Source organism: Flavobacterium sp. F52 (genome assembly GCF_000278705.1).
GTDB classification, from domain to species: Bacteria; Bacteroidota; Bacteroidia; order Flavobacteriales; family Flavobacteriaceae; genus Flavobacterium; species Flavobacterium anhuiense.
Window position 1 is genome coordinate 115,343 of the sequence record NZ_AKZQ01000025.1, and the last position, 57,286, is coordinate 172,628.

The 57,286-nt window shown below is 32.4% G+C and carries 62 protein-coding genes and 2 tRNA genes (2 of these 64 cut by a window edge); 24 read left to right on the forward strand and 40 right to left on the reverse strand.

Annotated elements, in window-relative coordinates; translation table 11 throughout:
* From FF52_RS10075 to FF52_RS10085, 3 genes are all read right to left on the reverse strand, one after another.
* Positions 1–664 carry the 5' end (the start) of a cation:proton antiporter gene (locus FF52_RS10075; RefSeq protein WP_008465145.1) on the reverse strand. It extends 1,607 nt beyond the left edge of the window, so 664 of the gene's 2,271 nt are visible here — the first part of the coding sequence; its start codon is at positions 662–664; the stop codon falls past the left edge of the window.
* 113 nt (positions 665–777) lie between these two features.
* Positions 778–1,497, reverse strand: coding sequence for a LytR/AlgR family response regulator transcription factor (locus FF52_RS10080; protein ID WP_008465146.1), 720 nt, complete (start codon positions 1,495–1,497; stop codon positions 778–780).
* Positions 1,460–2,221 (reverse strand): sensor histidine kinase, encoded by a 762-nt coding sequence (locus FF52_RS10085; RefSeq protein WP_008465147.1) that lies wholly within the window; start codon positions 2,219–2,221, stop codon positions 1,460–1,462. The genes FF52_RS10080 and FF52_RS10085 overlap by 38 nt, the downstream gene beginning before the upstream one ends.
* Before the next feature lie 287 nt (positions 2,222–2,508).
* Here FF52_RS10085 and FF52_RS10090 point away from each other — a divergent pair, with 287 nt between their 5' ends.
* The 3 genes from FF52_RS10090 (at position 2,509) to rpoN (ending at position 8,357) form a co-directional block, all read left to right on the forward strand.
* Positions 2,509–4,875 (forward strand): efflux RND transporter permease subunit, encoded by a 2,367-nt coding sequence (locus FF52_RS10090; protein ID WP_008465148.1) that lies wholly within the window; start codon positions 2,509–2,511, stop codon positions 4,873–4,875.
* Positions 4,876–5,257: 382 nt separating this feature from the next.
* Complete coding sequence (gene asnS, locus FF52_RS10095; protein ID WP_008465149.1) at positions 5,258–6,703, forward strand: asparagine--tRNA ligase; 1,446 nt, start codon at positions 5,258–5,260, stop codon at positions 6,701–6,703.
* A 193-nt stretch (positions 6,704–6,896) separates the two neighbouring features.
* Positions 6,897–8,357, forward strand: a complete 1,461-nt coding sequence (rpoN, locus tag FF52_RS10100; protein WP_008465152.1) for an RNA polymerase factor sigma-54 — start codon at positions 6,897–6,899, stop codon at positions 8,355–8,357.
* A gap of 248 nt (positions 8,358–8,605) precedes the next feature.
* Here rpoN and FF52_RS10105 read toward each other — a convergent pair whose 3' ends face one another.
* Positions 8,606–9,025: a hypothetical protein gene (locus FF52_RS10105; RefSeq protein ID WP_008465155.1), complete on the reverse strand. Its 420-nt coding sequence runs from the start codon at positions 9,023–9,025 to the stop codon at positions 8,606–8,608.
* Between the two features lie 43 nt (positions 9,026–9,068).
* Positions 9,069–9,659 carry a thymidine kinase gene (locus tag FF52_RS10110; protein WP_035691333.1) on the reverse strand — a complete coding sequence of 197 codons (591 nt, stop codon included), beginning with the start codon at positions 9,657–9,659 and terminating at the stop codon, positions 9,069–9,071.
* A gap of 236 nt (positions 9,660–9,895) precedes the next feature.
* Between FF52_RS10110 and FF52_RS10115 the strand changes: the two genes are divergently transcribed.
* From FF52_RS10115 to FF52_RS10160, 10 genes are all read left to right on the forward strand, one after another.
* The gene (locus tag FF52_RS10115; protein ID WP_008465159.1) at positions 9,896–10,918 is read left to right on the forward strand and encodes a hypothetical protein; all 1,023 of its coding nucleotides are present in this window, start codon (positions 9,896–9,898) and stop codon (positions 10,916–10,918) included.
* Positions 10,919–10,950: 32 nt separating this feature from the next.
* A complete protein-coding gene (locus FF52_RS10120) occupies positions 10,951–12,096 on the forward strand; it encodes a leucine-rich repeat domain-containing protein (protein WP_008465161.1) in 1,146 nt (381 codons plus the stop codon).
* A 10-nt stretch (positions 12,097–12,106) separates the two neighbouring features.
* On the forward strand, positions 12,107–12,826 hold the full coding sequence (rsmI, locus tag FF52_RS10125; RefSeq protein WP_008465163.1) for a 16S rRNA (cytidine(1402)-2'-O)-methyltransferase: 720 nt from the start codon (positions 12,107–12,109) through the stop codon (positions 12,824–12,826).
* Positions 12,827–12,925: 99 nt separating this feature from the next.
* The gene (locus tag FF52_RS10130; RefSeq protein ID WP_008465164.1) at positions 12,926–13,270 is read left to right on the forward strand and encodes a HopJ type III effector protein; all 345 of its coding nucleotides are present in this window, start codon (positions 12,926–12,928) and stop codon (positions 13,268–13,270) included.
* Positions 13,271–13,579: 309 nt separating this feature from the next.
* Positions 13,580–15,283 carry a single-stranded-DNA-specific exonuclease RecJ gene (gene recJ, locus FF52_RS10135; protein ID WP_008465165.1) on the forward strand — a complete coding sequence of 568 codons (1,704 nt, stop codon included), beginning with the start codon at positions 13,580–13,582 and terminating at the stop codon, positions 15,281–15,283.
* A complete protein-coding gene (locus tag FF52_RS10140; RefSeq protein ID WP_008465166.1) occupies positions 15,270–16,553 on the forward strand; it encodes an MFS transporter in 1,284 nt (427 codons plus the stop codon). The genes recJ and FF52_RS10140 overlap by 14 nt, the downstream gene beginning before the upstream one ends.
* Positions 16,554–17,468, forward strand: coding sequence for an alpha/beta fold hydrolase (locus FF52_RS10145; RefSeq protein ID WP_008465167.1), 915 nt, complete (start codon positions 16,554–16,556; stop codon positions 17,466–17,468).
* 160 nt (positions 17,469–17,628) lie between these two features.
* Positions 17,629–17,985, forward strand: coding sequence for a hypothetical protein (locus FF52_RS10150; protein WP_008465168.1), 357 nt, complete (start codon positions 17,629–17,631; stop codon positions 17,983–17,985).
* A gap of 91 nt (positions 17,986–18,076) precedes the next feature.
* Entirely contained in the window at positions 18,077–18,433 is a 357-nt protein-coding gene (locus FF52_RS10155; protein WP_008465169.1) for a hypothetical protein, read from the forward strand.
* A gap of 83 nt (positions 18,434–18,516) precedes the next feature.
* Positions 18,517–19,725, forward strand: coding sequence for a cytochrome c3 family protein (locus tag FF52_RS10160; protein WP_008465172.1), 1,209 nt, complete (start codon positions 18,517–18,519; stop codon positions 19,723–19,725).
* Here the strand turns inward: FF52_RS10160 and FF52_RS10165 are convergent, their stop codons facing one another.
* The 4 genes from FF52_RS10165 to FF52_RS10175 all read right to left on the reverse strand — a co-directional run bounded on the left by FF52_RS10165 (position 19,726) and on the right by FF52_RS10175 (position 22,083).
* Positions 19,726–20,469: a UDP-2,3-diacylglucosamine diphosphatase gene (locus FF52_RS10165; RefSeq protein WP_008465174.1), complete on the reverse strand. Its 744-nt coding sequence runs from the start codon at positions 20,467–20,469 to the stop codon at positions 19,726–19,728. It lies immediately after the preceding gene.
* A 97-nt stretch (positions 20,470–20,566) separates the two neighbouring features.
* On the reverse strand, positions 20,567–21,019 hold the full coding sequence (locus FF52_RS10170; protein ID WP_008465176.1) for a 6-pyruvoyl trahydropterin synthase family protein: 453 nt from the start codon (positions 21,017–21,019) through the stop codon (positions 20,567–20,569).
* 33 nt (positions 21,020–21,052) lie between these two features.
* Complete coding sequence (locus FF52_RS23750; protein ID WP_008465178.1) at positions 21,053–21,229, reverse strand: hypothetical protein; 177 nt, start codon at positions 21,227–21,229, stop codon at positions 21,053–21,055.
* A gap of 89 nt (positions 21,230–21,318) precedes the next feature.
* Positions 21,319–22,083 (reverse strand): enoyl-CoA hydratase/isomerase family protein, encoded by a 765-nt coding sequence (locus tag FF52_RS10175; RefSeq protein ID WP_008465180.1) that lies wholly within the window; start codon positions 22,081–22,083, stop codon positions 21,319–21,321.
* Positions 22,084–22,349: 266 nt separating this feature from the next.
* Between FF52_RS10175 and FF52_RS10190 the strand changes: the two genes are divergently transcribed.
* Positions 22,350–22,423, forward strand: a tRNA-Ala gene (locus FF52_RS10190).
* A 107-nt stretch (positions 22,424–22,530) separates the two neighbouring features.
* Here the strand turns inward: FF52_RS10190 and FF52_RS23755 are convergent.
* A complete protein-coding gene (locus FF52_RS23755; RefSeq protein WP_008465182.1) occupies positions 22,531–22,707 on the reverse strand; it encodes a hypothetical protein in 177 nt (58 codons plus the stop codon).
* 199 nt (positions 22,708–22,906) lie between these two features.
* On the opposite strand from FF52_RS23755, the gene FF52_RS10195 reads away from it, so the two are divergent.
* The 4 genes from FF52_RS10195 (at position 22,907) to FF52_RS10210 (ending at position 24,891) form a co-directional block, all read left to right on the forward strand.
* Entirely contained in the window at positions 22,907–23,350 is a 444-nt protein-coding gene (locus tag FF52_RS10195) for a hypothetical protein (RefSeq protein ID WP_008465184.1), read from the forward strand.
* Positions 23,347–23,937 (forward strand): hypothetical protein, encoded by a 591-nt coding sequence (locus tag FF52_RS10200; RefSeq protein WP_035691337.1) that lies wholly within the window; start codon positions 23,347–23,349, stop codon positions 23,935–23,937. Before FF52_RS10195 ends, FF52_RS10200 begins: the two co-directional genes overlap by 4 nt.
* Positions 23,938–23,964: 27 nt before the next feature.
* Positions 23,965–24,396, forward strand: a complete 432-nt coding sequence (locus FF52_RS10205) for a YybH family protein (RefSeq protein WP_008465190.1) — start codon at positions 23,965–23,967, stop codon at positions 24,394–24,396.
* A gap of 111 nt (positions 24,397–24,507) precedes the next feature.
* Positions 24,508–24,891, forward strand: coding sequence for a helix-turn-helix domain-containing protein (locus FF52_RS10210; protein WP_008465192.1), 384 nt, complete (start codon positions 24,508–24,510; stop codon positions 24,889–24,891).
* 56 nt (positions 24,892–24,947) lie between these two features.
* On the opposite strand, the gene FF52_RS10215 is transcribed toward FF52_RS10210, so the two are convergent.
* From FF52_RS10215 to FF52_RS10235, 5 genes are all read right to left on the reverse strand, one after another.
* Positions 24,948–25,592: a TRADD-N-associated membrane domain-containing protein gene (locus FF52_RS10215; protein WP_008465194.1), complete on the reverse strand. Its 645-nt coding sequence runs from the start codon at positions 25,590–25,592 to the stop codon at positions 24,948–24,950.
* Positions 25,582–25,785, reverse strand: coding sequence for a hypothetical protein (locus FF52_RS10220; protein WP_008465197.1), 204 nt, complete (start codon positions 25,783–25,785; stop codon positions 25,582–25,584). The genes FF52_RS10215 and FF52_RS10220 overlap by 11 nt, the downstream gene beginning before the upstream one ends.
* Positions 25,786–25,931: 146 nt before the next feature.
* On the reverse strand, positions 25,932–26,903 hold the full coding sequence (locus tag FF52_RS10225; RefSeq protein WP_035691394.1) for a lipid A deacylase LpxR family protein: 972 nt from the start codon (positions 26,901–26,903) through the stop codon (positions 25,932–25,934).
* The gene (gene mtgA / locus FF52_RS10230) at positions 26,878–27,669 is read right to left on the reverse strand and encodes a monofunctional biosynthetic peptidoglycan transglycosylase (RefSeq protein WP_008465200.1); all 792 of its coding nucleotides are present in this window, start codon (positions 27,667–27,669) and stop codon (positions 26,878–26,880) included. Before mtgA ends, FF52_RS10225 begins: the two co-directional genes overlap by 26 nt.
* Positions 27,669–28,781 (reverse strand): NAD(P)/FAD-dependent oxidoreductase, encoded by a 1,113-nt coding sequence (locus FF52_RS10235; protein ID WP_008465201.1) that lies wholly within the window; start codon positions 28,779–28,781, stop codon positions 27,669–27,671. Before FF52_RS10235 ends, mtgA begins: the two co-directional genes overlap by 1 nt.
* A gap of 203 nt (positions 28,782–28,984) precedes the next feature.
* Between FF52_RS10235 and FF52_RS10240 the strand changes: the two genes are divergently transcribed.
* Together FF52_RS10240 and FF52_RS10245 are read left to right on the forward strand one after the other, a co-directional pair.
* Positions 28,985–30,886: a S9 family peptidase gene (locus FF52_RS10240; RefSeq protein ID WP_008465202.1), complete on the forward strand. Its 1,902-nt coding sequence runs from the start codon at positions 28,985–28,987 to the stop codon at positions 30,884–30,886.
* A 183-nt stretch (positions 30,887–31,069) separates the two neighbouring features.
* Positions 31,070–33,508 carry a hybrid sensor histidine kinase/response regulator gene (locus tag FF52_RS10245; protein ID WP_008465203.1) on the forward strand — a complete coding sequence of 813 codons (2,439 nt, stop codon included), beginning with the start codon at positions 31,070–31,072 and terminating at the stop codon, positions 33,506–33,508.
* A gap of 23 nt (positions 33,509–33,531) precedes the next feature.
* On the opposite strand, the gene FF52_RS10250 is transcribed toward FF52_RS10245, so the two are convergent.
* The 12 genes from FF52_RS10250 to pdxA all read right to left on the reverse strand — a co-directional run bounded on the left by FF52_RS10250 (position 33,532) and on the right by pdxA (position 42,035).
* The gene (locus FF52_RS10250) at positions 33,532–34,887 is read right to left on the reverse strand and encodes a sigma-54-dependent transcriptional regulator (RefSeq protein WP_008465205.1); all 1,356 of its coding nucleotides are present in this window, start codon (positions 34,885–34,887) and stop codon (positions 33,532–33,534) included.
* Positions 34,888–35,024: 137 nt separating this feature from the next.
* A complete protein-coding gene (locus FF52_RS10255) occupies positions 35,025–35,321 on the reverse strand; it encodes a hypothetical protein (RefSeq protein ID WP_008465206.1) in 297 nt (98 codons plus the stop codon).
* Positions 35,322–35,336: 15 nt separating this feature from the next.
* Positions 35,337–35,630 (reverse strand): PepSY-like domain-containing protein, encoded by a 294-nt coding sequence (locus FF52_RS10260; protein ID WP_008465208.1) that lies wholly within the window; start codon positions 35,628–35,630, stop codon positions 35,337–35,339.
* Between the two features lie 17 nt (positions 35,631–35,647).
* Entirely contained in the window at positions 35,648–35,938 is a 291-nt protein-coding gene (locus tag FF52_RS10265; RefSeq protein ID WP_008465209.1) for a hypothetical protein, read from the reverse strand.
* Between the two features lie 26 nt (positions 35,939–35,964).
* Entirely contained in the window at positions 35,965–36,261 is a 297-nt protein-coding gene (locus FF52_RS10270; RefSeq protein ID WP_008465211.1) for a hypothetical protein, read from the reverse strand.
* A gap of 75 nt (positions 36,262–36,336) precedes the next feature.
* Positions 36,337–36,633 carry a hypothetical protein gene (locus tag FF52_RS10275; RefSeq protein ID WP_008465212.1) on the reverse strand — a complete coding sequence of 99 codons (297 nt, stop codon included), beginning with the start codon at positions 36,631–36,633 and terminating at the stop codon, positions 36,337–36,339.
* A gap of 363 nt (positions 36,634–36,996) precedes the next feature.
* On the reverse strand, positions 36,997–38,343 hold the full coding sequence (gene accC, locus FF52_RS10280) for an acetyl-CoA carboxylase biotin carboxylase subunit (RefSeq protein ID WP_008465214.1): 1,347 nt from the start codon (positions 38,341–38,343) through the stop codon (positions 36,997–36,999).
* A gap of 107 nt (positions 38,344–38,450) precedes the next feature.
* Positions 38,451–38,936, reverse strand: coding sequence for an acetyl-CoA carboxylase biotin carboxyl carrier protein (accB, locus tag FF52_RS10285; RefSeq protein WP_008465215.1), 486 nt, complete (start codon positions 38,934–38,936; stop codon positions 38,451–38,453).
* Between the two features lie 23 nt (positions 38,937–38,959).
* Positions 38,960–39,958 (reverse strand): beta-ketoacyl-ACP synthase III, encoded by a 999-nt coding sequence (locus FF52_RS10290; RefSeq protein ID WP_008465216.1) that lies wholly within the window; start codon positions 39,956–39,958, stop codon positions 38,960–38,962.
* A gap of 175 nt (positions 39,959–40,133) precedes the next feature.
* Positions 40,134–40,328 (reverse strand): 50S ribosomal protein L32, encoded by a 195-nt coding sequence (rpmF, locus tag FF52_RS10295; protein ID WP_008465217.1) that lies wholly within the window; start codon positions 40,326–40,328, stop codon positions 40,134–40,136.
* A 9-nt stretch (positions 40,329–40,337) separates the two neighbouring features.
* Complete coding sequence (locus FF52_RS10300; RefSeq protein WP_008465218.1) at positions 40,338–40,880, reverse strand: YceD family protein; 543 nt, start codon at positions 40,878–40,880, stop codon at positions 40,338–40,340.
* Between the two features lie 105 nt (positions 40,881–40,985).
* Positions 40,986–42,035, reverse strand: coding sequence for a 4-hydroxythreonine-4-phosphate dehydrogenase PdxA (pdxA, locus tag FF52_RS10305; RefSeq protein WP_008465219.1), 1,050 nt, complete (start codon positions 42,033–42,035; stop codon positions 40,986–40,988).
* 57 nt (positions 42,036–42,092) lie between these two features.
* On the opposite strand from pdxA, the gene FF52_RS10310 reads away from it, so the two are divergent.
* Complete coding sequence (locus FF52_RS10310; RefSeq protein WP_008465221.1) at positions 42,093–42,683, forward strand: riboflavin synthase; 591 nt, start codon at positions 42,093–42,095, stop codon at positions 42,681–42,683.
* A 31-nt stretch (positions 42,684–42,714) separates the two neighbouring features.
* Here FF52_RS10310 and FF52_RS10315 read toward each other — a convergent pair whose 3' ends face one another.
* Positions 42,715–42,981, reverse strand: a complete 267-nt coding sequence (locus tag FF52_RS10315) for a hypothetical protein (protein WP_008465222.1) — start codon at positions 42,979–42,981, stop codon at positions 42,715–42,717.
* Positions 42,982–43,399: 418 nt separating this feature from the next.
* Here FF52_RS10315 and FF52_RS10320 point away from each other — a divergent pair, with 418 nt between their 5' ends.
* Positions 43,400–44,386, forward strand: coding sequence for a DNA cytosine methyltransferase (locus FF52_RS10320; protein ID WP_008465224.1), 987 nt, complete (start codon positions 43,400–43,402; stop codon positions 44,384–44,386).
* On the opposite strand, the gene FF52_RS10325 is transcribed toward FF52_RS10320, so the two are convergent.
* Together FF52_RS10325 and FF52_RS23630 are read right to left on the reverse strand one after the other, a co-directional pair.
* Positions 44,383–44,802, reverse strand: a complete 420-nt coding sequence (locus FF52_RS10325; RefSeq protein ID WP_008465225.1) for a very short patch repair endonuclease — start codon at positions 44,800–44,802, stop codon at positions 44,383–44,385. The two genes, FF52_RS10320 and FF52_RS10325, sit on opposite strands and share 4 nt — an antisense overlap.
* A 161-nt stretch (positions 44,803–44,963) precedes the next feature.
* Positions 44,964–45,075: transfer RNA gene (locus FF52_RS23630), tRNA-Met, on the reverse strand.
* Between the two features lie 36 nt (positions 45,076–45,111).
* On the opposite strand from FF52_RS23630, the gene FF52_RS10330 reads away from it, so the two are divergent.
* Positions 45,112–46,374 carry a tyrosine-type recombinase/integrase gene (locus FF52_RS10330; RefSeq protein ID WP_157498569.1) on the forward strand — a complete coding sequence of 421 codons (1,263 nt, stop codon included), beginning with the start codon at positions 45,112–45,114 and terminating at the stop codon, positions 46,372–46,374.
* A 238-nt stretch (positions 46,375–46,612) separates the two neighbouring features.
* Here the strand turns inward: FF52_RS10330 and FF52_RS10335 are convergent, their stop codons facing one another.
* The 10 genes from FF52_RS10335 to FF52_RS10380 all read right to left on the reverse strand — a co-directional run bounded on the left by FF52_RS10335 (position 46,613) and on the right by FF52_RS10380 (position 56,361).
* Entirely contained in the window at positions 46,613–46,873 is a 261-nt protein-coding gene (locus FF52_RS10335; protein ID WP_157498571.1) for a hypothetical protein, read from the reverse strand.
* A gap of 31 nt (positions 46,874–46,904) precedes the next feature.
* A complete protein-coding gene (locus tag FF52_RS10340) occupies positions 46,905–47,906 on the reverse strand; it encodes a hypothetical protein (protein WP_008465230.1) in 1,002 nt (333 codons plus the stop codon).
* Positions 47,907–47,913: 7 nt separating this feature from the next.
* Entirely contained in the window at positions 47,914–48,597 is a 684-nt protein-coding gene (locus FF52_RS10345) for a methyltransferase domain-containing protein (protein ID WP_008465231.1), read from the reverse strand.
* 94 nt (positions 48,598–48,691) lie between these two features.
* On the reverse strand, positions 48,692–48,871 hold the full coding sequence (locus FF52_RS10350; RefSeq protein WP_035691350.1) for a hypothetical protein: 180 nt from the start codon (positions 48,869–48,871) through the stop codon (positions 48,692–48,694).
* Positions 48,872–48,925: 54 nt separating this feature from the next.
* Positions 48,926–49,525: a hypothetical protein gene (locus FF52_RS10355; protein WP_008465233.1), complete on the reverse strand. Its 600-nt coding sequence runs from the start codon at positions 49,523–49,525 to the stop codon at positions 48,926–48,928.
* A complete protein-coding gene (locus FF52_RS10360; protein ID WP_008465235.1) occupies positions 49,512–50,426 on the reverse strand; it encodes a DUF6734 family protein in 915 nt (304 codons plus the stop codon). The genes FF52_RS10355 and FF52_RS10360 overlap by 14 nt, the downstream gene beginning before the upstream one ends.
* The gene (locus FF52_RS10365) at positions 50,423–51,220 is read right to left on the reverse strand and encodes a tetratricopeptide repeat protein (protein WP_008465237.1); all 798 of its coding nucleotides are present in this window, start codon (positions 51,218–51,220) and stop codon (positions 50,423–50,425) included. The genes FF52_RS10360 and FF52_RS10365 overlap by 4 nt, the downstream gene beginning before the upstream one ends.
* A complete protein-coding gene (locus tag FF52_RS23155) occupies positions 51,217–52,866 on the reverse strand; it encodes a hypothetical protein (RefSeq protein WP_008465238.1) in 1,650 nt (549 codons plus the stop codon). Before FF52_RS23155 ends, FF52_RS10365 begins: the two co-directional genes overlap by 4 nt.
* A gap of 2 nt (positions 52,867–52,868) precedes the next feature.
* Positions 52,869–54,140: an HlyD family secretion protein gene (locus FF52_RS10375; RefSeq protein ID WP_008465239.1), complete on the reverse strand. Its 1,272-nt coding sequence runs from the start codon at positions 54,138–54,140 to the stop codon at positions 52,869–52,871.
* Positions 54,141–54,144: 4 nt separating this feature from the next.
* Entirely contained in the window at positions 54,145–56,361 is a 2,217-nt protein-coding gene (locus FF52_RS10380; protein WP_008465240.1) for a peptidase domain-containing ABC transporter, read from the reverse strand.
* Between the two features lie 10 nt (positions 56,362–56,371).
* Between FF52_RS10380 and FF52_RS10385 the strand changes: the two genes are divergently transcribed.
* Positions 56,372–57,286, forward strand: partial view of an aldo/keto reductase gene (locus tag FF52_RS10385; RefSeq protein WP_157498573.1) — the 5' portion only. The gene runs 345 nt beyond the window's last position; the window shows 915 of its 1,260 coding nt (coding positions 1–915); the start codon lies at positions 56,372–56,374; the stop codon falls past the right edge of the window.

The window sequence follows — 57,286 nt, forward strand, 5'->3', positions numbered from 1 at the left end:
TAGTTTTCTGCATGCCACGTTCTTGAACTATTCTAGCTAAAACAGGAAAAGCCGTGATACTCATGGCAATACCCATAAACAATCCAAAAGAAGAAAATTCAACTCCCATTGGAGCATAGATTTCGTAAATAAAATATGCCAATGATAATCCTAAAGCAAACGGAATTACAATACTGGCGTGACTAATGACAACTGCATCATGCGCCTTATTTTTCAGCACTTTTAAATCCAATTCCATTCCGATAACAAACATAAAAAGGATTAAACCAATTTGGCTTAAAAACTGTAGATTGCCTAAAGATTCTTTTGGAAATAAAGCCGCTGAAAACTCCGGAAAATACATTCCGACCAAAGATGGCCCCAACACAATTCCCGCAATCATTTCGCCAATTACAGACGGTTGTCCTATTTTTCTAAAAAACCATCCAAATAAACGTGCAACTAAAATAATGGTAACAATCTGCGCCAATAAAATGGCCAAAGGATGCTGCAGGTTATCGACCATAGAATGAAGAAAGTCTTTCCAATGGTTGCTTTCAACACTTTTCTTTACAATATTTCGCCCCACTTCTAATGCGGCGCCTTTTGAAATTACCCAATATATCAGCGCTGTAAAACCACCAATAATTGTTACGTAGAATAGAGAGTTCTTAATGTTATTCATAACTCGTTCTTTAGATTTATTGCAGCAAATATCAGAACTGAGTTTTAAGTGAAAAAGCAAATTTCCAGCAAATTTTCAATGTATGTAACAAGTCGGAAAAACTTTGTAATAAGTTATAATTTTACCTTTTTCAAAAAATCAGAACGATACGTTTCACTTAAAATTAAAGCTGTATTTTTATTAGTTTCTTCCAAATGATGAAGCACAATTTCATTATGATTAAAAAACTTTATTGCCTTCACCGCTACAATTTCTTTTTTATTGATTCGGCAGAAATCAGCATCGGGCAATTCGTTTAATAGCGTGTCGAATTTTACATTTTTTAAATTCAAAAAACTGCCATCAGTAAGCAGAACCGTTTTATCGCGACTATCGCTCGCAGCCGTTTTTATGTATTGAATTGTATTAAAATACAATAACGTTTTTCCTTTATCAGTGTTGAGCTGTATAAACTTTTTATCAGAATTTGATTTCTCAAAACGCTCAAAAGCCTTTGTGATGGCTTTTTGCAAACGTTCTAATTTTACAGGTTTTGTAATATAATCTACAGCATCTATATTAAACGCTTCAGCCGCATACTCTTTATAGGCCGTACAAAAAATCACCAATTTGTCCTGCAGTTTTTCTGCCAGATGCAACCCGTCAATTCCGGGCATTTCAATATCCGAAATCAGCAGATCAAAATCTAACTCACGAATATCAGACAAAAGTTTTTCAGGATTATTAAATGTTTTCACGATTTCCAATTCTGGAATTTGTTCGCAAAGCATTTTAAGATACGTTAATCCTGGAATCTCATCGTCCAGAAGCAAGCATTTCAGTTTTGTATTCAAGTAAATCAATTTTTAGATGAGCAATATAAACGTCGTTTTCTATAAACTTATCGAGTTTAAAATTATTTTTATAAATGATGCGAAGACGGTGCTCAAGCGTTGCGTGTCCAAAACCGCTTCGTTCCTTTTTCAATACTTTTTTATCGGAAATTTTATTGGAAACCGTCATAAAAAAAGCATTATTTTTAAACTCAAAAACTACCGAAATAAAAGCATCTGCACTCTGAAGATCAGCATGTTTAAAAGCATTTTCAATTAAATCAATCGAAATTAAAGGCGCCAGCAAAGGCTGATCGTACAATTTATCTTCTTGATTGATATTGGTTTTGACTTTAAGTTCAAAAAGCGGACTAATTTTAATTTTATTGATTTCAATTAAATTCATTGCAAAATCAATTTCTTCTTTGGCCGTTACAAACTTCTTTTTGCTTTCGTAAAGAATATAATCCAGAACATTTGCAAGTTTATCTAAAGCAAAATAAGTCTGATACGCATGCGACTGAATCGAATTTAGAATATTCTTAAACAAATGTGGATTCAGTTTTGATTCCAAATTCTCCAATTGCAAATCGTTGACTTTTGATTCTAAGGCATAAAAACTTTTTTCTGCATCTTCCTTAGCTTTTTTGGTTTGCATCAATTGATAAATCATAAAACAAATGATAATAATTAAAAGCAACAGAATTGCAAGAAAAATAAAAGTAGTTGTATTGTTTTGCTGCATTTGCGTGGTTTTATATTTAAGTCAAATTCACGAATAAAATTACTGAATCCGATTCAATCTGTTGAATCTGCATGAGGCTTTTTCGTTAAGAAAACTATCTAATCTAAATTTTCTTAAAATCGAAATTATTTGCAAATATGGGAAAACGTTATGGTTTACAACTAAAACGAGACAAATTATGACCAAAACAGCACTATCAATTTTGTGTTAACGTTAAGTAAAATAGATTCGAATATTTATGATTTCGAGCACTTTTCACTACATTTGCATCCATTTTTAAAGATTTTATGAAAAACACTGTCCAAGTTGGATTTTGGGAAAAATTAGCCCGAATCATACTTAAAAACAGAATTACGATTCTGGTTATACTTTCTGCTTTAACTATTTTCTTTGGTTATCAGTGGAAGAATCTTTCTATGACTTATACTGAAGCTAACTTGCTTCCGAAAAATCATATTGCAAATAAAGATTATCAAAAATTCCTAGACAAATTTGGCGAGGAAGGAAACCTAATAGTTATTGGTTTCAAAGATCCTAAATTCTTTACACCAAAAAATTATGCGGCTTGGACCGAATTAATGAACGGTTTGAAAAAAGCAAAAGAAGTTGATTTGGTAATTTCTTTGAATGATTTAAAGAAACTTGAAAAAGATACTGTAAATCAAAAGTTTGTTTTAGCGCCATTTATTGACGAAAGCAAAGCGCTTGACGCGAATTATTTAAAAAGTGTTCAGTATGATTTGTTTCACAATCTGCCTTTTTACGAAGGTTTGCTGTTTAACAAAGAAAGCGGAAGTGTTCGTTCTGCAATCTATATGAACAAAGCGCTGGTAAACACGGCTGAGAGAAAGACTTTTATCTTAAAAGATTTAGTTCCGAAAATCGATAAATTCGAAAAAACAACTGGAATCGATCTTAAAGTTTCAGGAATGCCATACATCCGTACAATCAATGCGGATAATATGAAAGGCGAAATCGGGCTTTTTATCGGAGCGTCCTTATTGACGGTTTCTTTGATTTTCTTTTTCTTCTTCCGTTCGTTCAGAGCCACTTTTATTTCGATTTGTATTTTAATTGTCGGCGTAACTTGGTCGTTTGGAACTCTTGGATTGTTTGGTTATAAAATCACGATTTTAACAGCAATTATTCCGCCACTAATTATCGTAATCGGAATTACTAACTGTATTTTCCTGATTAATAAATATCAGCAGGAAATTAAACTGCACAACAATCAGGCAAAAGCATTACAGCGTGTGATTTCAAAAATTGGATCTTCGACTTTGATGACCAATTTAACGGCTGCAATTGGTTTTGCAACTTTGATGATTACAGGAAACGAATTGCTTTTTGAGTTTGGATTGGTAACTTCTATCAACGTGCTTTCTGTTTATACATTGACACTTTTTATCGTGCCAATTATCTACAGTTTTATGCCGTTGCCAAAAGCAAAACACTTATATCATTTGGACAAAACTTACATTTCGACACTTTTAAATACAGTTACAACTATAGTTAAAGGCAAAAAAACAATTGTTTATTGCATCTACGCTGTTCTGTTTCTTGTGAGTTTGAATGGAGTTAGACAAATGAAAGTGTCAGGAAGTTTGATTGGCGAAATGCCGAAAAGTGCTTCTTTCTTTAAAGATATTTTATTTTACGAAAAAGAATTCAACGGTGTAATGCCATTGGAAATCATGATTGACACCAAAAAGAAAAAAGGTGTTATGAAACCATCTACAATTCGTAAAATGGACGAATTACAGAATACTATTTCTGAAATTCCAGAATTGGCAAAACCAGTTTCTGTTGTAAACTTGGTTAAATATGCAAAACAGGCTTTCTATAACGGAAACCCTGAATATTACCAATTGCCAACTTCACAGGAACAGACTTTTATTCTGGGTTATGCTAAAAACGCGACCAAAAACAGTAAAGAAAATTTAATGAAAGCATATGTGGATTCGACTGGACAATATGCCCGAATCACCACTTTCATGAAAGATATTGGGACAGATGAAATGGCAAAAGTAGAAGGAAAACTACGCAAGAAAATTGACGAAATTTTCCCGAAAGACCGTTATGAAGTTACGATTACAGGAAAAGCTTTGGTATTCCAAAAAGGGACAACTTATTTGGCACACAACTTAATCGAGTCGTTATTGTTTGCAATTTTGACTATTGCAATTTTGATGCTGTATTTGTTTAGATCGTTCAAAATGGTAGCTGCTTCTTTGATAACGAATATTTTACCGCTTTGTATTACTTCTGGATTAATGGGTTATTTCGGAATTCCGTTGAAACCTTCAACGATTCTGGTATTTAGTATTGCTTTCGGAATCTCGGTTGATAATGCAATTCAGTTTATGGCGAAATACAAACATGATCTAATGCAAAACAAAGGAAAAGTGAAGAAATCTGTTTTCAGCGCCTTGAGAGAAACTGGAGTAAGTACGTTCTATACTTCTGTAGTTTTGATTTTAGGTTTTGCGACTTTCACACTATCAAGCTTCAGCGGAACAATTGCTTTAGGAGGATTAATTTCTTGTACTTTGGTTTTTGCAATGTTTGCTAACTTGGTTGTATTACCTTCATTGGTTTTAACTTTTGAAAAGAAGAAAACGAGAAAAGAGGAATTGGAGAGTTTAGAGAAGTAATTTTTTGCAACGAATTTCACGAATTGACACGAATTTAAAAAACATAAATCTTTGTCAAAGTTTAAAACTTTGACAAAGATTATTAACGCACAGTTTGTCATTCCGAGGAACGAGGAATCGCACTCGGAAATCGACAAAGATTGGCGACTTTCTTTACGGAATTACTAGTGTGATTCCTCGTTCCTCGGAATGACAAAAACAAGAGAAATTGCTTCTTTTGAAACCGATTGCCCTAGCCCTGATAGAAGCGACATCCTTTTTCTTGCTCCTTTAGCAAGAAAAAGATATAGCGGATAGCAGGAAACAGCTTCAAAAATTAATTATTATCGATTATATTTGCAGTTGTTCAAAACGAATATTATTTAATATCAATTATATAAAAATGAAACACACAAAAGTTAGAGACTTATTAAACAGTACGACAACGTTACAGGAAGTGAATGCAAAAGGTTGGGTGAGAACTTTTAGAAATAATCAGTTCATCGCTTTAAATGACGGTTCTACAATTAATAATATTCAATGTGTTGTTGATTTTGAAAATACACCAGAAGAGACTTTAAAAAGAATCACTACTGGAGCAGCAGTTTCTGTAATTGGAACTTTGGTTGAAAGTAAAGGTGCGGGTCAGAAATATGAAATTCAGGTTTCTAAATTGGAAATTCTTGGAGATTCTGATGCTGAGAAATTCCCAATGCAGCCTAAAAAGCACTCTCTAGAATTTTTACGTGAAAACGCTCACTTGCGTGTACGTACAAATGCTTTTGGTGCGATTATGCGTGTGCGTTCAGTATTGTCTTATGCAGTTCACAAATATTTCCAAGATAAAGGTTTCGTTTATGTAAACACGCCAATTATCACTGGAGCTGATGCTGAAGGTGCTGGAGAAATGTTCCAAGTGACTTCATTGCCTTTGGACAATCTTCCTAAAAATGAAGAAGGAAACATTGATTTCAAAAAAGATTTCTTTGGAAAACATACCAACTTGACAGTTTCTGGACAGTTAGAAGGAGAAACTTTTGCAATGGCTTTGGGTCAGATTTATACTTTTGGACCAACGTTTAGAGCAGAAAACTCAAACACTTCTCGCCACTTGGCAGAATTCTGGATGATCGAGCCTGAGGTTGCTTTCAACGACTTGGACGACAACATGGATTTGGCTGAAGATTTTATTCAGTACGTAATTAAATATGCTTTAGATAATTGTGGAGACGATTTGAAATTCTTAGAAGGAAGACTTCTTGAAGAAGAAAAATCAAAACCACAGGCGGAAAGAAACGAAATGAGTTTGTTAGAGAAATTGAACTTCGTTTTAGAAAACAACTTCAAACGCGTTTCTTATACTGAGGCAATTGACATTTTAAGAGATTCAACTCCAAATAAAAAGAAGAGATTCCAATACCTAATTAACGAATGGGGAGCTGATTTACAGTCGGAACACGAGCGTTATTTAGTAGAGAAACACTTTAAATGTCCAGTAATTTTATACGATTACCCAGCAAACATTAAAGCGTTTTACATGCGTTTGAACGACAACACAGAACCTGGAAGAGAAACAGTTCGCGCCATGGACATCCTTTTCCCTGGGATCGGAGAAATCGTTGGTGGTTCTGAAAGAGAAGAGCGTTACGATGTTTTGGTTGAAAAAATGGAAAAACTTGGAATTGACAAAGAAGAATTATACTGGTATTTAGACACTAGAAGATTTGGTTCTGCAACTCACGCAGGTTTCGGTTTAGGATTTGAGCGTTTAGTATTGTTTGTAACAGGAATGACAAACATCAGAGACGTAATTCCTTTCCCAAGAACTCCTGGTAGCGCGGAATTCTAAGACACGGTTTATTGCCACAAAGGCACAAAGACACTAAGTTTTATTTTTTAAAACTGATTAAGACTCAAAAAAATTAAAATAATACCACGAAGACACAACTCAAAGTATTATTTTACTATTTAGGAATATTAAAAGCTTTCAAAAAAACTTTGCGCCTTAGTGCCTTAGTGGCTAAAAAAAATAGCGCCTTATTATGCTAAAGCAATTTTTAAATTTAAAATTATCCCAAAAATTATCTCCGCAGCAAATTCAGCTGATGAAGTTAATTCAATTGCCTACGCAAGCTTTTGAACAGCGTTTATTAGAAGAAATGAACGAAAATCCGGCTCTTGAAGCGGGTAAAGAAGACGATTACGAAGCTGATGAATATGCTAATGACGACTACGATGATTATGATGATAACGAATCTGACAGAATCGAAGCAGACGACATTAACATTGACGAATATCTAAGCGACGATGACACGCCTGATTACAAAACTCAGGTAAATAATTACAGTGATGACGAGGAACGCGAAACTCCTTTTGCGGCTCCGATCAGTTTTCATCAGGATTTGATCAATCAGCTGAATACTTTTATTTTGAATGATGAAGAACGCGAAATCGCTGAATTCCTTGTGGGAAGTATTGATGATATGGGTTACATCCGCAGAAGTATTCCTGACATTGTAGACGATATGGCTTTTACTCAGGGAATTTATACTGATGAAGCAATGGTCGAAAAAATGTTGACCGTAATTCATGAGCTTGAACCTTCAGGAGTTGGCGCGCGTGATTTACAGGAATGTTTATTGCTTCAGTTAAAGCATAAAACTCCAACTGAATATGTTGATTTAGCGATTGATATTATCGAAAATCAGTTTGATGCTTTTACAAAGAAACATTACGATAAATTGCTACAGAAATACAGCGTTTCGAACGAACAGCTTAAAAAAGCAATTCACGAAATTGAAAGATTAAACCCAAAACCGGGCGGTTCTTTTGCTGGAAACAATAAAGTAACAGAAAACATTGTTCCCGACTTTGCCATTAGAATTGTAGACGGCGAATTGGAATTGACTTTAAACGGAAGAAATGCTCCTTCCCTGCACGTTTCTAAAGATTATCAGGAAATGATGCAGACTTATAAAGAATCTAAAGACAAATCGACTGCACAGAAAGATGCGGTTCAGTTTATCAAGCAAAAATTAGATTCTGCTAAATGGTTTATTGATGCCATTAGACAGCGTCAGGAAACTCTTTTTGTAACAATGAATGCAATCATGCATTATCAAGAAGAATATTTCTTAGATGGCGACGAAACCAAACTTAAACCAATGATCTTAAAAGATATTGCAGATATGGTTGGTTTGGACATTTCGACCATTTCGCGTGTGGCAAACAGCAAATATGTAGAAACGCCATACGGAACCAAACTGATTAAAGAATTCTTCTCTGAAGCGATGAAAAATGATCAGGGAGAAGATGTTTCCACTCTTGAAATCAAAAAAATTCTTCAAAATACGATTGAAGAAGAAGATAAGAGAAAACCGCTTCCAGACGATCAATTGGCTGAAATCTTAAAAGAAAAAGGATACCCAATTGCGAGAAGAACTATTGCTAAATATCGTGAACAATTGGACATTCCGGTGGCGAGAATGAGAAAGAAGATTTAAGGTTTTTTAAACCATATAAGAGCTGTAAGTTCATTTAAAATAAACAAACCCGATAGTTTTTAAAGCTATCGGGTTTTGTTTTTAAACCATTTCAATAATGTTAAATGTTTACGTCTTTTCAGGCTGAGCGGAGTCAAAGCTTCGGCTAAATGAGGCTTCAATTCCGCTCAACCTGACAATTGCTTTAAAACAATAAACCCGTCAGGTATCAGAAACCTGTCGGATTTAATTTATAATACCTCTAAACCTTATTTATACTGATCAGGAAATATTTTTATATCAAACAAAAAATCTTTCTTTTTATCACTGTAGCTATAAATCAGAGTATAATCATTTTCTCTAAAAACCTGAAGTCCTGTATTTGCTTTTGCAGTGCTTAAAAGACTTTTTCTTATTTCTTCTTGAATTACATTTACCTCAGCAGTTTCTTTAGTCACATTCAATAATGTTAAATTGTATTGAACTGTTTTTTCTCCATGCAAACTTACGCTGTCTAAACGAATCCCTTCCTGAATATTTAAAGGACAGCTTTTATTATATTTTGCAATTAACTCTACTACTTCAGTATTTACTTCATCTTCTTTTTCGCCTAGGTAAAATTGAAAATAAGCTACAAAAGCGGCAGCAATTCCAATTAATATTAACAATAAAACAGTCGATTTTCTCATATTTTAAAATGTTTTTGTCAAGGCTTATATTAAGTAAAATAATCTATTTTTCGTGATTCTTTTTCATCGCTTTAAAATACGCTGCACGGCTAAGTGGCTCGTATTCTTCTGTTTCTCCAAGCATAACCAATTTATCATTATCGGTTTTTCTAAAACTATAATTGGCTAAGTTTCCTGTTCTGGTACAAACGGCATGAACTTTAGTTACATATTCAGCGGTTGCCATAAGTCCAGGCATTGGCCCAAACGGATTTCCTTTAAAATCCATATCCAATCCTGCAACAATTACGCGAATTCCCTGATTTGCCAAATCGTTGCAAACCGTAATAATTTCATCATCAAAAAACTGCGCTTCATCAATACCGATTACATCGCAGCCTTGAGCTAAAATCATAATATTGGCAGCGGCAGGAACGGGAGTTGAACGAATTTCGTTGGCATCATGAGACACCACCATTTCGTCATGATAACGGGTATCAATAGCTGGTTTAAAGATTTCGACTCTTTGTTTGGCAAATTGGGCGCGCTTTAATCTTCGGATCAGCTCTTCGGTTTTACCCGAAAACATTGATCCACAAATAACTTCAATCCAACCAAATTGTTCTTTGTGATTTACTGTATTTTCGAGAAACATTTTGTATTTTTCTACCTTTAAAAATGAATAGTTTTTATTACTTTGTACTGGCAATAAATTGATGTAAAAATGTACTGTTTTACATTTTTTCAAAAGTAGAAAATTTTTACCAAACCTTAGATTCGCGAAAGCGTATTAACAGAAATAAAAAATTATCTTTTGAATTTCCTTGAGAATAGAGACATTCAGACATTAAATACACTAAAATACCTTATTCACTATAATTTTCAACAGTTATGAAAAAAAAATTGGAAGCTGATTTAATTAGCATTGCACATCGAATTTTAAAACTTAAAAATAAATCCGATATCAATCAATTGTACCTTGAAACTCAGAAATTATACGAGAAATTAGCGGTATTAAAATTTGTAGAAGAGAATTTCGACGCTGCAAAACCAACAATCGGGCAAAACGATATTGTAGCCGAATTGGAAACCATTTTTGAAAAAGAAGAAGAGACAATTCCTGCTATAATTGAACTTGAAGCGTCAGCCGAAGAAAAAGTTATCACGCTTAAAGAATCTTACGAACCTGAAATTTCAGAAGAAAAACCAGCAGAAATTGTTGAAGCTGCTGAACCAATCGTTGAAGTCGTAGAACCTGCAATCGAAGAAGCTGTTGAACCAATCGCTGCGGAAATTCAAGAGCCAGTTATAGAAGAAATTGCTGAGCCAATTGCTGAAAAGGCAGAAGAAACCAAAAAACCTATTGATGATCTTTCGTTCACAACTATAAATGAATTGAAACCAATTCCAGATTTCAAACCAGCTTTCGAATTGGAGACTGAACCAATTATCGAGGAGGTTAAAGAAGAACCTAAGAAAGAAACTCCTGCACAGCCAACTATTCAGTTTGAAGATTTCGGAATTAATTATGCCGATGCGCAGTTTGTAAAAGTAGATAGTTTTGAAGCTGTTCCATCAACTCCAACTCCTTCAATAAATGATTTCAAAGAACCTAAAAAAGTAGAAACTGCTATTCTTGAAACTCCTGCACAACCAAAAGCTGTAAGCTTAAATGAGAAACTGGCAAGAGGTTTTCATATTGATCTAAATGATCGAATCGCATTTACTAAAAATCTTTTTGGAAATAGCACAGAAGATTACAGCCGCGTTTTAAACCAATTAATGACTTTTGATTCTTATAGCGAAGCGAAAGATTTTATAGAAAACATGGTAAAACCAGACTACAATAATTGGGAAGGAAAAGACGATTACGCAGAACGTTTTATGGGGATTATCGAGAAAAAATTCTCTTAATTAACTTTAAACCTTACTTATTTTTACAAAATATGAACCAAAAACATCTATTTTATTATTTTATTATTTGTCTAATTACTTTTAGCTGTAGTTCTGATGACGATTCTAAAAATATACATACAGATAGAAATTGCACTCAGATATTAAACATTCCTGATGAGAACTTTAAAAGAAAATTATTATCAGCAACAAATGATATAAATTCTATTGCTACAAACCTAGAAGGTTATAAATTTAAAATAGATGCGAATAATGATGGGATTATTCAAGTTTGCGAAGCTGAAAACGTTAGTGGTTTAGAGCTAGATCATGCAAATATTTCAAACTTAGAAGGATTGCAAGCATTTAAAAACCTTAAAAACTTGTATTGTAATGACAATAAACTTACAACATTTGACATTTCTGCTTTCAAGAAACTCGAAGAAGTATTTTGTCAATCCAATAACATTACTGAAGTAAATGTTCAAGGTTTAAGTAAATTAAAAAGATTTTTATGTTCTAATAATCAGCTAACATCTTTAAATCTAAAATCCTTGCCAAGTTTAGAAAACATCGAACTTAGATTAAACAAAATCAGCAATTTAAATCTTGAAAATTCCAATAAAATTAAATATATCGTAGCTGATAATAATTTACTTTCTACAATATCAGTAAAACATTTGGTAGATTTGGAATATTTAGACATTACTTATAATTCAGTGACTTCAATTGACATAAGTAATTTAACGAAGGTAAACACGCTTCAATGTTCTTCAAATAAAATAACAACTCTTAACGCTTCTAATTGCACTAATTTAGGATGGCTTCATGCAGATCAGAATGTTATGACGGAATTAAAAGTAGACAATTGTACAAACCTGAATTATCTTAATTGCTCTGGAAATAAATTAACTGCATTAAATTTAAAAGGACTAGCAAAGCTTCAAAATATTCATTGTTCTTTTAACCAATTAACAACTTTAGACGCTCGTGATTCGCCTGTAGTTGCCTATCTGGATTGTTATTCAAACAAACTAAAATCATTAGTTGTTAGAAGTACAGATCCTTATGTTAGATATACTCTAAATTTAAATCCAGATCTAAGTTCAATTTGCTGCAGTGTTGCGGAAGTTTCGAAAATTCAAAATGAAATTAACACATTAGGTTATAATAGCACGATTACCACAAATTGTTTTTAAATAAAAAAATATGTCAAAATTATATATCGTTCCAACGCCAATTGGCAATCTTGAAGACATGACTTTTAGAGCCATTCGGGTTTTGAAAGAAGTCGATTTGATTTTGGCGGAAGATACTCGCACAAGCGGAAAACTATTAAAGCATTTTGAAATTGGCACGCACATGCACAGCCATCATATGCACAACGAACACAAAACAACCGAAAACCTAATTGCTCGTTTGAAAGCCGGCGAAACCATCGCTTTGATTTCAGACGCTGGAACTCCAGCCATTTCAGATCCGGGTTTTTTATTGACTCGCGCTTGTGTTGAAAATAAAATTGAAGTCGAATGTCTTCCAGGAGCAACTGCTTTTGTCCCGGCACTTGTAAACAGCGGGCTACCAAATGATAAATTTGTTTTTGAAGGTTTTCTGCCCGATAAAAAAGGGCGTCAGACTCGTTTTTTGGCTTTAGCCGAAGAAACCCGAACAATGATTTTATACGTTTCTCCACATAAACTCGTTAAAACTCTTAGCGAATTTGTTCAGTATTTTGGAGAAGAAAGACAAGTCTGCGTTTCAAGAGAATTATCAAAATTACATGAAGAAAATGTACGTGGAACCGCAAAAGAAGTTTTAGCGCATTTCGAAAAAATAGCACCACGCGGCGAAATCGTAGTTGTGGTTGCTGGAAAGACAATAACAAAAGAACCTAAGAAAAGTAAGTTTTCTAGGGATGATGAAGAATAAAAAAATAATGTTAGCCACAGGTTAAAATGATTCTCACAGATTATTCTAAAAAATCCTTTTAATCCTTTTAATCTGTGGCTAAAAAACTAAATCATAATCATGAGCATTCAAGCCTTTTTAGAAAAAGTAAAACAAACTCCAACACAAATCACATTTCCTGAGACTATTGCAGTAATTGAAGAAAATTACAACTTTACTCCAACTGCTTTTCAAAATGGAACACAGCATAATGCAGCGGGCGAAAATTCAGGTTCTTGCAAATTGTTTTCTTTCGCAAAACTGCAAAACTTAAGCAAAGAAGAAACTTTAGCTTGCTTCGGAGCTTTTTATTTTGAAGAAGTTTTAGGCGATCCAAATGGAACAAATCACCAAAACATTAGAAATTTCATCAACTTAGGCTGGGACGGCATTCAGTTTGAAGGAAATGCTTTAGAAGCGAAGTAACATATTTTAGAGTTCAGATTGTAGATTTTAGATTTTTCAAAAACCACCAATCTAACATTCTCAAAACTTTGTCTAAGTTGCCGAAATAACCCGCCGCAGATGAAGCGATAAAAAAGTAAACCATAAATTAGACAAATTCCCACAAATTGAATTAGCGGAAATTTGTGTAATTTGTGGTTAAAAATCCTTTCAAATCTTTTATCCCGATGTTATCGGGAGTGGCAAAAAAAATTACCAATCAGATTAAACGATTTCAGAAATCTACCATCTAAAATCAATAATCTAAAATTTAAAATTTAAAATCAACCCATGCGTTGGACTTTAAAACCAAAACCATCTGAAGAAAAAATTAAACATTTAGCGCAAGCTTTAAATGTAGAAGATTTTGTAGCATCACTGCTAATTCAGCGTGGAATTGCGACTTTTGAAGATGCGAAAAACTTCTTTCGTCCTTCTTTAGAACATCTTCACGATCCGTATTTAATGAAAGATATGGACAAAGCCGTTGCACGAATCGAACAAGCCATTCAAAATGAAGAAAACATTTTAGTTTTCGGCGATTATGATGTTGACGGAACAACAGCGGTTTCTTTGGTTTCTTCCTATTTGAAATCACATTATCCAAATATTGCTACTTATATTCCAGATCGGTATGACGAAGGTTATGGAATTTCATATAAAGGAATTGATTACGCAGACGATAACGGAATTTCCCTAATTATCGCTCTTGACTGCGGCATCAAATCGATTGATCATATCGCTTACGCGAAAACCAAAAACATTGACTTTATTGTTTGTGATCACCACCGCCCTGGAGAAATTCTTCCTGATGCAGTTGCAGTTTTAGATCCAAAAAGAGAAGATTGCTCCTACCCTTACGATGAATTGTGCGGTTGCGGAGTTGGTTTTAAACTAATTCAAGCTTTAGGTCAGAATCGAAATCAAACGATTGAAGATTTAGTTCCTTATTTAGATTTAGTGGCTACAGCAATTGCAGCCGATATTGTTCCGATAACTGGAGAAAATCGTGTATTGGCTTACTTTGGTTTGAAAGTCATTAATAGCGAGCCAAGACCTGGAATTAAAGCTTTAACCCATCAAGTAAAAAAGAAAGTTTTAGATATTACCGATGTTGTTTTTATAATTTCACCAAGAATTAATGCGGCAGGAAGAATCAAACACGGAAATCATGCAGTTGAATTGTTAACTGAATTTAATTTTGAGCAAGCTCAGCAATTCGCTTCGGAAATTGAACAATACAACGCGGACCGAAAAGATTTAGATAAAAAAATTACCAAAGAGGCTTTTCAACAGATTTTAGAAAACAAGGAAGAAGAACGCTTTTCTACGGTTGTTTTTCAGGAAGATTGGCACAAAGGCGTAATCGGAATTGTGGCTTCAAGATTGATTGAAACTTATTATCGTCCGACTTTGGTTTTTACAAAAAGTGGTGATAAATATGCCGCTTCTGCCCGATCTGTAAAAGGTTTTGATGTTTATAATGCACTAGATGCCTGTTCAGAACATTTGGAGCAATTTGGAGGACACATGTACGCCGCTGGAATGACCTTGAAAGCCGAAAATTATCAGCTTTTTAAAGAAGCTTTTGAGAAATGCGTGCGAGAAACTATCCATCCTGAAATGAGAACTCCAGAAATTGAAATCGATGCTGAAATTGATTTTTCAGATATCACCCCAAAACTCATTCGAATTTTAAAACAATTTGAACCATTTGGTCCGCAAAACATGACGCCGGTTTTTATGACCAGAAATATAAAAGATACTGGTTACGCGAAAACTTTAGGCGCAGAAGAAGAACATCTAAGACTTTTCGTTAAACAAAATAATTCTGATGGAATCGCCGCAATTGGCTTTGGACTCGGAAAAAAATTAAATATAGCACAAAATCAAAATCCGTTTCAGCTGGCGTATACTATTGCTGAAAATGAATGGAACGGTACAATTTCAACTCAGCTTATGCTGAAAGACATTAGAACAGATGGAAGAGATTAAATCCAACAAGCCAGATCCGTATCAGGCGCTTCGTTATAAAGAATTCAACGTATTTTTATTATTGCGTTTTGCAATGGTTTTTGCCTGGTCAATGCAGTTTATTGTAATCGAATGGGAAGTTTACAGTTTAACTAAAAACCCACTTTCGTTAGGAATTATTGGCTTAATGGAAGTTATACCTGCCGTTGGGATGGCATTATTCGCAGGACATATTGTTGACCAAAAAGAAAAGAAAGGATTATTGGTAAAATGTATTTTAGGATTCTCGATAATCAGTTTCGGGCTATTTCTACTGACTTGGCCAAAAGTAGTTGTGGGTTGGTCTTCAAATGTAATTTTGTATTCTATTTACGCTTTAGTATTTTTTGGCGGATTGGTTCGTGCTTTTATGGGGCCAACTATTTTCTCGCTTTTATCCTTAATTATTCCTAAAAAAGTATATCCAAATGCTGCAACTTGGAGCAGTTCGGTTTGGCAGATTGGAGCTGTAATGGGGCCTGCATTGGCGGGATTTTCGATCAACTGGATTGGTGTTCACTGGTCAATGTGTATTGTTTTCGGATTCTCGATTCTTTCCTTAATCGCCTTATCGCAAATCAGTGCAAAACCAATCATCAATCCAAAAATTGGAGAATCAATTAAAGATAGCCTTACAGAAGGTTTAACTTTTGTATTCAAGAACCAAGTTGTTTTAGGTGCTTTATCGCTTGATATGATCGCTGTACTTTTCGGAGGAGCCGTTGCATTATTGCCCGTTTTCGCCCAAGACATCTTGAAAGTAGGTTCTGAAGGTTTCGGAATTTTGAGAGCTGCTCCTGCTGTGGGCGCTTTTATTACCATGATTGTTTCGGCTTATGTGCCATTATATAAAAATGCAGGAAAAAAACTTTTGATAGCCATATTCGTTTTCGGATTATCCATTATTTTATTTGGTCTTTCGACTTATTTCTGGCTTTCTGTTTTCGCGTTATTTTTAAGCGGGTTGGCAGATGGAATTTCTGTAGTAATCCGTCAGACTATTTTACAGCTAAAAACTCCAGATCATATGCGCGGACGCGTTGGTGCTGTAAACTCGATTTTTGTGGGATCTTCAAACGAATTAGGTGCTTTTGAAAGTGGTGCAACTGCCAAATTAATGGGAGCAGTTACTTCTGTAGTATTTGGAGGAAGCATTACGCTTTTAACAGTAATTGTAACCGCATTGAAATCGCCAACTTTTAGAAACTTAGATTTGAAAAGAGATATGGATGAACATCATAAAATGGATTAGATGAAGTCATTTCTTCTTTCTTTGTTTCTTGCATCTTCCTTTTTCGCAAAAGGACAAAATCTGTATATTAAAACTTACGGTAACAAAAAGGATAAAATCATAATTTTTATTCATGGCGGACCAAGTGGCAACGCAACTTTGTTTGAGGGAACAACAGCTCAAAAACTAGCCGATCAAGGTTTTTATGTTATTGCTTATGACCGAAGAGGCGAAGGAAGATCTCAATATCCTAATGCAAAATTCACTTTTGAAGAAGCTTTTCAAGATTTAAATTTTATTTATGCAACCTACCATTTAAAGAAAGCCATTATTCTAGGCCATAGTTTTGGCGGTTTGGTGGCTACACTTTATACTAATAAATACCCGAAGAATGTGAGCGCTTTGGTTTTGGCTGGAGCATTATTCTCTCAACAGGAAACGTACGATCATATTTTAAATACATTGAAAAGAAAATACAATAATGATTCTGAACAACTAAGGAAAATCAGTATTGTAGAAAATTTAAATAAAAATTCAGCCGAATATAGAAAAGGATGCTACGAACTTGCTGGTGAAAATGGCTTTTTTAAAATGCCAAATCCAACAGCAGAATCTAAAAAATTATACGCCAATTACGAAGCTGGAGAATTTTATAAAACCAATATTCGAAACAAAAATGCTCCACTTCTTTTTTATCAAAACGAAAAGCAAAATAATATTGATACACGCCCTGTTTTAAAGAAAATCAAATCTGCTGGAGTTCCTATTTATGGAATTTACGGAAAAGATGACGGTATTTTTTCATCGGCACAAATTAATTCTCTTAAAGCAATAACTGGAGAAAATCACTTCGCTTTTCTTGACAATTGCTCTCATTATTTATTTGTTGACCAACAGTCGGCATTTATTTCTAAGCTAAAAAATTGGCTGAAATAATCTTATAATGAGATAGAATTTCATAAAAGATCAAAATCACAAACACTTTATAAATAGCTAAAAATCAAATAGTAATATTGGTTTTTAGCTTTTTTTTATGCTTTTATTAATCAAGTATTAGTACAAAGAGTTCGTATCTTTGTGGCCTAAAAAAATTGCCATGAATGACATCGAGCAGATATACCGAAACGATTTTGGAATTTCATTTTACTGGAAAGAAGGCAACGAAATTATATCAGATAAAATCCAGTTGCTTTTTAAACAAATGGGATTTTATTTTTCAGTTCAAGAGTTAAATGAATTTCACAATTTAATTGAAGACTGCGTAACAGACCATAATGATTACGATACAAATGGCGTAAAACGCGCCTTCGATAAATTTTTATTGAAAACTCCCTATGTTGCTATAGATTTAGAAATATCACCGAAGGAATTAGATTCTATAAAAGACTTAGTTGATGGTTCTTTATTTCGACTTCATCTCAACGAATATATTTACGGCTCTGGTATGAACTAAAGTAAACTGAGCAAAGTTTAAACTTTTATGATTTTTTTATTTAGAATTAATATAAATAATATTTATATTTGTTGGAATAAAAGGATTTACGATGAGAGAAATTGAACAAATATATCATAATAACTTTGGAATAGCTTTTTACTGGAAAGATCATAACACTACAATTTCAGACAAAGTGCAATTGGTTTTTAAGGAAACTGGTTTTTATTTTACAGTTCAAGAATTAAATCATTTTTGTGATTTGATTGAAGATAGCATGATTGAAAATGCTTGTTGCGAAGCATGCGAAATGAAATATTCTTGCCATAAGTTTTTATTGAAAACACCTTGCAACTCTATAGATTTGGCTGTAAACATGACCGAATTAAAATCGATAAAAGATTTGGTCGAAGGTTCTTTATTCAGAATTGAACTAGATGAATATGTTTATGGAGTTGGCATGAATTAAAAAGCATTCTAAATATTTTAACAGCATTCTTTCATTACTGAAATTTATTTTGATTCAATTCAAAAAAAAGTATATTTACAGCAATGAAAAAAGCTGCATTTCTACTTACTTTATTTATTCTGGCAATTCTCTTTGTCGGCTGCAATAGCAAATCAGAAGAATATATTGATCCGCGCGGAACTGATTATGCAGGATCTGAGAGTTGTATACAATGCCATAAAGTAGAATCTGAAATGGCATTCAAAAGTTCGCATTTTAAAGCAACCGCTCCAGCAATTTTAGAAAATGTTTCTGGCGATTTCGATTCTAAAAATCATTCTTTCATTTATGATAAAGAAACCAAATTGGTGATGGAAAAACGTGGAGACAGCTTGTATCAAGTTGTTTATAAAAACGGTAAAGAAACAGCTAAATATAAATTTGAAATTGTTTTTGGAACCAAACATGCTCAGACTTCTGTTTATTGGAAAAACAACAATACTTACGAACTTCCCGTTTCTTTTTATCACTCCATAAATAATTGGGCAACAAGTCCAGGCTTTCCTGCCGACAAGCCTTATTTTGACCGTATGGTGGTAAAAGATTGCTATTCGTGCCATAGTTCGAATATAAGTTCGAGAACAGTTGATCAGAGTTCAGCAAATAAAAATTTCTTGTCTATGGATGTTGAGGATATCATTAGAAAGGAAACAATTGTTTACGGAATTGATTGTGAACGTTGCCACGGTCCCGCAAAAAAACACGTTGAGTTTCATTTAAAAAATCCAAACGTAAAAGTTGGCAATAGCATTACGAGTTTCAAAACTCTAAACAGACAGCAAAAATTAGATGCGTGCGCTTTATGTCACGCAGGAAATGATGGAATGAAATTAAAATCGCGTTTTGAGTTTAAGCCTGGAGATAATTTATCGGAGTTCTTTCGCGAAACCAAAAGCATTAATGACACAATAAATTTTGATGTTCATGGCAATCAGTATCGATTGATGGCGCAGAGCAAATGCTTTATAAAAAGCGACAAAATGGATTGTATTACCTGCCATAATCCTCATGAAAATGCTTCAAAAAATATGGCTTCATACTCTAAAATCTGTATGAGCTGCCATCAAGGTTTAAAACATAATGAAACCACTTTGAAAATAATGCCTGAGAAGTTATTGGCCAGCAATTGTGTAGAATGCCATATGCCTAAAAAAGCGTCTGGAGCAATTAAATTTCAGCTTTCAAACAGCAAACAGCTTTCTGAATATATTCTGCGAACGCATAAAATTGGCATTTATCCGAATGCGAAGTAATTATTTTTCGAATTTTTTAAGCTCGAATTTTTCGCCGTCAAAAACACCGTAAGTAAAATATCCAATCCAATCTCCAAGATTTACATATTCGGAGTTTTCTCCAACTGGAATAATCATAGGCAAATGGCGGTGTCCGAAGATAAAATAATTGTAATGTTTGGTTTCTAGTTTTCGTTTGGCATACAAAACCAGCCATTCGTTTTCTTCTCCTAGAAACTTCACATCTTCGTCACCAGAAATCAATTTGTTTTTGACCGATAAATATTGAGCCAAACTCACGCCAACATCTGGATGCAACCATCGGAAAAGCCATTTTGAAAACGGATTGGTAAATACCTTTTTCATTCGTTTGTAACCTTTATCGCCCGGACCTTTTCCGTCTCCGTGACCAATTAAAAAGGTTTTTCCGTTAAAAGTAAATTCTTTATTATCGTGATAAACCGGAATATTTAATTCGGTTTCAAAATAATCATTCATCCACAAATCATGATTTCCAACAAAAAAATAAATCGGAATTCCGCTGTCGCGAATTTCTGCCAGTTTTCCTAAAATTCGAACAAAACCTTTCGGGACAACCGTTTTATACTCAAACCAAAAATCAAATAAATCTCCCAATAAAAAAATTGCTTCTGCGTCTTCCTTAATCTCATCAAGCCAAGCCACGAATTTTTTTTCGCGGGGCAAACTCATTTCTGGAGTTGGCGCACCAAAATGCTGATCTGAAGCAAAATATATTTTTTTCATTTAGATTTTTAGATTGTTAGACTTCTTAGAATTTTAGACTTTTGCCACTTTGAGCGAAGTCGAAAAGTTGGAATTTAGAATTTCTTTTTTAGGAATTTTAAAGATTATCAGAAGCGTACCATTCTGCGAAAGACGATTCTGTTTCTTGAAGTTTTAATGAGAAAAGAGAAATTCCAGCAGGCAGACGATTTTTAATTCTTTCAGCAAAATCAACCACCATATTTTCGCTTGTTGGCTGATAATCTACCAAAATAACATGATGCCCACGGTTTTTCAATTCATTTGCCAATTCGACATGCGGAGTTGTTTGGTTGAAAACAGTAGCATGATCAAATTGATCGACGATTTCTTCTTTTACAATTTTCTTTAGATCAGAAAAGTCAATCACCATTCCGAACTTTACATTCGATCGGTCTGTAATTGGCGATCCAATAACCGTTACCGATAATTTATAACTGTGTCCGTGAACGTTCTTGCATTTTCCGTCGTAACCGTACAAAGCGTGACCGGTTTCGAAACTAAATTGTTTTGTAATTCTGATATTACTCATCGATTTTTAATTTTAAGCTTGCAAATTTACAAATTAATTGCCGTTTTTAGCTCTTTTTTTAGCACGAGTATACATCCACAAAGCAATTCCGCCCAAAACCAGAAACGGAATAAAAGATCCAATGACAACCCCAATTTGATAACCACTGTCTGGAGCGTCTTTAATTTTCTCTGCAATGTCAACTTTTTGCATTAGCGAAATAATAGTCATGTTCAATAATTTATGTAGTGAAAATTTGATTTTAAAACTTTTTCAAAGCTATGCTCCTATTTTTCTAAAATCAATGACTTATATCATACCTATTTTTTAAACTGAAGCAAAGCATTTTTAGTGAAATCTGACAAAACCAATTTACCCGTAATGGCAGCACGTTCAAACAAAAGAGATTCCCATTGTTCTGTTCCATCCCAAATAATCTTTTTCATTTCGTAAAGCGCTTCGGGATTGTAGGAGCTTAATCTTTGGGCAAAATTTTCGACATCTTTATCTAAATTTTCGGAGTCACTTATATCCGAATAAAGACCTTTCTGGAAAGCCCAATCTGCCGATTTCCATTCGTGAGCTGCTAAGGTCATTTGTGTCATTGCCGTTTTTCCTATTTTCCTAGAAACGGCTGGTTCAATAACGAATGGCCCTATTCCAATTGCTAATTCAGACAGTTTTATATCGCTTTGCGGAGTTGCAAAAACATAATCGCAAGCCGAAATAATTCCGACACCACCGCCAACAGCTTTTCCTTGTACACGGCCGATTATAATTTTATTGCAATTTCGCATGGCATTCAGCAAATGTGCAAAACCCGAAAAGAATTCTACGCCTTGTTCTTCATTTTCGACTTTCAAAAGTTCATCAAAAGAAGCTCCTGAACAAAAAGCTTTGTTTCCTTCGCTTTTTAAAATAATAACCGAAACATCTTCATTTCGACTTAAACTATTTATCTCGGCAGTCAAAGCATCTAATAAAGTTCGCGGAAAAGAATTACTGGCTGGATGACCAAATTGAACTGTTGCAATCGTATTTTGAAAAGAAGTTTCTAAACTTCCGTTTGTATTTTCTAGACTCATAAAAATTACATTTAAAGGTAAAGTTACGCTTTTGAAAATAATTACTCTGAAACTTGCAGAAATTTGTTTTTTGAGAATTAATTGACTTTATTTGTTAAGACTTTGGGGGATTAGCTCATTTGGCTAGAGCGTCACGATGAAAAATCGGGAAGGCGACAGTTCGAATCTATACTCCGAAATAATCAGGGGGATTAGCTCATTTGGCTAGAGCGTCCCGATGAAAAATCGGGAAGGCGACAGTTCGAATCTATGCTCCGAAATAATCAGGGGGATTAGCTCATTTGGCTAGAGCGCTACGCTGGCAGCGTAGAGGCGACCGGTTCGAATCCGGTATTCTCCACAAATTTAAACCCGACAGGTTTTAAAACCTGTGGGGTTTAGTATAAATATTTTTTCGAAGAAGGCTCGAAATGACAAACTGTTTATTTAGATTTTTTAAATTTCTATCTATTTCTCATTTGCAGCATCATCTGCATCCACTCTCTTTTTCTCAGCTTTTTTAAAATCGTTGTTTAGCAACTTTTCCAATTTCTTTTTCTCTCTCTGATTTTTTCTGATTGTTAGCACAACAAGAATAATTACCAATATTGCTACAATCGCTATTATATTCCAATTGATATCCATAATTTGAAATTTTAATTAAAGGTAAATAATCAAAATTATCTTTCATGTTATCAAACAGTTAAGTATTTTATTTTTTAACAAAACTTGTTTTGATGCAATTATACTATTTGAAAGATATTTCTTTAAAAACCGTTTTCTATTTTTGTGTGAAACAAAATTCCGAACAGGATATTTTTTATAGCTTATCAAACATTTCAAAATGAATCAGAACTTAAAAAACAAAATATTTTCACTCTTAAAGAAACTTATTCTTATTGCAGTTTTTCTTTTCGTTTTTACTTTCGCAGAAATCTACTGGGCAATGGGAAGCTTTTCTGAAAGAATGTCAAGTGGTTGTTTAGATTGTTCTTTTTTTGATGATGCTTATTTAATGTCCGTATTCACAACCGTTTTTCTAACCATTGTTTTTTTGCTGTTTACACTCATAAAAAACAAATATTTACAAATCGGACTTGAATTAGTTTTCTTAATTTCGATTTGGTTTCTCTGGAATTATGGCATTTTCGTTGATCGTGAATCTTCGTGGAGCACATATCTACTGAATGAAGAAATTATGTACACACTTTCATTTTCCTTCTTCCCTATTCTAGTTTTATCAACTGTTATGCTTTTTGCTTTACATTATATTTTAGGAAAATTATGAGTAAGAGTAAAAAAATAATATTGCGGGTTTATTTCATTATCTGTGCGTTTTTTGTGCTGGATTGTCTTTTATATTATTTTAAAGAAATCAGTCTGCGCGGTTATTATAGTGATGTAGTATTATCATGGGTTTGGCTAATAAGCAGTTTTGTAATTATCATTGTTTTTCGGAAAAAACTCATTTCAAAACTCTTTTTAGCAGCAATACTAGTAACATTTGCGCTTAGTATTATGGCCATGATGCTTCCGTTTTATGCTTTACTGCTATCGAGCACATCTTTAGGTTTGTATCAAAATAAAGATCTCAACAAAAATTACAGAGCGCAAATTGTTGGCTACGGCGTGATGGTCCAACCGTGGTTGGAAGTAATTGAGAAAAAGGGATTATTTGAAAAAAGAATTATCAAATGCACCTATTCTGAGATTATGAATGATAATTTGGATATCAAAATCAGAACAGCAAAAGATATTCTATTTAAAAATGAAACCGATAGCACGCTGACTTTGACCCTCTTTTATGGCGGACCAAACAAAACCATTACTTTCGATAAAAAGACAGGAAATATTGCCGCAATAAAAAGCAATTAAATTTAGAATTAACTTAAAACTATCGATATGCGTCACTTAAAACTACTATTTTTTGCTTCTTTACTAATGCTTTCTTTTAAAGGCATTTGTCAAGATAAAATTTCACAACAAGTACTCGACCGTCTAAAAGCTCAGCAAGCTTGTTGGAACAATGGTGATCTTGAAGGTTACCTTGATTTTTATGCTCCTGTAGATTCGGTTCGTATGATTTACAGCGCTGGTGTGGTTTACGGAAAAAACAATATTGCCGATTTTTTCAAAAAATATTGGCCAAAAGAAAGAATGGGAAAATTGACTATGACGGATTTTGTTGTTGAACCACTTTCTAAAAAAGATGCTTTTGTAAGCGCAAAGTTTAGTGTTGAAGCTCCAAATGGGAAAAACAGTTCGGGGCAGTTTTCGGGAATAATGCGAAAGATAAATGGTGTTTGGTATTTGTATGTTGATCATTCGGGATAATTACTAAACAAAAAAAATATTTTTTTTAAACTTAAAACGTATTTTACAGAAACGAATCTGTTTTTTACTCAAAAAAAATTTTGTAAATGATTTTTAAATACCTTTGATGTTATGAGCACAGCAACAAAACCAAATCATATAGGGCGAAAAATAAGCCGTATTCGTGAACTTCGTGATATGAAACAGGAAGCTTTGGCACAAGCTTTAGGAATAAGTCAGCAAACAATATCTAATATTGAAAACAGCGAAACTATAGACGAAGATAAACTTGCCGAAATAGCAAAAGCACTTGGTGTAACTCCAGAAGCTATAAAAAGTTTTTCGGAAGAAAATGTGTTTAATTATTTTAATACTTTTAATGATAGTCAAGGAAACTTCAATAGTAATCATTGCAGTTTCAATCCTCTTGATAAAGTCGTTGAACTTTATGAACGTTTGGTTCAAGCCGAAAAAGATAAAGTTGAATATTTGGAGAAATTAATGAAGGATAAATAGGTCTTTCGATTTAATTATAGTAAAAAGCCATTCTTAAAAAGAGTGGCTTTTTTTACTTATACAAATTCGCCGTCTTTTCTTTCTTGTAATTCTTTAAATACCATAGAAATAATTGCATCGCTCGGCGTTATCTCTGCAAAATGAAGCGATAAAATCAACTTTAATTTACTTCTCAAATATTCATCTGGAATTTCATCGCATAATTTTAAAGATTCTTCTATTTTTCTATCCGTTCTTAATTTATCAAAGAAATTTGCCATCAATTCCCTACTTTTATTAGATTGTACAAAGAATAAAGCGGAAACACTATCAATTATAGTACCTGAAATCAATGAAATTATAGAATTACTTTGAGACCAAAATGTTTTACTATTATCTGTTGAAAGAATTGCAAAGGCTATTATAGCAAAACCTAACGTCGCAAAAATTAAACTAAACCAAAAACTAATTCTTGATTGAAATAAACCTTGAGAGTGATATCTTTTAAGTAATTCAAATTGTCTTTCATTTGTCGACAATCCAATATCGGGAGTTGTATAATAATTTGATTCCGTTTCTTGAGTCATATCATTCTCATTTTTTATTCTTTCAAATTTTGTTTTTAATAGAAAATTTGAAAGAAATGAAACAGATGCAAATGCAAGAATTATTGGAAGCAATAATCTAAAATATTCACTAAAACTTTCAATATTAGTTGTCATCCTTTTCAAGAATAAATGTTATTGTCACAACATATAATTGAGGGCTTGGAGCAATTTGGTAAACTTGAACTACTTTATATCCTTCATCTAAATATTTATTTATAACACTAAATTCAAGCTCTTTAAAACCCGTATTTTCACCTCCAGTTGTTCTTGATAAAACATTTACTGCTACTACTTTTTGTTTTTTCATCTTTTTAATATTTAAAATTTATTTCTAATAGTTCCTTCTCCTTATATCTTTTTTTTTCGAAAACATAAATTAAAAAAAAATCTCTTAATATAATTAATCTTTAAAGATTACAAATTTAATCTTCAATAAAATCAAATCAATAATTATCATCTCAACAAAAACCCCATCCTTATTGACCCATAAAAATATCCAGAATTAGTATCAATTCCAGGATCATTCAATTCTCTTCCGCGATAGAGGAAAGAATAAGATATGTTGAAGTTGTTGTGTCGGTATTTCAAACCAGCTTCGGCATTGAAACGAAGCGGTTCCAAATCGAAAGTGATTGGACTTGTATCGTTAAACATGCTTCCTTCAATTGTAGCATCATAAAACTGGTAATTGACGCTTGGCGCTGCGTAGAAATAAAACTCTCTAATATTTAGCTGTTCATTTGCACTTACCGAAGCATTATACATATTAGAATCATAAATTGGAAGGAGTTTTTTAAATCCAAATCTCGCCATAAATCCTGTAGAAACTCCTGAGAAAATAGTTCCCAGATTGCCTTCTGACTGCCAATGAAGATCTACAAAATCATTATGTTTTGAAGGAAACATTTTTTTTGAATAAATAATATGCGCTTGCAATCCTAAAGCATTATGAATCTGGTTTTCCCAACCATATACTTTTTTGTAGCCGATCAATTTATGAAAACCCTCTTGCAATTCCTCTCCAAATGCATTTGGCCCAAGAAAGCCAATTTGAAAATCGGTCTTTAAAACTGATTCGCTCTGATAAAAAAAGCTTTTTCCAACTTCTGCAAAAAGATAACCCGCAAAAGGACGATCGTTTATCGTAACGGCCTCTTTGTTTAGAAAACGTGGATTATAAAGATATTGCCCAATTCTAAATTCGGTAATTTCTTTATTGATTTTCTCTCTGTTGTTTTTAGATAAAAATCGATAAAAGAGTTCCAAGCCATTGGTATAATACATATCGTATTTAGACGATGTGTACAAATCGTTATCCGATATAAAGCCTATTTCTGTTGTTTTTCCTTGCCCAAAAGTTAACGTTACAGTCAAAATCAGAAAAGCAAAAAGCGCTTTTTTACTTTTTCTTTTCTTCTTTTCCATTGTAATTGATTTTTCCAACATAACGCATCTCTCGCACAATTCTTTCCTTTCTTCTATTAATGTAGCTTGAAGAACCTGTAGCTTTAAATTTTCTTGGGTTTGGCAATATCGCCGCAATTCCAGCTGCTTGCATTGGAGTCAAACTCGAAGCGTCTCTTCGGTACCAATGTTCTGTAGCTGCATAGGCGCCGTAAACACCATCACCCATTTCAATACTGTTCAAATACACTTCCATAATGCGTTCTTTGCCCCAGATCAATTCTATTAGAATCGTAAAATAAGCTTCGAGACCTTTACGGAAATAACTTTTTCCTTGCCATAAAAAGACATTTTTGGCCGTCTGTTGCGAAATGGTGCTTCCGCCTCTAATTCGGCGTCCGCGTTCGTTACTTTTATACGCTTTTTGAAGTGCTTTAAAATCGAAACCATTGTGGGTTAAAAAAGTTCCGTCTTCACTTGCAATTACAGCTTTTTGCAAATTCATTGATATTTTATCAATCGGTTCCCAATCGTGGTCAAAATAAACTTCTTTACCAGCCATTTTATTTTCGATGGCACGAATGAGCATTAATGGCGTAAATGGCACTGGAACGTATTTAAAAAATATAACCGACCCAATTGATAATCCAAAAAACCATAAAGCCGCTTTAATAAAAAACCATTTTACTTTTTCGCCAAAAGAACGATTCGATTTTTTGGAAGACGTTTTAGGTTTTGGTTTGCTTGCTGTTGTTTTTTTTGGTGCTGGTTTTTTGGTTGCTGCCATTATATTAAATCTGCTAATTCTGTTCCTATTAAACTTCCTATTGCCACTCCCATTCCGCCTAGACGCACTCCGCAGAACACATTTTCAGAAAGCTGGGTCACGACAGGATTCTTACTATTTCCGACTCCCATAATACCGCTCCAACGATGCGAAATCTGAAAATCCTGATTTGGTAAAATTACATTTTTCAGCAAATCTTCCAATTTATTTTGAATAATTTTCGTCTGTCCAAATTCGGTAGTTGTTTCTCCCTCAAAATCAAGGTTTCTTCCTCCGCCTAATAAAATTCGATCGCCAATATTTCTGAAATAATAATAACCGCGGTCTAAATGAAACGTACCTTTGATGTCTAAATTGTGAATTGGTTCTGTAATAAGCACTTGCGCTCTGGCTGGCTTTACTGCTCCGTTTGTCAAAGAGCTTGCAAAACCATTGGTTGCAAAAAGCAGTTTTTGTGTTTTAAAGCTAAAATCATTTAAAACCACTTCGACATGATTCCCTGCATCAAGATAGGAAGTAACTGTCTGCTGATTTAGAATTAAAATAGTTGAAGAAACAGCTTGCCTTAGCAATTCCTGCATCATATTTCCAGTATCAATCTGAGCTTCAAACGGATTAAAAATTAAATAATCCTGAATATTTTGAAATCCGAATCGGTCTACTTCTTTCGAAAAAACATCGGTCTTGAAAAGTGGTTTTAAAACTTCATTGATAAACGGAATTTTAGAAATGCATTCATTAAATCCAAATTCATCTTCTTTCAAAAACAATTCATATCCGCCATGAGGTTTAAAATCAATGGCCTTATCACCTAACCTTTTTCGAAGCAACTGAAGTCCTTTCCAGCGTTTCTCAATAAGTGCCACAACATCTTCTTCTGAATGCGTTTTTAAGTCATCCATAATTTCAGAAAGACTTCCGAAACAGGCAAAACCGGCATTTTTTGTACTGGCGCCTTGTGGCAACATTCCGCGTTCGAGAACCAGAATTTTAGCAGCAGGAAATCTTTCGCGCAAGCGTAATGCAGTATGAAGACCTACAATTCCGCTACCCACAATTGTGTAATCTACATTCGTGAACCAATTTTTAAGTTCCCAATAGCTTAGTTCCATTTTCAGAGTTTTTTATAAAAATACTGATTTTTTGATAGCTACAAATTCACGAATTATTTTTTGATAATCTTTGAGAATAAAAATTCGTGAATTCGTGGCGAAAAAATTTATCTCAGAATTTTAACAATAATTGGGATTTGGAATTTAACAACTTGGAATTTAAATGTTGTATTTTTAGCGCACAAAAAATAGAATAATTAATTATGAAAAAAGTAGTATTAACAACCTTAATAATGATGAGTTTAAATGCTATCGGACAGAATGTAATGTCACCAGAATTGTTATGGAAATTAGGGAGAGTGACGCCTCTTGGCATTTCTAAAGATGCAAAAAATGTCGTTTTTAAAGTTTCAACGCCTTCTGTGGCCGATAACAAATCGACTTCTAAAATCTACACGATCCCTGTAAACGGAGGAACTGCAACTGAGATTAAAGACACTAAAGAAATTTTAGCTGATAAAAATATTTCGCCTGACGGAAAATTTGTCGTTTACAATGAAGAAGTAAAACTTGAAAGTGTTTTAGGTAAAGATTTTTATCCAAGTCTAACAAAATCTGATGCTCAAATTTATGACGGATTAGATTATCGTCACTGGGATACTTGGAACGAAGGAAAGTTTAATCACGTTTTTTATAAAGAAAACAAAGACGGAGCAAAAGGAACCGACATCATGAAAGGTGAAAATTTCGATTCTCCACAAAAACCTTTTGGCGGTGACGAAGATTATATCTGGTCGCCAGACAGCAAAAGCATTTTCTATGTTTGCAAGAAAAAAGCGGGAACTGCATATGCTATTTCTACCAACACAGACATTTATGAGTACAATTTAGAAACTCAAAAAACAATTAATAAAACCGAAGGTAATTTAGGTTATGATACTGCACCGCAATTTTCTCCAACAGGAAATTTATCTTGGCTGCAAATGAAACGTGACGGTTACGAGTCTGATAAAAACGATATTATTGTTGAATTTAAAGGCATCAAAACTAACTTGACAGCAAACTGGGACGGAACTGTAGATAATTTTATCTGGAGTAAAGACGGGAAAACAGTATTTTTTGTGGCGCCAATTGATGGTACAAAACAACTTTTCTCAGTTAATTTTCCTGGTTTGACTAAAATCGCAATCAATGTTCGCCAATTGACAAACGGAGATTTTGATGTGAATGATTTAATTGGTTTCTCTGGAGATGATATTATTGTTACTAGAACAGACATGAATCACGCTGGAGAAATATATTCTTTCAATTTGAAAAAAAATACTTGGAAACAATTATCAAACATCAATACAGAAACGTATAAAACTTTAGCTTTAAGCAAAACCGAAAGACGTTATGTTACTACAACCGACGGCAAAAAAATGCTTGTTTGGGTAATCTTACCTCCAAATTTTGATGCTGCTAAAAAATATCCAACTTTATTATTCTGTCAAGGAGGACCACAAAGTCCATTGACACAATCTTACTCTTTCCGTTGGAATTTCTCTTTAATGGCTGCAAAAGGCTATGTAGTCGTAGCGCCAAACCGCCGCGGAATGCCAGGACATGGTGTTGAGTGGAATGAACAAATCAGTAAAGATTGGGGCGGACAAGTTATGGACGATTACCTTTCTGCCATTGATGATGTGGCAAAAGAAAGCTATGTTGACAAAAGCCGTTTGGGTTGCGTTGGAGCTAGTTACGGAGGATATTCTGTATTTTATTTAGCTGGAATCCACAAAAACCGTTTCAAAACTTTCATCGCTCACGATGGTGTTTTCAATACCGTTTCAATGTTAGGAACAACTGAGGAAGTTTTCTTCAATAACTGGGATTTTGGAGGACCATATTGGGAAAAAGATAACGCTGTAGCACAAAAAGCGTATACTACTTTCAACCCTGCAACTTTGGTTCAGAATTGGAATAAGCCAATTTTAATTTTCCAAGGAGGTAAAGATTTCCGTGTGCCAATCGGGCAAGGACAAGAAGCTTTTCAAGCAGCTCAATTAAGAGGAATTAAAAGCCGATTTGTGTATTTCCCAGATGAAAACCACTGGGTTTTAAAACCGCAAAATGCTCAAGTTTGGCAAGGTGAATTCTTCAAATGGTTGGATGAGACTTTATAATTAGCAAAAAACATAATTTGACAGCCGTAGATTTACATAATCTACGGCTGTTTCTGTTTTTAGACATTAGAATTATGTAAGATATTGACCAATTTACTATTCCGTAAACAGATTTTTTTAGATAAATTGCAATGTTTTTAATCCCCGAAAATCGAACCGAATCCTAAATCTTTCAAGCAAAATATGGAGACCAAAAGAAGTTACACCGCAATCAAAGTTTTATTCAGCTATGTTGCATTATTGGCTTTGGTTGTTACAGTTGGGTGGTTTCTGTATTCTGAAAATGTGGTTTATAACAAACTTGAAGATAAAATTGCTCTAGAAAAAACCAAAATCCTTAGAGTCAGCCGACTTTATTCGAATGTCTATAAAACTGAGAGCTTAGCCAGACAGACAATTCAGAATAATTCTGAAAAAGATTTTAAAAATTATCTGATCGAAACCGATTCGCTTCGCAAACGTATCGATACTTTAAAACAGATTGTTACGACAGAATACCAGAAAACACTTTTGGATAGTGTCACTTATTTCTTGGCAGAAAAGACAGAAAACATCAAGCAATTAAGAGAAATCAAGAATAAAGCAGACGATGAAACTTCTGTAAATAATGCGATTGACGAAATCACTAAAATGGAGTTTAATCTTAGAAAACTCGAACTTCAGGATTTCACCAAAAACCCGAATCAATTAGGAAGTTACCAGCGAAGTGTTCTGCAGCGTTATGTCGATTATTTAAATTCGAACATTCCTGATGACAGCACTAACACGCTGAGCAAAAAAGCTTCAGATTCTATTTTGGCCAATTCTAAAAAGCTTTTGAGTTCTGTAAAAATAAAAGCCGAAAAAAAGAAAGAATCTTTGAATTTTGAAGAAAACAAATTGCTTCAAAATGAAATCGCCATTTCAGATCAGCTAAGAAAAATACTTCGAATTATTGAGCGAGAGATTATCATCAATTCGATAAAGAACAATTCATTAAAAGAAAAATCATTAAAAAGAGTCAACGAAATTGTTACGGCTTCTGCTGTTATTGGTTTGTTGCTGACAGTCTTTTTCTCAATTTTGATTGTCAGCGATTATTCGAAATCTCAGTTGTACAAAAAACAGCTTGAAATCGCGAATTTTAAAACCAAAAATCTGTTGAAAAGCCGCGAGCAATTAATTTCAACTGTAAGCCACGATCTAAAAACTCCTTTGAGTACCATTGTCGGTTATTCTGAACTTTTAGGCAATTCAGATGTCAATACCAAGCAATCTTATTTCATTAAAAACATTAAAAATTCGTCTGAATATATAACTCAGCTTGTTCAGGATTTATTGGATTTTTCGCAGATTGAAGCAGGAAAAATTTCTATAGAAAAAGTTCCGTTTTCATTACCCGAAATTATTGAAGATGTTGCTAGAAACATTCAGACGGTTTACAAACAGAAAGACATCGATCTGATCATCAACGTAGATGAGCAGTTTCAGAAACGCATTGTTGGCGATCCTTTTCGTTTAAAACAGATTCTGACCAACATTATTGGAAATGCTTATAAATTTACCGAAGAAGGTCATATTCGAATTGCCGCTTACGCGAATGACGATCAGTTTTTTACAATTTCGATTCAAGATACTGGAATTGGAATTGAAAAAGCGAATCAGAAATTGGTTTTTGAAGAATTTGCGCAAGCTAATGAGAACATTGAAAAGAAATATGGCGGAACCGGTTTAGGATTATCAATTTGCCAGAAGATCATTTCTATTTTGGGCGGAAGCTTAAGTTTAGAAAGTATTTTTGGGAAAGGAAGCACATTTACTATTCAGTTGCCATTATTATTTGATAGTAGCCAGGGGAATATTATTTTAAACGAAACCAAAAGCAAACTTTCAAAAAAAATCAAAAAACAAACTTTTATTGTGGTAGATGACGATATAAATCTCTTGAATTTGACCAGCGGTGTTTTAAAACAGGAACAGCATCAGGTTTTATCGTTTACCAATCCTGCTAAAGCTCTAGAAGCGCTTCGAAATACGCATTTTGATTTTGTCATTACTGATATTCAAATGCCAGAAATCGACGGATTTTTGTTTTTAGAGAAACTTCGCGAGCTTCCCGAAACTGTATTTAAAAATCAGCCTGTCATTGCACTTACAGGACGTACAGATTTGGATCTTTCGGTATATAAAAATGCTGGTTTTACTACGGTTATAAAGAAACCTTATTCGCCAAAAATTTTATTGGAAACGATTCAGCATATTTTGGATCATGAAGAAATTCCTGTGAATGAATATATTGAGAGCACAACTAATGCTTCTCAAATCTATTCTCTCGAAACTTTGAAAGATTTTTTGGGACAAGACGAATTGGCGTTAAAAGAAGTTTTAAAATCTTTTATTGACACGACAGTAGAAAATTTAGGCTTTTTGAAAATCGCGGTTCAAGAAAAAAATTATGATGAAATAAAATCTATCACGCATCGTATTGCTCCGATGTTCAAACAAATTCAGGCGAATGAAATTGGTGAGCTTTTAAAAGATCTCGAAAAAGAAGATTTAGATACGATTGATATAAAAGCAACTTACTCAGATTTACATGAGAAAATAAAAGTTCTTTTTGAAGAATTAAAACACGAGATTTAAAAAACTCTTTTTAAAGTAATTTTTTACTCAATATTGTACTGTTTCAATTTATTGTAAAGTGTCTTTCTGGTAATTTTAAGCAATTTCGCCGCTTCCGATTTATTATTTTGTGTTTTTGATAACGCATGAATAATAGTTTCTTTTTCGTTTTCAGATAATGAAAAAACCTCATTTGATGAAGGTTGTTTTTGAATCTGAAAAAACTCTGCCGGAAGCACATCGCTTTCTATAAAATCTCCACGGGTTAAAAGAGTGGCACGTTTTACGCAATTTTGCAATTCTCGTAAATTTCCTGGCCAGTTGTAATTTTGAAAAATAGAAACTACTTCTGGAGAAAATCCGATAACATCTTTATCTAACTGCTGATTGGCTTTTTCAAGGAAATAATCGGCAAAAACCATTAAATCTTCTCCACGGTCTTTTAAAGATGGTGACTGAATAGAAAATTCATTGATTCTATGGTATAAATCTTCTCTAAAATCGCCGTTTTTTACTGCTTCACGCAAATCTTCATTGGTCGCCGTAATAATGCGTATATCGACGTTTATTTCTTTATTGCTGCCAACGGGTTTAATTTTTCTTTCCTGAAGCGCCCTCAACAATTGAATTTGATTCTCGTATGAAAGATTTCCAATTTCGTCCAAGAACAAAGTTCCGCCATTAGCCGCTTCAAAATATCCTTTTTTATCATTGATTGCTCCTGTAAAAGAACCTTTCAAGTGACCGAAAAATTCGCTCGCTGCCAATTCTTTTGGAATAGCTCCACAGTCTACCGCAATAAAATTATTGTCTTTTCTTCTGCTTTGCTGGTGAATGCTTTTTGCTATGATTTCCTTTCCTGTTCCACTTTCACCAATAATCAAAACAGACATATCGGTTGGACTAACCAATTGAATATGATCCAGAAGTTTTTTTGAAGCAACAGAAATTCCTCTAACAAATTCATTTTCTGTTGAAACTGGCTTTTTAGATCCTTTTTTCTTTTTCTCTGGAATTTCAGATTGTTCTTCTTCAGCTTTTGGAGCTTGCAATGCATTGGTAATAACCAAAAGAACTTCATCTGGATTAAACGGCTTAGAAATATAATCTGCCGCTCCATTTTTAATGGCTTTAACTGCAGTGTTTACATCAGAATAACCTGTCATCAAAATAACCGGAATATGAGGATGCGAATTTTTAAATTCAGACATCAATCCAATACCATCAGAATCAGGCAAGCGAAGGTCTGTCAAAATCAAATCAAAGGATTCATTTTTAACTGCTTCACGTGCTTCTGAGGCAGAGAACGCTATCGTTACATCGTACGCTTTTTTGATTAGAAATTTTTCTAATAATTTACAAAACGCAATATCATCTTCTATTATTAATATCTTCGGCATCTGCTTTTAGGGACTTTTTGCTAAAATAATATTATTATACTTGTTATTTCATAAAATTATGTAAAATATGTAAAAAAAAAAGAGATTGCACGACGCAATCTCTTTTTCACCAAAAACATAAATCTAAATTCACCTAATTATATTTTCAACCAGTTACCATTGACATCTGAATAAACAGTAGCCTTCTGGTCTCCAACTGATATTTCGAGCTTGTACTCTTTTTTTTCGTTTACAAATGCTTTTTCCAGTTTTGCACCCGGATAAGCGGTCTGCAAGGCTGTTTTTACAGCTGCAGGCACAGCATCTACTGTAACTTCTGTATATTCTGACTGAATGGTTACAGTTGCTTTAGTAACTTTAGAAGCAGGCAATACATTTGCATGAATTGACATTATTCCTAAAACAACTATTGCGGATAAGATTAATTTTTTCATGATGCTGATTTTTAATTATTTCTTGATGATATTACCAGAAGCATCTGTAAAAATAGTATACTTCTTATCTCCACTTGAAATTTCAAGTTTGTACTCGTTCTTATCGTTTTTATAAGCTTTTTCCAGCTTAGTGTTTGGAAACGATTTTTCAACTGTAGATTTTACTGCTGCCGGCACTTGGTCTGCAGCCACCTCAGTATATGCATCTTGAAAAATTACTGATTGAGTAATTGAGATTGCTGGAAGAACTGCAGCATTTACTGAAAGACTTCCTAAAACAATCGCTGCTGATAAAACTAACTTTTTCATAATATTTGTGGTTTAAATTATTTTTTAAGAATGTTACCAGAAGCATCTGTATAAACGATCGATTTTTCACCTCGAACGGTTATCTCAATTTTGTACTCCTTTTTATCATTTACCCAAGCTTTTTCAAGCACTACACCAGGATAAGCTTCATCTAAGCCTTTCTTAACAGCTGCCGGAACTCCGTCTACTTCTTTATATCCATCCTGATCATTAACTGTCTGTACTATTGGGTTAGTTACAGCAGTGGTTTCTGCATGCATCGACAAACTGCCTAAGACAATTGCTGCCGATAAGATTAACTTTTTCATAGTTATAGTTTAAGGGTTAGACTTTATTATTTTTTAATCCAAGTTCCGTCTGCATTAGCAAAAAGATTTCCTGTTTTATCTCCAACAGTTACTTCAAGTTTGTATTCAGATTTTGTGTTTTTAAATGCTTTAGAAAGCACAGCGTCTGGATATGCTTTTTTCAAAGCGTCTGTTACAGCGGTTGGAACTTCTTCCAATTTGATTTCTGTATAATCATCTTGGATAGAGATTGTTTTTACGATTGAATTTGAAATTGGCGAAGTTGAAGCAAATGATGTTAAACCTCCCAAAACGATTGCGGCTGATAAAAATAAATTTTTCATGATAGTTGTTTTTTAATATAGTTAATTTGATCTTAGTATTCTTGATCCGGATTTTCACAAGACCTCATTTTAAGATTATTGTTTAATCCAAGTTCCGTCTGCATTTGCGAAAAGATTTCCAACTTTGTCGCCAACAGTCACATCAAGTTTATACTGTGCTTTTTCGTTTTTGTATGCTTTAGTAATTACTGCTTCTGGATATGCTTTTTTCAAAGCTTCTGTAATAGCAGCTGGTAATTCTTCTAATTTGATTTCTGTGTATTCGTCTTCAATAGAAATCGTTTTTACGATTGTATTGGGTGCTTGTGTAGTTGAAGCGAATGACGTTAAACTTCCTAAAACAATTGCGGCTGATAAAAATAATTTTTTCATAACGTATATATTTAAATTAATAGTTGTTTACGCTTTAAGTAATGAAATTATTATGCCGTAAAAGAAAAGAGCCGTGCCAAATACCATAAAAACCTGTGTTTAAAGGCTTTAGATCAAATATAGCAAAAAATGAGAAAATTAAAAAGGTGTGTAAAAGAGAAAAAGGTGTGTAATAAGTAAACACTTAAAGTGTAACCTTGAAAGAAATTCCAATTTTTGTAAATTCCAAATTCCAAAGTTTATGATGAAGTTTTATGCTCTTAATTTAAAGTTTAGGTTCCAATATTGGAATTTGGAATTTGAATATTGGATTATATAATGGCTTATAAAGAAAAAGGCTTCCAAATTTGGAAGCCTTTATAATTATTCTGGACTATTCATTTTAAATGTATCCATAAATGCAGTTGTATAATCTCCTGCAATATATTTTGGATCATCCATTAATTGTCTGTGGAAAGGGATTGTAGTTTTCACGCCTTCGATTACGAACTCATCCAAAGCTCTTCGCATTTTGCTAATAGCTTCTTCACGAGATTGTGCAGTTGTAATTAACTTAGCAATCATAGAATCATAGTTTGGCGGAATGCTATATCCTGAGTATACGTGAGTATCTAAACGCACTCCGTGTCCTCCTGGCATATGAAGCGTAGTAATTTTTCCTGGTGAAGGACGAAAATCGTTATAAGGATCTTCAGCATTAATACGAACTTCAATAGCGTGTAATTGTGGAAGGTAGTTTTTACCAGAAATCGGAATTCCAGCAGCAACCATAATCTGCTCACGGATCAAATCATAATCAATAACTTGTTCTGTGATTGGATGCTCCACCTGAATACGAGTATTCATTTCCATAAAGTAGAAGTTTCTGTGTTTATCCACTAAAAATTCTACAGTTCCAGCTCCTTCATATTTAATGAATTCAGCAGCTTTTACAGCAGCTTCTCCCATTCTTGTACGAAGTTCGTCTGTCATGAAAGGTGAAGGGGTTTCTTCAGTAAGTTTTTGGTGACGACGCTGTACAGAACAGTCTCTTTCAGAAAGATGACATGCTTTTCCGTATGCATCTCCAACAACTTGAATTTCGATATGACGTGGCTCTTCAATAAGTTTTTCCATGTACATTCCGTCATTTCCAAACGCTGCAGCAGCTTCTTGACGTGCGCTTTCCCATGCTTTCTGAAGGTCTTCTTCTTTCCAGATGGCACGCATACCTTTTCCACCACCACCAGCAGTAGCTTTCATCATTACTGGGTAGCCAATTTCTTTAGCTACTTTTTTTGCATGTTCGTATGATTCTAATAAACCATCTGAACCTGGTACACAAGGAACTCCTGCAGCTTTCATTGTCTCTTTTGCAGTAGCTTTATCTCCCATTCGGTCGATCATTTCTGGAGCAGCACCGATAAACTTAATTCCGTGCTCTTGACAGATTTTAGAGAATTTAGCATTCTCAGAAAGAAATCCATAACCTGGATGAATTGCATCTGCGTTTGTAATTTCTGCAGCTGCAATAATATTTGACATTTTCAAATACGATAAGTTACTCGGAGGAGGGCCTATACAAACCGCTTCGTCTGCAAATTTAACATGCAAACTTTCTGCATCGGCTGTAGAGTAAACTGCAACAGTTTTGATTCCCATTTCCTTACATGTACGAATTACACGAAGTGCAATTTCTCCTCTATTCGCAATTAATATTTTTTTAAACATCTTATTTTAATTAGATAATTAGACAATTTGATAATTAGATAATTTTAGATGTCTGTATTAATTCTGCCAGATCAATCTAAAATCTAAAATCTAAAATCTAAATTTATTTATGATGGATCTACTAAGAATAAAGGTTGGTCAAATTCAACTGGAGACATATCGTCTACAAGAATTTTTACAATTTTACCAGAAACTTCAGATTCAATTTCGTTGAATAATTTCATTGCTTCAATTACGCAAAGAACATCACCTTTAGATACAGTGCTTCCAACTTCTGTGAAAACTGGTTTGTCTGGAGATGGTTTTCTATAGAATGTTCCAATGATTGGAGATTTTATAGTAACATATTTAGAATCGTCAGAAGCAGGTTTCTCTGGAGTTACACTTACAACTGTTGGAGCTGTAACTTGCGGAACTGCCGCTTGAGGTAAAGCTGCTTGAGCAGGTAATTGCTGTACGTAAGTTGCTTCAGTTACATTTGTTTCTAAAGTTGTTCTGATCGTGATTTTTACATCATCCATTTCTAACTTCACTTCTGCAACGCCCGAATTTGCAACAAATTTAATTAGGTTTTGAATTTCTTTTAAATCCATAATGATTCGTTTTTAGTTTTAATTTATTTTTTATCGTAAGCCCATTTCAAATAGATAGATCCCCAAGTGAATCCACCACCAAAAGCGGCAAAGATAACATTATCTCCTTTTTTAAGCTTATCTTCAAAGTCAGCTAATACTAATGGTAAAGTTCCAGAAGTAGTATTACCATATCTCTCGATGTTTACCAGCACTTTAGACTCGTCTAATTCTAATCTTCCTGCTGTAGCATCGATAATACGTTTGTTTGCTTGGTGTGGCACCAACCAATCAACGTCTTGATTTGTCAAATTATTTCTTTGTAAAATCAATTCGCTGGCATCGGCCATATTAGTCACAGCATATTTGAAAACAGTTTTACCGTCTTGCATAATATTGTGCTGTCTATTTTTTATAGTTTCTTCTGAAGGCGGAATCAAAGAACCTCCTGCTGGGATTTTAAGGAAATCTCTTCCAACACCATCACTTCTTAAATACTCATCCTGCAAACCTAAACCTTCATAATTTGGTTCGAAAAGAACTGCACCAGCTCCATCTCCAAAAATAATACAAGTTGCTCTGTCTGTATAGTCTACAATTGATGACATTTTATCGGCACCAATTAAAAGCACTTTTTTGTAACGTCCAGACTGAACATAAGCTGCAGCTGTCGACATTCCGTATAAAAAGCTTGAACATGCAGCCTGCAAATCGTATGAAAACGCATTTGTAGCTCCAATTTCTGTCGCAACATAAACTCCTGTAGAAGCCACCATCATATCTGGTGTTGCAGTTGCCATTATAATCATATCAATCTCAAGCGGATCTATATTTGCTTTTGCAATTAAATCCTTTGCTGCTTGAATGGCAAGATAAGATGTACCTTTATCAGCATCTTTAAGAATTCTTCTTTCTTTAATTCCTGTTCGAGCGGTAATCCACTCATCATTGGTATCAACCATTGTTTCTAGCACTTGGTTCGAAAGAACGAAGTCAGGAACATAAGCTCCAACAGCGGTAATTGCGGCTGTGATTGTATTCATTATATTCTATTATTTTCCTTTCAAATTATCATTAATTTGAAAAATTTTTAAAAGGCTTGAAAATTACAAAAAAAAACGTAACGAATTTGTCTATATTTTCCTAAAAAACGAAAATTATAACCAACAAAAAAAACTCTCACTATGTGAGAGTTCTAGTATAATTTACAAAAACGTATTAAGCAACCGCTTCAGATTTATCGATAACAACTTGCCCTCTGTAGTACATTTTACCTTCATGCCAGTAAGCTCTGTGGTATAAATGTGCCTCACCTGTAATAGGACATGTAGCGATTTGAGCTACAGTAGCTTTGTAATGTGTTCTTCTCTTATCTCTTCTTGTTTTCGAGGTTTTTCTCTTAGGATGTGCCATTTTACTATATTATTTATCCGTTAATAGTTTCTTTAATTTTTCCCAACGCGGGTCAATATCTTCTTCTTTGTTACTCTCTTCCTTTTGTTCTTTTACACTTAATTCATTCAGTTTTGTTAAAGCTTCTGTTTGCAGACTCCCATCTTTAACACCTGGATGAACTCTTTTCTGCGGAACAGAAAGCGCGATCATTTCATAAATATATTGTGCTATATCTATTTCATGTTCACCATGTGGTAAAATCAACAACTCTTCATTATCATCATTAAATTCTTCTCCAAAGCGAACAATCAGTTTCATTTTTCCCTTTATAGGTAAATCAAAATCTTCGCCTGTCAGATCACAAGGGACATTTACGGTCCCTTTATGTTTGAATTCTAACTCTAACATATTACTTTTCTTTTCGAAAAGTAAATTGACTTTAATATCTGAACTTTGAAACTCATCGTACTCAAAGTCCTTAAAGAACGTGTTATTTATTTGATACTCAAAATGGTGTTTTCCTAGTTTTAATCCTACGAAAGGAATTAAAAATTCTTTTGTTTTGCTCATTTCAACATCAATTTGATCAATTCAATTCTAAAACTAGATATCTGAATTGGGGTGCAAAGATATAAAATTATTATAAATCTAATAATCTTATTGACCTTTTTTTGTTTATAACTGTTTTTCTTTTATTTTAAGAGGTTTTTGGCTAATCTCCTCATACTGATTACGCGAGCGAAAAATATCGATTGCAAGATAGACTGCTTCTTTAAACGAATTGTAATCTGCCATGTCTTTCCCCGCTATATCATAAGCTGTGCCGTGATCTGGAGAGGTTCTTACTTTATTTAAACCTGCTGTATAATTCACTCCTTTCCCAAAAGAAAGCGTCTTAAACGGAATTAATCCTTGATCGTGATACATTGCCACAATAGCATCGTATTTTTCATATTGAGAGCTTCCAAAAAAACCATCTGCAGGAAATGGACCAAAAACCATTGTCCCTGAATCGAATATTTTTTTCAGAACTGGTTTTAAAATCAAATCATCTTCTTTCCCAATTACACCACCATCACCAGCATGCGGATTCAATCCTAAAACTGCAATTTTTGGCTTCACTACACTAAAATCCTGAACTAGAGATTTTCTAATAGTTTCAATTTTTTTAGTAATTAGCTCCTCAGTCAAATGAGAAGCCACTTCGTTTAAAGGCACGTGATCTGTAATTAAACCTACCCTTAAATTATCCTGCACCATCATCATTAAAGCATCTCCTTCTAATTCTTGATTTAGATAATCCGTATGTCCAGGAAATTTAAAATCTTCAGACTGTATATTGTATTTATTAATCGGAGCTGTTACCAAAACATCTATCTCACCTTCTTTCAACGCTTTTGTCCCAGCTGTAAAAGATTTTATAGCATATTCTCCTATTTTTGGATCATTGACTCCAAAGTTAATATCAACCCCTTCTCTCCAAAGATTCAAAACATTTACCTTTCCTGGTATAATCTGATCCAATTTATCAACTCCGTGAAACTGAACTGTAGATGTAAAGCTTTTTCTAACGAAAGAAAGAATTTTAGCATTTGCAAAAATAACCGGCGTACACAATTCTAACATACGAGAATCTTCGAATGTTTTCAGTATAACTTCGCTTCCAATACCGTTTAAATCTCCAACTGAAATTCCAACAATTATATTTTCTGCTTTTTTATTCATGAGCTCAGTTTATTTATTACTAATTTTGATGTGCAAATTTAGTAAAATAAAACCACAATGTTCACAGGAATTATAGAAACACTCGGCAAAGTTCACGAAATCAAAAAAGACCAAAGCAATCTTCATATAACAGTTGATTCATCCATAACTCACGAATTAAAAATAGATCAGAGCGTTTCGCACAACGGAATATGCCTTACAGTTGTAGCCATTAAAGATTCTCTATATACAGTAACTGCGATTGACGAAACTATTTTAAAAACCAATATCGGCGATTGGCAGGTTGGCGATATCGTTAATTTAGAAAGAGGAATGAAACTCGGGGATCGTCTTGACGGGCATATTGTACAAGGACACGTAGACCAAACTGGAACTTGCATTAAAATTGAAGAAGCAAACGGAAGCTGGAATTATACTTTTGAGTACGACAAAACTCAAAACAATATCACAATCGAAAAAGGTTCGATTACAGTAAATGGTGTTAGCCTTACAGTTGTAAATTCTAAAACAAATGAATTTAGCGTTTCAATTATTCCGTACACATATGAAAACACTAATTTTAAAGATTTCAAAGTTGGAACAAAAATCAACCTTGAATTTGATGTAGTCGGAAAATATATTTCTAGACTTTATTCGATTAACAAATAAAACCTAATTATTTTTCATAAAAAAGCTTCAATTAAATTGAAGCTTTTTTTATTTGGTTTTTATATACCACTACAGCTCCTAGAGCTAAGCCACCTACGAGCAGAAAAGTAATATTCTGATCAATTGGAAAATCTGAAGGATTACAAGGAGCTCCATCACAATCATCTTCCGCATCTGCGTTTACAGATTGCGTTCTCTGTGTTGGTGCTGGAAGAGGATTATTGTTTGCTAAGACTACTGAAACGTTTAACAACAACAATAAGGCAATTACTAAAAATGGGGCTTTTAGATTTTTCATACTTTCAGGCTATTACAAACAGCAAGTCTAATAATTATTCACAAATATTTTTTGACAGAAATTGCTTACAAGTAAAATTCTATCTCTAAAATCTTGAACAAAAGTATAAGTTTTTTGTAGAAAAGCAACTTTTAAATTAAAAAAGGAGAAACAAATTTTAACATTTACTTTTTCCAATTCCGCTAATCCTTTTCAGAAAACGTTCTAGAAGACAATCAATTCTTTTTATTACTATTCACAAGAACCACAGGCTTATAAGAATTTACTGATTTCAAAAAAAAGACTTCTCTTCGAAAAAATTTCTAAATCAAACTCACGTCTAAAAAAACAGTTCAAGTTCATTCCTTCTAGAATAAGAATATTGTCAAATTAATATATTTGTACAATCCAATTCAGACGCATCTCAATCGTAATCAAAATGAAAAACAAATATACAGTCGGAAGTTTATATGCAGGCGTGGGCGGTATTTGTTTGGGCTTTGAAAATGCAGGTTTCAAATTAGAATGGGCAAATGAATTTGACAAGAAAGCCTGTGTCACTTATCGAAACAATTTCGAGCATAAACTTATTGAAGGCGACGTAATGCAGCTTGATGTAAAAAAACTCAACAAAATAGATATTCTTACTGCCGGCTTTCCTTGCCAGCCTTTTTCTCTTGCGGGTCACAGAAAAGGCTTTAAAGACAGCAGAGGAAATCATTTTTTCAAAATATTAGATTTTATTGATGAAATGAGACCTAAAGTAGTATTTCTCGAAAATGTCAAAAATCTTAAAGGACACGACAAAGGAAATACCATGAAAGTAATTCAGCGCGAAATCAAAAAACGCAATTACACTTTTGACAGCGCCATCTTAAATACTAAAGATTTTGGAAACATTCCGCATAACCGCGAACGAATTTTCATGATCGCGTTTGATAAGGATTTCGTTAAAAAAGGTTTTAAATTTAATTTTCCTGAAAAAGAAGAATTAACCCAAAAAGTTACCGATTTAATCATAAAAGAAAAAGTTGATAAAAAATTCTATTATACAGAAGACAAATACATGTATAACACGCTCAAAGAAGCGGTTGTAAGAGAAGATAGAATTTATCAGTTCAGAAGACATTACGTACGAGAAAACAAAAAAGAAGTCTGCCCTACTCTAACTGCTAATATGGGAACTGGAGGACACAACGTTCCCATTATTACAACAGAATTCGGTTTTAGAAAATTAACTCCAAGAGAGTGTTTTCGTTTTCAAGGTTTTCCTGACAGCTATAAATTACCCAAAATTTCTAATTCGAGCCTTTACAAACAAGCAGGAAATTCGGTAAGTATGCCCGTTATAGAAAGACTAGCTTCAGAAATATTCAAATGCATTGAAAAAATCGAAGCCAAGAAACTCAAAGCAGAAAAGGTTTAAATACTCAAAAGCATAATCGTTCCTTCAATTTTTGCCACACAGACTTCGAGATTTTTCTCAATATCCTTACTCCAAAACCTAAGAACAGTCCAATTTTTATCAATTAGAGAAGAATTGACTTCTTCATCTCGCTGTATATTTCTTTCAATTTTCGGAATCCAATACTCTCTATTCGTTTTAATTCTTAACTGTTCAGTTTTCCAATCTTTTCCGTGAAAAAATTCACTATCCACAAAAATGGCGATTTTATATTTGGCAAAAGTAAGATCAGGCCTTCCAAATATCTTTTTATTGTTCTTTCGATATCTGTAGCCCAATTTCCATAATGCTTTTGCAAGCCTTACTTCGCTCTTTGTAGCAGTACTCTTTATAGCCTGCATAGTTTTCCTCCTCTGTTCGGGAGTTAATCTATCCATCAGAAGATTAAATTTGTTTTGGATGGATAAAGTTAAGGGATTTTACAGAAACAGGAATTTAATTATTAAGTGTCAAAAATTTCAATTTTCACATCTCAAAAGCGCCAAAAAACAAAAAAAGCCTCTACATTTCTGTAAAGGCTTTCTATTTTCTAAATAAGTGGTCCCACCTGGGCTCGAACCAGGGACCACCTGATTATGAGTCAGATTCCTTTTCTTTTATTATAATTTATGTTTTGATTATTATAACTGTAAATCAACCAATTAAGATTTTTAAAAACACTAATAAATCATTATTTCTTATTTTAATTGTACATTTGTTCGTCAAATGCTCGTCAAAAATTACAACTCTTTTCAATTATGGTATCATACAAATTTACATTAAAAGCAACACCAAATGCAAAAGGCGAGTACTTTATTAATCTTGTATTAATTAAGGACAGGATAAATACAAGTTTATCGATCAGGAAGAAATGCAAATATGAAGATTGGTCATTTGAAACAGAACGTCTCAAAAAATCACACAAAGAATACAAGCAAATTAATGACCTGATTGAAAAATATTCGGGTCGGATTAATACTATTATTTATGAATTTGAAGCTGATGAAACACCATTCACCTTGCAAGATATTATAACCAAATTCAAAAAAGATTCTGGAAAACAGAAATCATTAAGCTATACTACTTTTCACGAAAGTTTAATCGAAGAAATTAAAAATGCAGGAAAATTATCAACCTCAAATATTGAAAAGGAAACCCTAAAATCGATTCAACGTTTTTTTGGAAAAACCGAAATCACTTTTAGAGATTTATCCGTTGATGCGATTTATAAATATCAATCTTTTTTAAATGGCAATAATAATAGCCAAAGTACCATTGGTATAAGAATCCGCACTTTAAGGGCTGTTTTTAATAAGGCTATTAAACGTGAAATTATCCCTGTAACAATGTATCCGTTTAATAAATTTAAAGTGTCAAAAATTAAGGAAAGTGGTAAGAAGGAATATTTAACTGAAGAAGAACTTGAGTCATTGAAAAAAGTAAAACTGTTAGAAAAAAAAGACATCGTAGCTCGAGATATGTTTTTACTAAGTTTTTATGGCCGAGGAATCAATTTCATTGACCTAATACAATTAAAAAAAACAGATCTATATAAAGAAACAATTACATATAAAAGGAGTAAAACTGGGGTAATTGTAAATTTTAAAATAAACGAATATTGGAAACGTAAAATCGAGGAGTATACTTCGCCAGGAAACTCACTTTATCTGTTCAATATTATTCATAATAATCAAAACTCCGAAATTTATATAAATAATAGGAAAGAAAAATATTTGAAAATTTACATAAATACACCTCTTAAAAGAATTATTACTGATTTACGTATTCAAAAGAAAATCACTTATTACTGTGCAAGGCATTCTTTTGCAACTATCTTAAAATTCAACAATATCTCAATAGATATTATCAAGGAAGCCTTAGGCCACAAAGATATTAAATCTACGATGTCCTATTTAAATACACTTCCAAGCAATACTTTAGACAAAATGATTGATGACATTATTTTTTAATTAAAAAACACAACACTTCATTACTTTTAAACCATTCAATCTAGTTAGATCCTACGGGTTTAATTCATTAATCAAATAGGGATAGAAACTTTTTTTCAACGGTCTTTAATAAATATCATATTTGGAAATGTCATATTTTGGCTATGTTTAGTTAAAAAATAAACCAAAAAAAATAGCACAAAAATAATTTTTCAATTTTAGAAAAAAATTTTGTGCTATCCTTCTTTTTAAGATAATACTAATTCACACGGAATCTAATATAATCTGGAGTGTAAGGTGAAGTTGTATAATGACAAGCTCCTAGAATTCCCCCTGTTAATTTTTCTAAATCCATTTGATCTTGTTCGTTAATTGCAATGCTTTTAAATTGCTCAAGAGACATTTTTTGGTTGTCTTTAACAACATTTTTTAAATTTTTCAAATCTAACATAGTTATATTTTTTAAGTTATTAATAGGTACAAAACTACAAATAGAATCCATAATCGCAAGTATTTTCATATAATTTTTATATTTACTCCTCCTCATATTTTCAAAGTTGTTTCTCTGCAATGAAAAACCAATTTTTATAAATTTGATATGAAATCGAACTATCATCTTTTAAATGTGGAGTTTCAATTATTTTATCAACTATTGTTTTATAATTATTCGTTTCAAAAAACGATCTAAATTCTTCAGCCGTTAACATTTCCGTCTCATCAGAAAAGAAGTAATCTAAAGGTCCAAAATGAATAAATAATCCTTTTGATTTTAAAATACTATTAATCTTAGGAAACCAAAGCTTGAGAGCAATTACATCGGTAAAGTAGATTGAAAATATAGTATTTAAAGAATAATTATTAAATGGCAAGTCTAATACATCAGAAACAAAAAAATCAATTTTATCAGCTATTTTTTTTCTATTTTCAATGTCTATTGCAGCAGTATATTTTCTTGCAACATCTTCTATTTTAAAGACATTCTTTGGATTAGGATTATAAAAGTCATAGCTAACATTATTTAGCAACTTATTTATATGCCATATCATGGAAAAAGATTTATCTGTAGAATATATTTTATCAAAAATATCACAAAATTCGACAACTAATCTACCTGCTCCACAACCTAAAAACAAAGAATTTTGAAATTTATAATTACTAAGCTCTTCTTTTATAGAATTAACAATGATTTCAATCTGCTCTTCCCCTTCTTTTAAATAACACCAATCTCTCTTTAGGTACCAAAAATCTTTTAATGTTATTTGATAATTATCATTTCTATTCAAATTTAACTTTAAGATATTATCAACACTAACTGTATCTTTTAATACTGCTAGAATTTCATTAATATTATTAAAATTCTCTAAATATGCTTCAAGAAGTTTATCAACATATTGCTGTCTTTCACCATTATATCTGCTTAAATTTAAAAGTTTATTTTCATTACTTTTATTACTGTTATAAAGGAGTAAAAATGATTCAGCTAAATACGAATCTACATCTTTAATGTAAATTTTAACACCACCAATTATTACAAAATCTGTATTAAATACCATAAAAAATTTACTTAATTGCTAAAAAACCTTCGAAACAAACATATTTCATAATGCTGACAACATCTTTAAATCCAGCTCTCTGGAGTAAATCCAAATTGCCTTGAGTAGAAAAAGGTTCCAAAACTCCTTTTAAACTCCGTGTCTTATCAAAAATATCTTCCTTAGAAAAACCTTGTTCTAATTTGTAGTCATTATATAAAGCTGTAAAAATATCTTGAAACCTAGCATCCGGTCCACGAACTTTTTCAAATAGAACAAATGCTCCTCCCCAATTAAGTGACTCATATATTTTATCAAAAATCAGTTGCCTCTCTCTAGGTTTAATAAATTGAATTGTATAGTATGAAACTATCATATCAGCTTTGTCAAGATTCATACTTAGAATATTATCACATATGATATCGATTTCATTGTATTCTAAAACCTTTTTATTAGCAAAATCAACCATGTCTTGTTCGATTTCTACTCCTATAAACTTTATATTCTTTTTTCTGTTGTGTTCAGCTAATTGCAATGTAAGCGAACCTGTACTGCACCCTATCTCATAACACACCGAATCATTTGAAAGAAAAAAATCGGAAAGGCGACAAACCAAATCATGTCCCTCCTTATACATAGGAACAGATTTTAAAATATGGTTGTCGAATTTTTCAACAATTTCACCTGAAAAATTCCAATCAGCATTCATCATCTCTATTGAATTATTTTTTTTTATTAGTTAAATAAAAAATAGGAAAGTTTGAATCAACTTCCCTATTAATACAATTTAGTTATCAGCTGGAATATTACCAGCTATATTGATAACCTCCAGGAATTCTTTCCCAGTGACAAGCACCTAAAATCCCCCCAGTTAATTTCTCCAAATCAACTTGATCTTGTTCTTGAAGTGCAATACTTTTAAATTGCTCCAAAGACAACTTCTGTCCTTCTTTAACTGCTGCTTGAAAATTTTTCAAATCTAACATACACTATTTCGTATTAAATTAATAATTTGATAAAGTAAATACTTATTTTTTTAATTAACAAATATTTAATGCATTACTTCTTAATGTGTAGTTAACCAATAAATCAATGGTAAAATCATTAATTTCATCATCATTTTCATGAGGAACTATTTCCTTTAAAGAATCTCGTAACTGATATCCATAAAAATTCGATTTATTTTTCACCAAATCAACCAATATCAAATCGTAATTACTTAAAATAAAATTAAAGTATCCCCATTCTTTTTTAAATGAATAACTAATATAAGATACTACCAACTTATCCATATCATGAGTAGTCTGGAAAGTATCATATATTACTTTTTTATCTACCGTATCAATATAAAAAAGCAGGCCCTGATCATTAATTTTAAACTCACAATCAAGAATTTGCACTCTATTTTCTTTATTATGCTGTTGTATAATAAGATAATTTTTAAGCCTGTTATTATATAAATTATCGTAATCGATATTTAAATGATAGTTGTATATATAATCATCCATTTCAAACTTCGTAAATAAAACCTCAGCGTTAATTTCCGATATAGCTTTCAATAATTCTGTTCTGTCAAAATTTTCCGCATCAATCTTGTAATCTCTTTCTAAAACTGCTTTCGTTTCTTTAAAATAATTCATAATGGTTATCTCTAAGTGTTCTTTTTACTTTTTCGTAATATTCAGGATAATTTTCTTTAAATGTCATATATATAAACTCGTTCATGTTTAATGATTTTTTCCATGTTGAGACAGGATGTATATAACTAGTTCTTGGAACATCGTGTATTTTTACTAGTTCGGCGAAGCTTTTACTAATAGGCATTGACATATACGGCTCGATAGGCATGTTTTTTTCTATTGACAAACTATAAAATAACGCTTGCTCAAAAAAAACATTAAATGGTGTTAAGTGAGGAAGTAAATCTAATTTATCATAATTTTTATCAATAATCTCAAAAGCTTTTTTTGTATACATTTTAAAAAAATCAATGTCGCACCCTCCAATTATTCCAGCATTAATACCTTCAAAATTATTTAAGGTTGCTTTAGATTTTACATAATTTTTCATCTCTAATGGTAACGTGAAATTATTTTTTTCAATCTCCTCAGTAACTAATGCATAATATTCTACATTATTCTCGAAGTTCTGACAAATTAAAGATTTAGATAGCAAGTCTTTTTCAAATTCTTTCCATATAAAAATATCGTTGTCAATATGTAAAAAAGGTTCGTCTTGAATTTCATACGCTTTTATCTTACCGACCGCCCATAGCTCGGGTCTATAATTATCAATCTCGTTTAAACTGGTATTAACTTTATCATAAGGTAATTCTAAATCGTCAATTAAAATTTTAGCGCCCAGATCATCTGTTACAAGTTCAACATTTGAATAAAACTCTTTAAGTTTCAAGACACTTAAGCAATTTGAAATTAAAAACATTTCATTATTTAGCCAAGATCCGCCTTTTGCTTTCTTTTTTTCTATTGAGTGCAAGAAAGGCTTAGTCCAAAAGCTTTGTACTATTTTATAATTATTCATTTTAATAAATTTTCTATTTGTTTAAGGTATATTTTATCAAGAGGATTGGTATAATTATCTTTCATACTAAACCCTTTGTTGTAAAAATCTTTAGCCTTTAGAAGATTCTCTTTACTTAAGCTTGTTTTTTTTTCCTTTTTATAGGCTAGTGCTAAATAATAGTATGTCTCAGCTAAATAATCATTTAATGTAATTTCTTTTTTTAAACTTTTAATAGCTTCTTTAATATTACCAGTTTCATAATACAGAATTCCTAAATGCAGATAATCATAATTTTGAGGTGTGTAATCTTTAACAGACAACTGTTCTTTAATTAAATTAATCGCTTTCTCTTTTTTTCCAAGTGATTTATAGCATAGTGCAATAACTATTTTCAAATGATAATCCCCGTTCTGTGAATATCCAATATTGTCTTTGTTAATTTTCTCAAGAGCTTCTAGGTCTGTCAACGCTCCTTGGTAATCTCGCAGAAACTGATACTTACACCACCCTCTATAACCTAAATTATCACTAGGATTAACATCAACAGCTTTATCAATTATTTTTTTCCACGTAATAAAATCTCCCCTTTTTAAATAAGGAACAGACTTTTCTCTATAAGCATAATCAAAGTTTGGACACATTTCAATTGCTTTATCAAAATCCATCTGAGAGAATTTATGGCCTTGATACTGTTCGGCATTTACTGCAATTTCGCACGCTTTTTTACAAATGGAATCTTTAAATGCATTGCAATTTGGCTGGCAAAAAATTATGGTCGGAAATAGTATTAAAATTACTTTTAAGATTCTCATGGTAAAATTTCAAGGAGTTTATAATTATCCAATTTAAAAGTCAAGTACTGATAATAATCGAAATTTTTCCCATCATATTCTCCAACTAACCAGCCATCAAGAGATTTAGTTATTTCTAATAATTGACTTTTAATACTCTCATCAAACTTTGCAGGCAAATAATTTAAGTTCATTTCTTGAACTCTAAACAAACCGGTTTTCCCTTCGCAGTTCACTAAAAACCGTATTGTTATATATCCTGTGCCTCCTTCTTTATCTCCAATCATCCCGGGGTGATATTTTTCTTTGAATATTTTAATAATTTCGTATTTTTCTCCTTTATATTGAAATCCTTTAGAAAAATTATAATATTGCGCTGTTTGCTTTTCATCACATATTTTAAAACTTTGATCATCAATTAAAGGATCAAAATTAATATCACCCACCCGTTGAGGATATGATTCTTTTATTTCTTGAGCATTAATGTTCAATGACAACAGAAAAAAAATTAAAATGCTCAATTTCATTAAGTTTGTTTTATTAAATATTTTATAAGAAAAAACATACGGCTGATTTGATACATCTAAAGAATAAATTGTCTTGCGGTTTCTTTCTGTCAATTCGTCACATCTTGAAGAAAAAAAAGTATACCATTTTAGTCCTTCTGACTTATAAAGATGTGGCAAATTGAATTTCTCAACCGAGGCATTAAACCTTTTCATGTTGCTAGAAAATCGTCCTAGTAATTCATGAAGTTGCCTTTCATTAAAGACATTATTTTTTATACAGTTTTCAAAACAAATATTAATATTTGACTGCGTGAACATTCCATGGAATCGACCGTAGACTTCTCCATGATCTTGTGGATTTTTTGTAAAATCTGAAATAGGGCTTTTAAATGGAATAGTGAATAAATCTAATTTTGTATCATACGTCAAAGTATTAAAAACAACATGAGAGCCTTCGTGTAAAATGTGATCCAAAAAAAATATTTCATCATCTTCATTATTGACGTTTAAAAAAATCATATTATGACATTGAATGGAAGCAAAAGAATATGGCTCCCCACAATACATCATAACTTTTTTCACATTCTTTTTTAATAATTTAAAATAATCAAAATAATATTTTTTTATTATATCCAGAGCATTATTAAAATGATCAATATGTTTGGTAAAAAGATTGTTTGTTTCAACATTTACAATTTTTCCCTCATTATTTACAAACATACATTCCTGAAGTGGATGAATCGTTTTTACTAATTCAATTTGTTCTTCCAAATAAAAAATTGGCTCGAAATCGTAATTGATCTTATTATTGTCACTATCTATTAGCGTGAATTTATCCTCTATATTTACTAATGTTAATTCACTGTCCAAAACATCGGTTTTAAAATACCCTATTTTAGAAATATAAATTATTCCCTCTTTATTTGTAAATACAGCTATTTTTTCCTTAGCAATTTTCTCATAACCATAGATAAGGCAATCTAACCACTTATTATCCTTTTGAGTTACGTAAGCAAAAAGAAGAGGGTCCTGATAAATTTCTTGATTGTCGAAATCTAATCTTTCAAAAATATCATTATGCCTTCTGTAAAGTAAAAGCTTGAGTGAGTCAATAGTTTTATCCAGGCATGCATCAAAATCATCATAAAAAAAATCCATAATTACTGTTTTAAATCTTTAGTCAAAATGTATACAAATCGCTCAATTAATTTTAAATCCGCTGTTATTATTTCTGCTTGACCTACTAAATTGTTTGGCTTAATTTTTTTATTCTGATTAGTTATTAATCCATTGTCTAACGAAATGTTTATAAAGTAGTAATTAGAATTTGTTACAGTTGTAATTTTATTAATTTTTCCTTGCAAATAACCATATTCTTCGGATGGATAATTTGCTAATTTGATTATTACTTTTTGACCTTTCTTTACTTTACCGGAGCCAACAGTAGCCATTTTACCTCGAGCAAAATAGCTTCCTTTTTCTGACTGGACTAAAGTAAAGAGGACTTGTTCATTTTTTACAAACTGATTAATTTTCCAGACCTCAAAAAAGTTTATGTTACCATCAGCTGGCGCTTCAAATAAATATTTATTTTTCCAATTTAAAATTTGGGATTTTAATTCTTGAACTGCAGTACTAATATTCGTTACATAATCAATATTTTGATTTTCCTTTTCTAAAATTAACTCCGCATTATCTTTCTTAATTAAACTCTTATCGCTTTCAAGATTAGATATATTCGTACTAAAACTTTTATACCTATTTTCTGTCTGAAGTAACTCAATTTGCATTTTTTCAAAATCACTTTTAGAAATCACTCCCTTTTCAAACAATTCCGAATATCTTAAATAATCCCTTTTTTTAAATTCATATTCTTTTTTAGCTATTTCTTTTTGATAATTATAATCTGACTGAATGTTATTTACTTTATTAATTCTCTCTTTATTTGAACTAATACCGACTAGTTGTGGGTTATATGTTTTATAAAATTTATATTGACTTATGAACTTAATTAAATTATTAAAATATAATTGGCTTTCTCCAAGCTCTAATTTCTCGGGAATTTTCACTATCAATTCTTCAAATGGAAGATTAAGTAGCGAATCAATTTCCTTCATATCCTCTGTGTTTGCAGAGTTTTCTATAACAGCAATCCACTGACCTTTTTTAATAAACTGACCATCGGTAAAATATAATTCCTTTAGCTTTCCACTAGTTCTACTAACAATATTGATCGGAGGATTTTGCGATGTAATTTCTACTTCAGAAACAACAATATCGGGATATTTAATTACCCATGTCAATAACAGTAATATGAATATTATAATAAAAAAAACAGAATTCCCCCATGAAATGATCCAAGAGGGCGTTTTTTCCAATATCTCTTTTGAATACTCGCTTTGCTCGCTTAATAAATCAATTTTCTTTTTCATTTTTTTAATTTGATAACTCTAATTGATTTTTTACCAGTCTAAAATAGGCTCCCTGTTTCTCAACCAATTCTTGGTGGTTCCCTTCTTCTATTATCCTACCTTTCTCCATGACTATTATATTATCCGCATTTTTAACAGTGCTTAATCTATGAGCAATTACCAGCGCAGTTTTACCTTCAAAAAAAGTATTAAGATTATTCATTATTATTTTTTCATTATTTGCATCTAAAGCACTTGTTGCCTCGTCAAAAAATAGAAAATTGGGATTTTTGTAAACTGCTCTAGCAATTAACATTCTTTGCATTTGACCACCACTCAAATTTACACCACTTGTTCCAGAAGGCCCTATTCTTGTATTATAACCAGAAGGTAAAGATTCTATCATTTCTTCGAGGTTTGCCATTTTGACAGAATTCATTAAATCATTTTTGTTAATCACCCCTTCAGCATTAGATTCTGTAATGTTTCTTGCTATCGTATCTGTAAAAATATAACCATCCTGCATCACTACACCACATGAGCCTCTCCATTTCTTTGTATCTATATTTTTAAGATTTATTCTACCTACAGTTATATCTCCTTCCGTTGGAGGATACAATTTCAACAATACTTTTAACAAAGTGGTCTTTCCGCTACCACTTTCTCCAACTATAGCTGTTGTTTTACCTTGAGGAATATGCAAATTGATATTTTCCAAGATCATTTTTGATTTTTTCCCGCCGTATTGAAAATATATATTTTTTAAGTAGATATCATGATTCGTAGGCACCTCATTATGGAATTCTGAATCTGAATATTCATCTTTTATATCATTTATTTCGTTCATCCTCTGAAGACTTATTTTAGCATCTTGAGCATCAATGAAAAATTGAAATAAAGTCATTAAGGGAGCATTAAGCTGTCCTATTATATATTGAACTGCGACCATCATTCCCAAAGTCATATCACCTTTTATAACAGAATAAGCTGCAACAAAAGAAATAAATATATTTTTCACTTCGTTTATTGAATTTGCACCAATCGATTGAATTTGAGATAATTTTAAAGACTCAATAGATATTTTATAGAGTTTAATTCTCATTTCTTCCCAACCCCATCTTCTTTTCTTCTCTGACCCATTAATTTTAATTTCCCTTATTCCATTTACTATTTGAATCAAACTGCTAGAATTTCCAGCGGATTCATCGAACCTCCTATAATCAAGTTCAGCTCTTTTCCTCATGAAAAAATTAATCCAGGCTACGTATAAAATTGCTCCAGTTAAAAAAACCAAAAAAATTGTAACATTATATCCTAACAAAATAATCATGAAAATAATCATGTTGAGCATCGAGAAAAAGGTATTTGGGGAAGTTGTAAGAAATCTTTCCAATCTTTCAGAGTCCTGAACCCTTTGAAGTATATCTCCTGTAATTTTAGAATCAAAAAATGATACGGGAAGTTTCATTAATCTAATAATGAATTCAGAAGCTATTGTTAAATTTATCCTTGCACCGATGTATAATAAAAGCCAACTTCTTATAATGCTAATTACGGACTGTGAGAGAAAAAGTGTTAATTGCGCAATTAAGACTAAAACAACAAAATTGATATTTTTGTAATTTACTCCTTTATCAATTATTGCTTGGGTAAGAAATGGAAATATTATTTGAATTATACTGCCTATAAACAAACCTATAAAAAGTTGAATAATATATTTCCTGTAAGGTTTGATGTAAGGCATCAGTGATTTGAAACCTTCTTTTTTCTTTACATCTTCTTTTCCCTCATAAAACGCAGGAGTAGTTTCTAACAAAATTATTAAACCTTCATCTGAATTATTTAGATATCTAGTATTTTGCCAACCCTCTATAAATTTCTCTTTATCATAAATTAATAAGCCGTGGTCAGGATCGGATACATATACCTTGTTATTCTTAATTTTATATACTATAACAAAATGTCTCTGCCTCCAATGTACAATGCATGGTAAAGGTGCTTGCTTTTCAAGCGTGTCAAAATTAACTGTGGCAACTAAAGTTTTAAATCCAAGAATTTCAGCAGCATCTGTTATTCCCAACACCGACACTCCTTCAGTTGTAATTCCGCATATATCTCTCAGATAATCAGACGAATAAATCTTACCATAAAATTTAGCCAGAATTCGTAAACAAGTTGGACCACAATCGGTTCTGTCATATTGCCGATAAAAAGGGAATTTTCGTTCTTTAATTAGAAACATTTTAATATTTTTGGAAGTAAATATATACAAAAATATGGTTAACTTAAAAAATTTATCAAAAATTGGAATTGGCACCTATAGAATGTCTATTCAAGATTTAGAGCATAGAAATTCATTAAATTATGCAATAGAAAAAGGTATAAATTTAATTGACACAGCTTCTAACTATCAAAATGGAGATTCTGAAAAATTAATAGGAAACTTCATTAAAGATTCTGAAAGAAAAAATGTCTTTGTTGTAACTAAAGCTGGGTATATACAAGGTGATGATATAGAAAAAATAAAGGGTCTAAATATTAAAAAACTAATAAAAATTACTAATCATTTTTTTTATTCACTTGATAAAAAATTCATCAAATTTAAATTTTACGAATCATTAAAAAATTTGAACACAGATTATATTGATTGTTTTTTAATACATAATCCAGAACATTATTTTGCTATCGAAAATAATTATCAGAAAGACATTATTAATGACATACTCGAAATTTTTGAATTTTTAGAAAGTTTGGTAACAGAAGGTAAATTAAGATATTATGGAATTAGCTCCAATAACATAGCCACTATTAATTCTAAAGGAATTGATATTCATAAAATACTTGAATTAAAAAGTAATTATCCTTCTTTTAAAATTTTACAATTTCCATATAACATTGTAGAAAGAGAGGCCTCAAACATTTTAATAAATAAAAATTCATTAATAAGCTTATCCAAAGAAAAAAACATTATTACAATGTCTAACAGACCCCTTAATTCAAGCCTAGATGGAAAAGTATTAAGGCTTGTATATAATAAATCTGATTTAAGTTTAATTGAACATGAAAAGGAAGAAGATCTCTTCAATTCTTTCTTAATAAAAATTACAGAAAAACTAAAAATTTTAGGAGAAAATTCTCCATTGGATGTATTTTTACCGATAAAATTT

Excerpts from the sequence above, each read along its gene's own strand:
- rsmI (WP_008465163.1), top strand. The coding sequence starts at position 12,107 with ATGTCAAAATTATATATCGTTCCAACGCCAATTGGCAATCTTGAAGAC.
- FF52_RS10325 (WP_008465225.1), bottom strand. The coding sequence starts at position 44,802 with ATGGATAGATTAACTCCCGAACAGAGGAGGAAAACTATGCAGGCTATA.
- accB (WP_008465215.1), bottom strand. The coding sequence starts at position 38,936 with ATGGATTTAAAAGAAATTCAAAACCTAATTAAATTTGTTGCAAATTCG.
- FF52_RS10320 (WP_008465224.1), top strand. The coding sequence starts at position 43,400 with ATGAAAAACAAATATACAGTCGGAAGTTTATATGCAGGCGTGGGCGGT.
- FF52_RS10235 (WP_008465201.1), bottom strand. The coding sequence starts at position 28,781 with ATGGAACTAAGCTATTGGGAACTTAAAAATTGGTTCACGAATGTAGAT.
- FF52_RS10360 (WP_008465235.1), bottom strand. The coding sequence starts at position 50,426 with ATGAATAATTATAAAATAGTACAAAGCTTTTGGACTAAGCCTTTCTTG.
- FF52_RS10340 (WP_008465230.1), bottom strand. The coding sequence starts at position 47,906 with ATGGTATTTAATACAGATTTTGTAATAATTGGTGGTGTTAAAATTTAC.
- FF52_RS10250 (WP_008465205.1), bottom strand. The coding sequence starts at position 34,887 with ATGCCGAAGATATTAATAATAGAAGATGATATTGCGTTTTGTAAATTA.
- FF52_RS10115 (WP_008465159.1), top strand. The coding sequence starts at position 9,896 with ATGAAAAAAAAATTGGAAGCTGATTTAATTAGCATTGCACATCGAATT.
- mtgA (WP_008465200.1), bottom strand. The coding sequence starts at position 27,669 with ATGGCAGCAACCAAAAAACCAGCACCAAAAAAAACAACAGCAAGCAAA.
- FF52_RS10335 (WP_157498571.1), bottom strand. The coding sequence starts at position 46,873 with ATGAAAATACTTGCGATTATGGATTCTATTTGTAGTTTTGTACCTATT.
- FF52_RS10140 (WP_008465166.1), top strand. The coding sequence starts at position 15,270 with ATGGAAGAGATTAAATCCAACAAGCCAGATCCGTATCAGGCGCTTCGT.
- FF52_RS10245 (WP_008465203.1), top strand. The coding sequence starts at position 31,070 with ATGGAGACCAAAAGAAGTTACACCGCAATCAAAGTTTTATTCAGCTAT.
- FF52_RS10120 (WP_008465161.1), top strand. The coding sequence starts at position 10,951 with ATGAACCAAAAACATCTATTTTATTATTTTATTATTTGTCTAATTACT.
- FF52_RS10275 (WP_008465212.1), bottom strand. The coding sequence starts at position 36,633 with ATGAAAAAATTATTTTTATCAGCCGCAATTGTTTTAGGAAGTTTAACG.
- FF52_RS10345 (WP_008465231.1), bottom strand. The coding sequence starts at position 48,597 with ATGATGAATGCTGATTGGAATTTTTCAGGTGAAATTGTTGAAAAATTC.
- recJ (WP_008465165.1), top strand. The coding sequence starts at position 13,580 with ATGCGTTGGACTTTAAAACCAAAACCATCTGAAGAAAAAATTAAACAT.
- accC (WP_008465214.1), bottom strand. The coding sequence starts at position 38,343 with ATGTTTAAAAAAATATTAATTGCGAATAGAGGAGAAATTGCACTTCGT.
- asnS (WP_008465149.1), top strand. The coding sequence starts at position 5,258 with ATGAAACACACAAAAGTTAGAGACTTATTAAACAGTACGACAACGTTA.
- FF52_RS10290 (WP_008465216.1), bottom strand. The coding sequence starts at position 39,958 with ATGAATACAATCACAGCCGCAATTACCGCTGTTGGAGCTTATGTTCCT.
- FF52_RS10160 (WP_008465172.1), top strand. The coding sequence starts at position 18,517 with ATGAAAAAAGCTGCATTTCTACTTACTTTATTTATTCTGGCAATTCTC.
- FF52_RS10215 (WP_008465194.1), bottom strand. The coding sequence starts at position 25,592 with ATGACAACTAATATTGAAAGTTTTAGTGAATATTTTAGATTATTGCTT.
- FF52_RS10090 (WP_008465148.1), top strand. The coding sequence starts at position 2,509 with ATGAAAAACACTGTCCAAGTTGGATTTTGGGAAAAATTAGCCCGAATC.
- FF52_RS10085 (WP_008465147.1), bottom strand. The coding sequence starts at position 2,221 with ATGCAGCAAAACAATACAACTACTTTTATTTTTCTTGCAATTCTGTTG.
- FF52_RS10200 (WP_035691337.1), top strand. The coding sequence starts at position 23,347 with ATGAGTAAGAGTAAAAAAATAATATTGCGGGTTTATTTCATTATCTGT.
- FF52_RS10150 (WP_008465168.1), top strand. The coding sequence starts at position 17,629 with ATGAATGACATCGAGCAGATATACCGAAACGATTTTGGAATTTCATTT.
- FF52_RS10220 (WP_008465197.1), bottom strand. The coding sequence starts at position 25,785 with ATGAAAAAACAAAAAGTAGTAGCAGTAAATGTTTTATCAAGAACAACT.
- FF52_RS10210 (WP_008465192.1), top strand. The coding sequence starts at position 24,508 with ATGAGCACAGCAACAAAACCAAATCATATAGGGCGAAAAATAAGCCGT.
- FF52_RS10130 (WP_008465164.1), top strand. The coding sequence starts at position 12,926 with ATGAGCATTCAAGCCTTTTTAGAAAAAGTAAAACAAACTCCAACACAA.
- FF52_RS10380 (WP_008465240.1), bottom strand. The coding sequence starts at position 56,361 with ATGTTTCTAATTAAAGAACGAAAATTCCCTTTTTATCGGCAATATGAC.
- FF52_RS10265 (WP_008465209.1), bottom strand. The coding sequence starts at position 35,938 with ATGAAAAAGTTAATCTTATCGGCAGCAATTGTCTTAGGCAGTTTGTCG.
- FF52_RS10105 (WP_008465155.1), bottom strand. The coding sequence starts at position 9,025 with ATGAGAAAATCGACTGTTTTATTGTTAATATTAATTGGAATTGCTGCC.
- FF52_RS10270 (WP_008465211.1), bottom strand. The coding sequence starts at position 36,261 with ATGAAAAATTTATTTTTATCAGCCGCAATCGTTTTGGGAGGTTTAACA.
- FF52_RS23155 (WP_008465238.1), bottom strand. The coding sequence starts at position 52,866 with ATGGATTTTTTTTATGATGATTTTGATGCATGCCTGGATAAAACTATT.
- FF52_RS10225 (WP_035691394.1), bottom strand. The coding sequence starts at position 26,903 with ATGGAAAAGAAGAAAAGAAAAAGTAAAAAAGCGCTTTTTGCTTTTCTG.
- FF52_RS10260 (WP_008465208.1), bottom strand. The coding sequence starts at position 35,630 with ATGAAAAAGTTAGTTTTATCAGCAGCGATTGTTTTAGGAAGTCTTTCA.
- FF52_RS10240 (WP_008465202.1), top strand. The coding sequence starts at position 28,985 with ATGAAAAAAGTAGTATTAACAACCTTAATAATGATGAGTTTAAATGCT.
- FF52_RS10195 (WP_008465184.1), top strand. The coding sequence starts at position 22,907 with ATGAATCAGAACTTAAAAAACAAAATATTTTCACTCTTAAAGAAACTT.
- FF52_RS10205 (WP_008465190.1), top strand. The coding sequence starts at position 23,965 with ATGCGTCACTTAAAACTACTATTTTTTGCTTCTTTACTAATGCTTTCT.
- FF52_RS10110 (WP_035691333.1), bottom strand. The coding sequence starts at position 9,659 with ATGTTTCTCGAAAATACAGTAAATCACAAAGAACAATTTGGTTGGATT.
- pdxA (WP_008465219.1), bottom strand. The coding sequence starts at position 42,035 with ATGAATAAAAAAGCAGAAAATATAATTGTTGGAATTTCAGTTGGAGAT.
- FF52_RS23755 (WP_008465182.1), bottom strand. The coding sequence starts at position 22,707 with ATGGATATCAATTGGAATATAATAGCGATTGTAGCAATATTGGTAATT.
- FF52_RS10145 (WP_008465167.1), top strand. The coding sequence starts at position 16,554 with ATGAAGTCATTTCTTCTTTCTTTGTTTCTTGCATCTTCCTTTTTCGCA.
- FF52_RS10375 (WP_008465239.1), bottom strand. The coding sequence starts at position 54,140 with ATGAAAAAGAAAATTGATTTATTAAGCGAGCAAAGCGAGTATTCAAAA.
- rpmF (WP_008465217.1), bottom strand. The coding sequence starts at position 40,328 with ATGGCACATCCTAAGAGAAAAACCTCGAAAACAAGAAGAGATAAGAGA.
- FF52_RS10175 (WP_008465180.1), bottom strand. The coding sequence starts at position 22,083 with ATGAGTCTAGAAAATACAAACGGAAGTTTAGAAACTTCTTTTCAAAAT.
- rpoN (WP_008465152.1), top strand. The coding sequence starts at position 6,897 with ATGCTAAAGCAATTTTTAAATTTAAAATTATCCCAAAAATTATCTCCG.
- FF52_RS10350 (WP_035691350.1), bottom strand. The coding sequence starts at position 48,871 with ATGTTAGATTTGAAAAATTTTCAAGCAGCAGTTAAAGAAGGACAGAAG.
- FF52_RS10155 (WP_008465169.1), top strand. The coding sequence starts at position 18,077 with ATGAGAGAAATTGAACAAATATATCATAATAACTTTGGAATAGCTTTT.
- FF52_RS10165 (WP_008465174.1), bottom strand. The coding sequence starts at position 20,469 with ATGAAAAAAATATATTTTGCTTCAGATCAGCATTTTGGTGCGCCAACT.
- FF52_RS10170 (WP_008465176.1), bottom strand. The coding sequence starts at position 21,019 with ATGAGTAATATCAGAATTACAAAACAATTTAGTTTCGAAACCGGTCAC.
- FF52_RS10365 (WP_008465237.1), bottom strand. The coding sequence starts at position 51,220 with ATGAGAATCTTAAAAGTAATTTTAATACTATTTCCGACCATAATTTTT.
- FF52_RS10355 (WP_008465233.1), bottom strand. The coding sequence starts at position 49,525 with ATGAATTATTTTAAAGAAACGAAAGCAGTTTTAGAAAGAGATTACAAG.
- FF52_RS10300 (WP_008465218.1), bottom strand. The coding sequence starts at position 40,880 with ATGAGCAAAACAAAAGAATTTTTAATTCCTTTCGTAGGATTAAAACTA.
- FF52_RS10255 (WP_008465206.1), bottom strand. The coding sequence starts at position 35,321 with ATGAAAAAATTAATCTTATCCGCAATAGTTGTTTTAGGAATAATGTCA.
- FF52_RS10315 (WP_008465222.1), bottom strand. The coding sequence starts at position 42,981 with ATGAAAAATCTAAAAGCCCCATTTTTAGTAATTGCCTTATTGTTGTTG.
- FF52_RS10310 (WP_008465221.1), top strand. The coding sequence starts at position 42,093 with ATGTTCACAGGAATTATAGAAACACTCGGCAAAGTTCACGAAATCAAA.
- FF52_RS23750 (WP_008465178.1), bottom strand. The coding sequence starts at position 21,229 with ATGACTATTATTTCGCTAATGCAAAAAGTTGACATTGCAGAGAAAATT.